The organism is Roseibaca sp. Y0-43 (assembly GCF_020667835.1).
GTDB lineage: Bacteria > Pseudomonadota > Alphaproteobacteria > Rhodobacterales > Rhodobacteraceae > Roseinatronobacter.
The window spans coordinates 1-55,102 of the sequence record NZ_JAFMPR010000001.1 but is presented as its reverse complement, the minus strand read 5'-3'; the positions used below and the strand labels follow the sequence as shown (position 1 = coordinate 55,102).

Sequence of the window (55,102 nt, the reverse complement as noted above, 5' to 3'; positions counted from 1 at the left end):
ACCAGCCCGTGCCCGTCCAGCTTCTTGATGGCGTAATTGGCCAGATGCGTGTCTTCGACATTCAGCACAAGGCAAATATCGGCCAAGGTCTTTGCGCGGTCGCGGTGGTTTACCAGATGCACGATCAATATTTCCAACGGGGACAGCCCCGGCATTCCGGCGGCGGTCATGCAGCGCATCATCCAGCGGTGATAGGCGTTGTTCGCCATGGTCAGGGCGAACTCGACCTCTGACAGCGCCGGCAGCGACGACTTGGCCAGATGCGCCGAGCTGACGACCGGGCCGATATCGGGGATGGCCACGCGTTTTATCGGTTCAGCATCGTGTTCGGCAGCCACAGGGCAATCTCCGGGAATATTGACAAAATGGCAGTCGCAAGCACCAAAATCAGGAAAAACGGCAGCGCCATGCGGGCAATTTGAAAGATGCCGCGCCCGGTGATGGATTGCAACACGAACAGGTTAAAGCCCACGGGCGGGGTGATCTGGCTCATTTCCACGACCAGCACAAGGAACACGCCGAACCAGATGGGGTCTATGCCTGCGGCCATGACCATGGGCAATATGACCGATGTGGTCAGCACCACGATGGAAATACCATCAAGGAAAAAACCCAGCACGATGAAGAACACAAGCAGCGCCGACAGAAGCGCGTATTGCGAATAACCTTGCTCGCCGATCCATGCCGCAAGCTGGCGCGGAATGCCGGTGTAGCCCATCGCAACCGTCAGAAACGACGCGCCCGCAAGGATGAAGGCGATCATGCAGGTGGTGATCGCGGCGCCCGTGATGCTGGCTTTCGCGCTTTCCATGTCCAGCCCGCCTGTCAGGCCGGAAATCAGCAGCGCGCCGACCACGCCGATGACCGCCGCTTCCGTGGGCGAGGCAAGGCCTGCATAGATCGACCCGATGACGGCCACGATAAGCGCAACCGTCGGCCCCAGTGCGCGGATCGCATCCCACCGTTCGGCCCATGTGGGCGCGGGGTCGGGGGCGGGCATCCGGTCGCGGTTCATCAGCGCCCAGATCATGACATAACCCGCGAACAGCGCCGCCAGCATCAGCCCCGGCAGAACCCCCGCCAAAAACAGCCGGGCGATGGATTGCTCTGTCGCGGCACCGTAAACAATTAGAATAATCGAAGGCGGGATCAGGAAGCCGAAGGTGCCCGCGCCCGCCAGCGTGCCAATGGCGATATTCGCATCATAGCCGCGCGATTTCAGTTCCGGCAGCGACATGCGGCCCACCGTGGCGGTGGTGGCAGCAGACGACCCCGACACGGCGGCGAACAAAGCGCAGCCCATGATATTGGCGTGCAGCAAGCCACCGGGCAAGCGGCGGGTAAACGGGGCCAGCCCACGAAACAGGTCCGACGACAGGCGCGAGCGGAACAGGATTTCCCCCATCCAGATGAACATCGGAAGCGCGGTCAAATCCCAGATGTTCAACGATCCCCAGACCTTGGTCGCGAACACCGCGCCCGCCAAGCCGGGGCGCGTCAGCTCCATCGCCACCAGCGCCACGGCCATCAGCGAAAAGCCCACCCAAAGGCCCGACAGAAGTAGCCCGAACAGCACGATCACAAGGATGATCGACAGCGTCATGATATCCATGTCAGTGCCCCCCTTCGCTGCGCTTGGCCTCTGCCAGCCGGAAGGCGGGGGTTCGGCCGCTGAGTGCGGTCAGCAATTCATCCAGCACCGCCAAGGCGAGCAACCCGAAGCCCAAGGTCATCACGGCCTGCGGTATCCACAAGGGCACCTTGACCATGCCGAAGGACACCGTGTTGAAGCTGAGCGAATCCCACATCTGCATGGCGGAATGCCACGCGGCGAAGCCCGCAAGCCCCAAGCCGATGGCCAGCACCGCCACCGTCAGCACCGCCCCTATGCGCGGGCCGAACAGTGCCAGCGCCAGCGTGACGCGCACATGACCCGCCGCGCGCAATGTGGCGGGCAGGGCAAGCGTGGCGGCCGCCACGAACAGGAAGCCGCCGAAATCCGACAGCGACGGAATGGCCAACCCCAAAGGGTCCGCGCCCGACAGGATCAGCGCGCGGTCAATGAGGCGGCCAAGGATTTGCAGGAATACCATGACGGCAATCGCGATCATGGCCAGACACGCCGCCCCAAGGGCCGTGCCATAGATCAGGTCGAGCACGCGGCGCAGCATGACACCTCCGGATAAGAAAAGGGCAGGGCGCTCGGCCCTGCCCGGTATGGCTTATTCGCCCTGGTAGCGCGCGACGATGGCCGCGCCCGCGTCGCCGGCGGTTGCCAGCCATTCGCCGATCATCACCTCGCCCACCTCTGCCAGCTTGGCCGACAGCGCGTCCGATGGTTGCATCACCATCATGCCGCCCGCTTCCAGCCCGGCGATTTTCTCGGCGGTCTCGGCAGCCGACATTTCCCAGCCGCGCGCCTCTGCGGCCTCTGCGGCGGCAAGGATGGCGGCTTGTTCGTCGGCGCTAAGTGCCTCGAACGCGCTCGTGTTCACGAAAACCATGTTCTTGGGCAGCCATGCCTGCGTGTCGATATAGTGGCTGGTGTAATCCCATGCTTGCGACGAAACCCCGGTCGAGGGCGAGGTAATCATCCCCGCAATCCGGCCCGTGCTGAAGGCGGTCGGAATATCGCCCGCTTCCACCTGCGTGGGCACCATGTCCAGAAGCTGGGCCATGCGTTCGGTCGCAGAGTTATAGGCGCGGAAGCTGATGCCTTGCAGCTGCGCGGGGTCGGTCACTTCCTCGCGCAGGTAAAGCGACTGGCCCGGCCACGGAACCGAGAAGAGAAGCGTCAGACCCTGCTCTGCCAGCGCCGCCGACACATCATCGCGCGAGGCGGCCCAAAGCTCTGCCGCTTCATCGTAGCTCGCGGCAAGGAAAGGAATGCTGTCCAGCCCGAAGACGGGGTTTTCGTTCACAAGCTGCGACATCAGGATCTCGCCAATCGGGGCCAGCCCCCGGCGCACCGAATCCTTGATCTGCCCATGCGCGAACAGTGATCCTGCGGAATGTACGGTAATATCGACGCTGCCGCCGGTGGCTTCGCGCACGTCATCGGCAAAGGTCATGATGTTCTGGGTGTGAAAGACGCTGTCGCCATAGGGCGTGGGCATGTCCCACGCGGTCTGGGCAAGCGCGGGTGCGGTGGCCAGCGCGAAGAACGCGGCGGCGGTGGTGAAACGAATGGTCATGATGGACCCCCTGTTGATTGATGTGGCAGCTTTTGCCGCTGCATGAAGAAACGTTGACAATACATCTACATTTTGTCAACGTTTTTGATATGAGCTGTGGGAAAGCAGCGAAATTGCCAAGAAATCAGGCAAAAGGACCAAGCCATGACGGGCACGCCCCAGATCGAATCCACCTCCAGTGCAGGCTTTCCGGCCATTCGCACCGTGGGCGTGGACGGGTTTCTGGTCAGTTTTGCGGGCCAATTGGACGAGCGGGCGAATCGCGCGGCACTTGCCTTTCGCGCGGCGCTGGAACGTGAAAGCTGGCCCGGTGTGGCGGAATGCGCGACCTCGCTTGTGTCGGCCTTTCTGCGCTTTGATCTGGCCGCTTGCGACCATGACAGCTTGCGCGCCCGGCTGGACACCCTGCTGGCCAGTCGCGACTGGTATGATGCGCCCTTGCCGGAGGGGCGGCGCTTGTGGCGTGTGCCGGTCGTGTTCGGCGGCGATCACGGCCCGCAACTGGCGGAGGCGGCAAAGCTGGCGGGCCAGTCGGTCGAAGATGCCATAGCCACGCTCTGCGCCCAGCCTGTTCGGGTGCAGACCATCGGCTTTGCCCCCGGCCAACCCTATCTGGGCCAACTGCCGCAAAACTGGGACATTCCGCGCCAGACGGGCCTGACCCCGCATGTGCCCGAAGCGGCGCTTGTGGTGGCGATCCGCCAGTTGATCGTGTTTTCCGTGGGCACCCCCACCGGCTGGCGACATATCGGGCAGACTGGGTTGCGGCTGTTCCGGCCTGAAGCGGATGATCCGTTCTTGCTACGCCCCGGTGACGAGGTTCTGTTCCACGAGGCCCACGATCTGGACCGTTTGCGCAAGAGCCCCGATGGCGGTGCCGTGGCTGAGGCGCTGACATGACCCGCGCCATCACCATTCACGCGGCCAGCCCCGGTGTGAGCGTGCAGGACAAGGGGCGACCGGGCTATTTGGCTCAAGGCCTGTCGCGCGGCGGGGCGGCGGATCTGTTGGCGCTGGCCGAAGGGGCCGCGCTTCTGGGCCAGTCCGATGACCTTGCTGTGCTGGAACTGGCGGGCGGTGCGATCACGCTGTCGGCCTCTGACGACATGCGCGTGGCCCTGACGGGTGCCGACATGCGCGCCACGCTGGATGGGGCGCCCTTGGTCTGGGGCGCAAGCCATGCCTTGCCAAAGGGTGCTGTGCTGAAAATTTCGCCCTCGCGCGGGGGCTTTGGCTATGTGCATCTGGGCGGCGGGCTGGACGCGCCTGTGCAAATGGGGGCCCGCGGCGCGCATTTGGCGGCGGGCCTTGGCCAAGCGGTGCAAACGGGCGACACGATTGCGGTCGGCCCCGACACGGGCCACCGCACGGGCCTCTGCCTGCCTGCGGCTGCGCTCGACACGACATTGCGCCTTGTCCCCAGCCTGCAAACCGCGCTTTTTGGCGATGCGGCGCTGGCGCGGCTGGAAGCGACGCCGCTTACCAAAGACGCGCGCGGCAATCGCATGGGGCAACGCCTGGTGCCAGAGGGCGAGGGGTTTGCGACCGAGACCGGCCTCAGCATCCTGTCTGAAACCATCGTGCCGGGTGACGTGCAGATCACGGGCGACGGAATGCCCTATGTGCTGCTGTCGGAATGCCAGACCACGGGCGGCTACCCGCGCATCGGCACCGTTCTGCCCGCCGATCTGCCCAAGCTCTTGCGTGCGGGGCCGGGCACGGTGTTTCGCGCGCGGTTCATCCCGCTCGACGAAGCGGCGGCGCTGGAACGGGCAGAGGCCAAGCGCCGCGCGGGCCTGTCACGCAGCCTGCAACCCCTGCTGCGCGACCCGCGCGACATCCCCGATCTGCTGCGCTATCAACTGGTCAGCGGCGTGACGGCTGGCAACGAACTGGAGGAGTGCTGATGCGTGTCGATCTGAATGCTGATATGGGCGAAAGCTTCGGGCCATGGCCGATGGGCGCGGATACCGAGCTTCTGGACATCATCACCTCGGCCAATATCGCCTGCGGGTTTCATGCGGGCGACCCCGATGTGATGGCGGGCGCGATGGCACTGGCCGCGCGCAACGGTGTGGGCATCGGCGCGCATCCGGGCCTGCCTGACCTGCAAGGCTTCGGGCGGCGGCGGATGGACATCTCGCACGACGCCGCGCGCAACCTGACCGCCTACCAACTGGGCGCGGCGCAAGCCATGGCGCGCGCGGCAGGGGGGCATGTGCGGCATCTGAAACTGCACGGCGCGATTGCAAATATGGCCGCAGAGGATGAGGGGCTTGCCCGCGCCTGCTATGAGGGTGCGCTGTCGGTGGACCCTGACCTGATCCTCATGGTCATTTCCGGCACCGCGCAAGAGCGCGCGGCGCGGGCGCTAAACGCCCGCATCGCCTGCGAGATTTTCGCCGACCGTGCCTATACCGAAGAGGGGCTTTTGATGGATCGCCGTCTGCCCGGCGCGGTGCTGCATGACCCCGACGCCATGGCTGCGCGCGTGCTGGCCATGGTGCAGGCGGGCGCGATCATCACCGCCAAAGGCACCCATCTGCCCGCGCGGATTGACACGATCTGCCTGCATGGCGACGGGCCGTCGGCGGTCGCAACCGCGCGCAAGCTGCGGGAAACGCTGGAACATGCGGGTGTGACGCTGGCGCAATTCGACGGCAGCCGCGAATGAATCCTGACGCAATCTCGAACCGAAAAAGCCTGTCAACTTTTCTGAGATTGCTTCAACGCCGCCCGAACAGCTTCTCTATATCGGCAAGCGACAGTTCCACATAGGTGGGCCGCCCGTGGTTGCACTGACCCGAATGGGGCGTTGCTTCCATCTCGCGCAGAAGGGCGTTCATCTCATCCGGGCGCATCTGGCGGCCAGAGCGCACCGATCCGTGGCAGGCCATGCGCGACAGAACCGCGTCGATGCGCGCCTCCAGCCCTTGCGATGTGCCCTGATCGGCCAATTCGTCCAGAATGTCGCGGATCAGCGCGCTTGCATTGACGGTGCCCAAGATGGCGGGCGTTTCGCGCACCACGACCGCACCGCCGCCAAAGGGTTCTACTACCAGCCCCAGCGCAGCCAATTGCGGCGCGATGTCCAAAAGCGCGCCCGCGTCCCCCGCTGACAATTCCACGATTTCCGGGATGAGCAGCGCTTGCGAGGGCACGCCGTTTTCCGCGCGCAGACGCTTCAGCTTTTCATAAACCAAGCGCTCATGCGCGGCGTGCTGGTCGACGATGACAATGCCGCGCGCGGTTTGCGCGACGATGTAATTCTCGTGCAGTTGCGCGCGCGCGGCCCCCAGGGGCGCGTCATCCGGGGCGGGGGCGGGCGTTTCTGCGCGGGCGGACGGTGTGCTTGGCCAGAGCGCCGCGCTTTCGGCCATGCCTTGCGGCGCTTGCAACTGGTAGGCAGTCGCGCGGGCAGCCCCTGACGGGCGGTCCATCTGGTAGGCACGTGCGGGCGCGGGCTGGAACGCGCCCAGCATGGCGCCGGTGTTGGTGCTGCTTGCACGGTGGCCCGCGCCTGCGAGCGCATGGCGCAAGCCGCTGACGACCAGCCCGCGCGCCAGCCCCGGATCGCGGAAGCGCACTTCCGATTTCGCGGGGTGCACGTTCACATCCACCAGTTCCGGGTTGCAGGTGATGAACAGCGCCGCGACCGGGTGGCGGTCGCGCGACAGCACATCCATATAAGCGGCGCGCAGGGCACCCAGCAGCATCTTGTCGCGCACGGGGCGGCCATTGACGAACAGGTATTGCGCGACCGCGGCCCCGCGCGAATAGGTCGGCAGCGCGGCCAGACCCGACAGGCGCAAGCCCTCGCGTTCGGCGTCGATGCGCAGGGCGTTTTCTGTGAACTCGCGGCCAAGGATTGCGGCCAAACGGTCTTCCAATGCGTCGAATAACGCGCCTTGGGCGGCGTCCAGACGCAGGATTTCGCGCGCGTCGCCGCCGGAAATGTCAGACAGCGTGAAGCTGACATAAGGCTCTGCCATTGCCAGCCGCTTGACGGTGTCGGCAATTGCCTGCGCCTCGGCCCGGTCCGAGCGCATGAATTTCAGGCGTGCGGGCGTGGCATGGAACAGGTCGCGCAGTTCCACCACCGTGCCGAATTGCGCGGCCTCTGGCCGGACCGGGGCCATGCGCCCGCCATCGACCGTGATGGACGCGCCCTCGGCCCCGGCTGCGCGGCTGACGATGCGCAGGCGGCCCACGGCCCCAAGCGAAGGCAGCGCTTCGCCCCGAAAGCCGAAAGAGTGTATGTTCAACAGGTCAGACCCGTCGATTTTGCTGGTCGCATGTCGGGAAAGTGCAAGTGGCAGGTCATCGCCCGCCATGCCGCAGCCATCGTCCCGCACCCGGATCAGGGTTTTGCCACCATCGGCATAGGCCACCTCTACCCGCGTGGCCCCGGCATCGAGCGCGTTTTCCACCAGTTCCTTGACCGCAGAGGCGGGGCGCTCAACCACCTCTCCCGCCGCGATGCGATTCACGGCGGCTTCGTCTAACTGACGGATTTCAGGCCTTATATTGCGGTCGGGCTTGTTCATGCTACTAGGTGTAGCATGTGGCCCCGATGGCTGCCAAGCTTAGTTTATGCCTTCGGGCTGGCCGACGATCACGAAGCGCAGCGCATCGGGCTGATACAGGCGCTGCGCCACCGCGTTCGCCTCTTCCAGCGTCACGGCGTCGATCAGGTCGTTGCGGATATTGACGTAATCAATATCAAACCCCTGAAACTGCATAGAGGCCATGATCCCCGCAATCGCGCCGTTGCCGTCGAACCGCAACGGATAGGCACCGGTCAGGTAGGTCTTGATGCGCGCAAGCTCTTCCTCTGTCACGCCGTCAGTCACCAGCTTTTCCCACTCTGCGCGGATCAGCTCGATGACTTGACCGACATCGGCATTGCTGGCCGACAAGCGCCCCTGATAGCTTTCGCCTAGGAACCCGGATGCCAGAAACGCGCCAACCCCATAGGTCAGCCCGCGTTCTTCGCGCAACTCGGACATCAGCCGCGTGCCGAAGCGCCCGCCGCCGACGATTTCATTGACCACGAAGGCGGTCGTGAAATCGGGATCGTCGCGGGGAATGCCACGATGCCCGAAGGCGATCACGGATTGCGGCCCCTCGAACGGCACCCGGGTGATGCCCGGCTCTGCGGCGAATTCGGCCCGGCCCGGAATGGGCGCGCCGGCCTCTGGCACGCCTTCGAATAGCGCATCCAAGAGCGGCGCGAGGGTCGCGGCATCTATGTCACCCGCCACACCGATATGCACGCGGTCGCGGGCGATCGTCCCCTGATGAGCCGCGATCAGATCGTCGCGGGTCAGGGCTGCCACGCTTTCGGGCGTGCCTTCGGACGGGCGGGCATAGGGGTGGCCGGGATAGGCGGCCTCTGCAAAGGCGCGGCTGGCAATGCTGTTGGGGTCCAGCGCGTCGCGGCGCAGGCTGGCGACCATCTGCGCGCGCACCCGTTCCAGCGCGTCCGCGTCAAAGCGCGGCTGGGTCAGGGCGGTGTTCAGAAGCGCAATCGCCTCTGGCGCGCTTTCCGTCAGGAACTGCGCCGAGACACTGACCGTGTCGCGCCCCGCGTCGAAACTGAAGCGCGCGGCAAGTTCTTCGGTTGCGATTGCGAAGCTTTGGGCATCCATCTCGCCCGCGCCTTCGTTCAGAAGTGCCGCCATCAGCGCGGTCGCACCAAGGGCGCTTTCGGGGTCGAGCGTGGCACCACCCTCAAAGATCAGGTCCACCGCGATGAAAGGGATCGAGCGTTCCTCGACCAGCCACGCGTCCAGCCCGGATTGGGTGGTGACGGGGGTGATGTCCACCTCGGCGCGCAGGGGGGCTGCGACCAGCAGGAACAGGGCAACAAGACTACGCATCATCATCAGTTCACGACCTCTGTATCGGGGCGGGTCAGGTAGCCGGTGACAGAGCTGCGACGGTCCAGAAGCAGGTTCGCGGCCTCGACCACCTGGTCGGGCGTCACGGCGTCGAGCGCGTCGATCCAGCCCTCGATCTCTGGCACGCTCAGCCCGATGGACAGGCCCACGCCATATTGCCGCGCGCGGCCCTGCATATCGTCGAGCGCATAGATTTCCGACGCGCGGATCTGATGGCGGACGCGGTCGAATTGCTCTGGGTCCACACCGTCACGAATGAAACTTGCGATGGCTTCGTCCAAGGCCGCTTCGGCGTCCTCCAAAGAGACGCCCTCGACCGGCGCGATCCCGATGCTGAACATGCCGTAATCGCGCGACATGCCGCTGTAATTGGCCCATTCCGACAGCGCCACGCCCTGCTCGAAATTCAGCTTGCGTTCCAGCACCGATGTGGTCGGGCTACCGCCCAAGATGGCCGCCAGCATCTGAAGGGCTGCTGCCTGTTCGGTGTCATGCCGGGTCGGGGCCAGATACATGCGGCTGACATAGGGGGTGCCAACGCGGGCATCTTCCATGGTCAGGCGGCGTTCGGCCAGATGCGGCGGCTCCATCGGGCGCTGTTGCGGGGCAAGGTCGGGATTGGCGGGAATGGGGCCGTAATGGGTGCGGGCAAGTTCCATCACCTCGTCAAAGCTGACATCGCCCGCGACCACCAGAATGGCGTTGTTGGGCGCGTAATGCTGGCGGTAGAACGCCTTGGCCTTGTCGCCATCGAGGGTTTCCATCTCGTGCCGCCAGCCGATGATGGGGGTCCCGTAGGGGTGCGCCTTGTAAAGGGCGGCCAGCATCGCTTCGTTGAACACGCGGCCCGGTTGGCTTTCGACCACCTGACCGCGTTCGTTGAGGATGACGTCACGCTCGGGCCGCCATTCCTCTTCCGACAGCGTCAGGTCGGTCATGCGGTCGGCTTCCATCTGCATCATCAGGCCCAGACGGTCGGCGGCGACACGCTGGAAATAGCCGGTGTAATCCCAAGACGTAAACGCGTTGTCGCGCCCGCCATTGGCCTCGACCACGGCGGAAAACTCGCCCGGTTCAAGCTCGTCAGTGCCCTTGAACATCAGGTGTTCCAGATAATGCGCGATGCCCGATTGAAGGGTGGGTTCGTCTGCCGCGCCCACCCGATACCAGACCATGTGCACGGCGACGGGGGCGCGGCGGTCTTCGATGACAACCACCTCCATCCCGTTGTCCAGACGGTCATGCGTGACGGTCTGTGCCCATGCCGCGCCCGACATGGCCATGGCAAGGCCAAATGCTGCAAGGAAAAATCGCATCGCCCTCTCCTCTAGCGGATAGGGCAAAGCTACTGTGCTTTGGGCCATGTTCAAGCCCGGATACGCGAAAGTGAGCGTGCTTTACTCTGCCTGCTGCCCTTCGGGCGGGGCGCTGGGCGTTTGCGCGCCCGCGCGGCGCCAGCGTTCCAGTTCGGCGTATTTGTCCAGCCACATGCGCTGATAGGCGTTGTGATACACATTGACCGCGAACAACCGCTCCAGCAGGCGGCCGTCATTGTCGCGGCGGAACTCCAGGTCTTCGGCGGCAAGCTGGGCGCGGATATTGTCGGCCCGGCCAAAGCGGCCCGCGTAATTGACGATTCCGCCATCGACCCCGCCACCGGCGACAGCGCGGGCCGGGTTGCCGCCAAGCGCGCGGGCCACGTCGGCGCGCGGTTGCGGGTCCACCCGGTTGGCACCGCCGGGGTTGGGGGCGGGCAGGTTGGACAGGCTGTCGGGCATTTCCAGCGGCTTGGTGGGCAGAATGCCGAATTCGTCGGGCTGGCGGTCTTGGGCGGCGGCGTGCATCAGGATAGGCTGATCCGACCCAGAGCAAGCCCCCAGCGCCAGCACGGCGCAACCCGCAATCGCAAAGATCCCTTGACGGAGTGCCATCATCCTATCCCCACACGTCCCAATTGCCATACGTCTAGCGCAAAGCTGCGCCCGCGTCACGCCCCTGCGTGGCGCTATTTTTTCGCGGCACCTTTCGTCCCGCTGCCCTCGCGCCCTGACAACAGGATCAGCAGGCCCGCCCCCACGAAGATAGAGATGTCGGCCACGTTGAACGCGTAAGGGTTGGTGAACCCGCAGCAGGACATGTTCAGGAAATCCGCCACCGCCCCGAAGCGGATACGGTCGATCACGTTGCCGATTGCGCCGCCCACCAGCAAGCCGGTGGCAATCTGCATTCCGCGCGGCGCGCCTTCGCGTTTCAGCCAGACCAGAACGAAGGCGCAAATCCCAAGCGCGACCGCGATCAGCACCCAGCGCATCCAGCCGGTGTCGGACCCGAACAGGCCGAAATTGATGCCGGTATTCCACGCCATCACGAAGTTGATATAGGGGTCGATGACCGGCACGAACAGCCGTTGGTCCAGCGCAAGCGGGCCCAGCACATACCATTTGGTTGCCTGATCCGCGACAAGGATGGTCGCGGCGGTGCCGATCATCGTTTTCATCGCGCCCCCTTAGTGCCGGAAGTGCCGCTGCCCGGTAAAGACCATGGCAAGGCCAGCTTCATCCGCCGCCGCGATCACCTCGTCATCGCGCATGGACCCGCCGGGCTGGATCAGCGCAGTCGCGCCCGCCTCTGCCGCCGTCAGCAGGCCGTCGGCGAAGGGGAAGAACGCGTCAGAGGCCACGACAGAGCCTTGCGTAAGCGGCGCATCCAGCCCCAGCACTTCGGCCATGTCCTGCGATTTGCGCGCGGCGATGCGGGTCGAATCGACCCGGCTCATCTGGCCCGCGCCGACGCCCACGGTGGCCTGGTCCTTGACGTAGACGATCGCGTTCGACTTGACGTGCTTGGCGACCTTCCACGCGAACAGCATATCGGCCAGTTCCTTGTCCGAGGGCGCGCGCTTGGTGACAACGCGCAGATCGTCCAGCCCGATCATGCCATTGTCGCGGTCTTGGACCAGAAACCCGCCCGACACCTGCTTGAACGCCAGCCCCGGCGCGCCGGGATTGGCCAGCCCCTTGGTGGTCAACAGGCGCAGGTTCTTCTTGGTGGCGAAATGCGCGATGGCGTCGTCATCGGCGCCGGGTGCGATCACGACCTCTGTGAAGATGCCGGTGATCGCTTTCGCCGTTTCCAGATCCAGCCGCGTGTTCAGCGCGATGATGCCGCCAAAGGCCGATGTGCGGTCGCAATCATAGGCGCGGCCATAGGCCTCGGCCAAGGTTGCGCCGCGCGCCACGCCGCAGGGGTTGGCGTGCTTGATGATCGCACAGGCAGGGCCATCAGCGGGCAGGAATTCCGACACCAACTCGAACGCCGCATCGGTGTCGTTGATGTTGTTGTAGCTCAGCTCTTTGCCCTGATGCTGCTTGGCAGTTGCCACGCCGGGGCGGTCGCTGCCATCGCGGTAGAACGCGGCCTGCTGGTGCGGGTTCTCGCCATAGCGCAGGGTTTGCGCCAGCGTTCCGGCAAAGGCCCGGCGGCGCGGCGCGGGGTCGGCAATCGCGCCCGCCATCCATGTGGACACGGCGGCGTCATAAGCCGCCGTGCGCGCATAGGCGCGCTGCGCGAGCGTCTGGCGAAACGCCATACGCGTGCGGCCCTCGTTCGCATCCAGTTCCGACAGCAGGGGGATGTAGTCTTCGGGGTCGGTCACGACGCTGACAAAGCCGTGGTTCTTGGCGGCGGCGCGAATCATCGCCGGGCCGCCGATGTCGATATTCTCGATCGCCTCGGCATAGTCGGCGCCGCGCGCGACGGTTTCCTCGAACGGGTACAGGTTGACCACCAGCAGGTCGATCGCCTCGATCCCGTGCGCCTGCATCGCACCGACATGTTCCTCGTTGTCGCGCAGCGCCAGCAGCCCGCCATGCACCATGGGGTGCAGGGTTTTGACGCGCCCGTCCATCATTTCGGGAAAGCCCGTCAGGTCCGACACATCGCGCACCGCAAGCCCCGCTTCGCGCAGCGCCCGCGCCGTGCCCCCGGTTGAAATCAGGTCCACCTTGCGCGCGGCCAGCGCCTTGGCAAGGTCGATCAGGCCGGTCTTGTCAGAAACAGAGATCAGCGCGCGCTTGAGTGGAACAAGGTCGGTCATCGGGGCAGTCCTTTTGCAGCATCACAGGTCGGGCACGGCCAAGATGTCGTCCTGCGCATGGTCGCGCAACGCGGTCGGCGTGTCATGCGCCTTGGCCAAAGTCCAGTTGGTCTGGCTGGTATAGCTTGTTGCGCGCAAGGACAACACAATCTGTTGTGCCGCGCGCGGCTTCAGTCGGCCTTTTTCCAGATAGACCGACGGGGCCAGCGCCAATGTGGCCCCTTCGGCGCGCATGACCCAGATCTCGCCCGAGCGCAGCGCCAGCGACACGGCGGTGCCGTTCATGTCGAGCGAGGCCTCGACCTCTGGGTGCAGATGGAAGCGCAGCGCATAGGCGATGCCGCCGCCCATGCGCGCGGCCACCTCGTCAAACCGCTTTTGCGCGGGGCGGCCCGTGGCGATCAGGATATCTTCGCCCGACAGCACCCGGCCATCCGCCGACAGGTCCAGATAGCGCAGGTGTTCCAGCCCGTGGCTTTCGCCATAGCCGTCATGGCTGAGCGCCACGGCGCGCGCATAGGGTGTGTGCCGAAACTCGACACCGACCGCGCGCGGCCCGTCGGTCAGTTCCAGCCGCCGCCCGCCGGGGGTGCCGAAGCGGGCAGAGGAATACCCTTCCAGCGCCAGCGTGGAATGGCTGGCGGTGGCGCGGCTGGCGCGGTGCCATTCGGGGCCGAAGCTGCGCCCGTCGCCGCAGGACACGATCACCGGGCGGCGGTTCGAGGTCAGCTCGAACGCGAGCGTCGCGGCATGGGCGCGGCCGGGCGCGGCTTTCAGCGGCGGGGGGGCGGCGTCGGCGATCACGCTGGTGCGGCCCGCGGCCAGCCGCACATAGCCCATCGCCCGCTCGGGCGCAGGGGCGGGCGGCAGGTTCGACAGCGCGTCATGCGTGGCCAGCGCCGCCGCCAGCGCCCCCTCGCGCCCGCGCCCGCCGCCATGGCAGCGCATCAGACCACCATCGGCATGGCGCAGGCAGCGCAGCGCGGCCGCGATCCGGCCCATGACATCGCCCAAGCCGTCGGGGATAGGCTGGCCATTCTCGGCCAGCAATTGCCCCGCCCAGCCAAGGCATTCGAACACGTCCAGAAGTTCCTCGGGGTTGCGCGTGGCCAGACCGCCATCCGCCCCGATTTGGCTGTCGCAATCGCGGGTCAGCGCCGTGACCACGCCCAAGGCGCGATTTTCCCAGCCTTCCAGCGACAGGGCCGCGTATAAAAGCCCCGTGCGTGCCTCTATCCGAGGCAGGCCGGGGGCGGCATGGGCGGCGCGCTTGGACAGGTAGGTAGCATGATGTGCCAGCATCCGCAGGAACGCCGTCTGGTCCGGCCCGTCGCTGCCTTGCAGCAGGAACACCGCGTGGCTTATCAGCCGGATCAGCCGCCGTCCGGCGATGCCCGGTGCCCAGCCTGGCCCACTGCCGCGTCCGTAGCGGCGCATCCAGTCTGCCAGCCCCGCCTGTGCCAGATCGCGCGCCGGCCTGTCGCCCACTGCGGCCAGGTGATCCAGCCATGCGAAGCCTTGTAACTCGTCCACCGCTTCTGGCGTGGCGGCGTCGAAGGGCACGGTGCCTTGCGCCTGTAACAATTCGCCCGCCACAAGGAAATTGCCCGCCAGCATTTGCTGCCCGCGCGCAAAGACCCCAAGGCTGCGCGGCTCTGGCTGCGAGGTGATGGCCAAGGGCGCGCGCACCCGCCCCAGCCAGCGCGCGGCCAGCCTGTCCATGGCGCTGACGCGCTCGGTTCCCGATGACGCTGGCCTGCTCACCTGTGCCATGCCCTTTGTCGTGCCAGTCTGCATGTCTTGGGCGTGCCTCTCGCCCTTGGGGGCAGCATACAGGCTGTGCGCTTCGCTGTCACCGCCCATGGCGCTATTGCGGCACAGTCAACAGCGCCATGTAGAACCCGTCCAGCCCGCCCAGATCGGGCCAGTAATCGGGCCGCGTGCGGATCGGCCCATCGGGGCTTTGCCACGCGGTGGGCAGGCCCGGAATGGGCCGATGCACCAAGCGCGCGCCGGGGTGGCGTGCGAGCGCGGCCTTGATCTGTTCTTCCCCCTCGGCGGGCAAAAGCGAGCAGGTGCAATAGACCACTTCTCCGCCCGGTCTAAGCACGCCCTGCGCGGGCTCGAGCACCCGGTCCAAAAGCGCCGCCTGCAACGCGCGCAACTCGCGCAGCCCGTCCTTGGTTTTCAGAAGCGGCAATTCCGGGTGACGGCGCATGGTGCCGGTGGCCGAACAGGGCGCATCCAGCAGCACCGCGTCGAAGGGCTGGTCCGGCGTCCATGTCAGCGCATCGGCGCAGACGATCTGGGCGGCCAGACCTGTGCGCTTCAGGTTCGCGCGCAGGCGGGCAAGCCGCGCGTCCGACACGTCCAGCGCGGTCACATCCGCGCCAAGGGCTGCAAGCTGCATGGTCTTGCCGCCCGGCGCGGCGCACAGGTCCAGCACGCGTTTATGCCCGCTCAGCCAGCGCGCGGGCAGGGCGCTGGCGGCATCCTGCACCCAGAAGGCCCCCTCGGCATAGCCCGGCAGCGCGCTGACCTGCTGGCCCGCCGGCAGGCGCAGGCTGCCGGTCGGAAGCGCGACGCCTTCCAACCCGTCGGGCCGGGTGCCGCGCAGGGTCAGGTCCAAGGGCGGGATGGCTTCCTGCGCGGCCTCGATCGCTTGGGTCACGGCGGTGCCATAGGCGTTTTGCAACGCGCCACGCAGCCAGCCGGGAAGGCGCGGGGGTGGGGCGGCGTCCCAGTCTTGCGGCAGGGTATCTGCCACGCGGCGCAGCACGGCATTGGCAAGACTTGCGAATTTCGGCTGGCTGCGTTTCAGCATCCCAACCGTATCGTTAATGACGCCATGCGCAGGCGCGCCCATCGCGCCCATTTCCGTCACCGCCAGCCGCAAGGCCCAAAGCACCGGGTCGGGCGGGGTTTTGCGCAGGGGCGCGCGCAGCAGGTGGTCGGCGCGGTCCATATGGCGAAAGCCTGCCAGCGCCAGCCGCGCGGCGCGGGCCTGCCCCTCTGGCGGCAGGGACGTGAAGGCCTGCGGCTGCACTTCGGCCAAGCTGCGCCCCTCGGTCACAACCGCCATGACAAGCGCATGGGCAGCGGTGCGGGGTGCGTGAGAGGGCAGGGTATCGGCCATGGTTTCTTGTCCTTTTGTGCCGCTGCGGTATATCACGCCAGAGGACAAGACAAGCAGAGCGACCCTGACAGACATGCCCGACCAGCCCGAGATCGCGCCCGAACCCCTGAGCCCGGAAGACGAAGCCGCCCGCCGCGCCACGCTGCCCGAAGCCGCCCAGCGGGCGCTGGCAGAGGCCGACGCCCGCCGCGCCGCCGCGCAAGAGCTGGCGCTGCCGCGTGAATTGGGCGGGCGCAAGGGGCCGGAACCCGTGCGCTATGGCGATTGGGAGAAGAAGGGCATCGCGGTCGATTTCTGAGCGTTGTCGGTGCCGGGGCGGTGCCTGCAAACAAATAAAGCCCGCAAAGGCCAGTGCGGGCTTTTGTTATATGCGTCTTTCGCGGGCGCGCGTTTCCGTCCCACGATCCGAGGCTTTCAGGGCGCTTACGTTACGGGAACCACGATGCCCTTTTCGCGCGCGAGCGTGCGCATCCGTGCTTGCAGTTTCTCGAACGCGCGCACCTCGATCTGGCGGATGCGCTCGCGCGAGACGTCGTAGCGTTGCGACAGATCTTCCAGCGTGACCGGGTCATCGCTCAGCCGGCGCTGGGTCAGAACGTCGCGTTCGCGGTCGTTCAGCGCATCCATCGCCTCTGCCAGCAATTCGCGGCGCAGGTCCAGTTCGTCGCGCTCGGCATAGTCCTCTGCCTGGTTGGCATTCTCATCTTCCAGCCAATCCTGCCAGCTTGCTGCACCCTCTTCGGTGCCGACCGTGGCGTTCAGCGACGAATCCCCGCCCGACAGGCGTCGGTTCATCGAGATGACCTCTTCCTCGGTCACGTTCAGGTCATGGGCGATCTTGGCCACGTTTTCCGGCCGCAAATCGCCGTCTTCCAGCGCACCGATGCGGTTCTTGGCCTTGCGCAGGTTGAAGAACAGTTTTTTCTGCGCGCTGGTCGTGCCCAGCTTCACAAGCGACCACGACCGCAGGATATATTCCTGGATGCTGGCGCGGATCCACCACATGGCATAGGTGGCCAGACGAAAGCCCTTTTCCGGGTCGAAGCGCTTGACCGCCTGCATCAGGCCCACATTCGCCTCTGAAATCACCTCTGCCTGCGGCAGCCCGTAGCCCCGGTAGCCCATGGCGATCTTGGCAGCCAACCGCAGATGGCTGGTCACAAGCTGGTGCGCCGCGTCGGTGTCCTGATGGTCCACCCAGCGTTTCGCGAGCATGTATTCCTGTTCCGGCTCCAGCATGGGGAAGCGGCGGATTTCCTGCAAATAACGGTTCAGACCCTGTTCCGGGCTTGGGGCCGGCAGATTTGCGTAGCTGCTCATGCGAAACTCTCCTCTGTGGCCGTCAGAAATAGGGACCGCCCCCCGCGCGTGCAAGTATTGCAACAAAGCGTCACGAAAGCGTTAATCGCTCAGGCGCGGGGCAGTATGTCGATCAGGTTTTGCATATCCTCGGGCAGGGGGGCGTGAAATTCAAGCATCTCGCCCGTGTCGGGATGTTCAAAGCCCAAGGTTTCGGCATGAAGCGCCTGACGCGGAAAAGCCGCCACCGCCGCCACGGCCTGCGCGCCCAAGGCGGCCTCTGACAGCTTGCGTCGCCCGCCATAGACCGGGTCGCCCACAAGCCCGTGACCGGCATGGGCCAGGTGCACCCGGATCTGGTGCGTGCGCCCGGTTTCCAGCCAGCATTCCAAAAGCGACAGGGCCGGGGGCGTGCCGAACGCTTCCAGCACCCGTGCGCGCGTGACCGCGTGCCGCCCGTTCGACCAGACCACGGCCTGTTTCTGCCGGTCGGTCTTGTGCCGGGCCAGTTGCGAGGTGAGTTTCAGGATATTCCCGGCCTCGAAACTCGCGCCGCGCACGCCGCGCAGGCGCGGATCACCCGCATCGGGCAGGCCATGGGCCAGCGCCAGGTAGCGCCGCATCACGCTGTGGCGCTCGAATTGCGCGGCCAGGTGGTGATGCGCATGATCCGACTTCGCCACGACCAGCAGGCCCGACGTGTCCTTGTCAATGCGGTGCACGATGCCGGGCCGCTTTTCGCCGCCAATGCCCGACAGGCTGTCGGCGCAATGGTGCAAAAGCGCATTCACAAGCGTGCGGTCAGGCGAACCGGGGGCCGGGTGCACGACCATGCCCGCGGGCTTGTTCACCACGATCAGCGCGTCATCTTCATAGATCACGTCCAAAGCGATCTCTTGTGCGACGGTCTCGACCTCTGCCGCCGCCTCCAGCCGCAGGACAAGCACCTCGCCCTCGGCCACTTTCGCGCGCGGGTCATCCAGAACGCGGCCCGCCCGCCACACGCAGCCCTCGGCAATCATCCGCGCCAGCCGTGAGCGCGACAGCGCCGCTTCTTCTGGCACATCGCGCGCCAAGGCCTTATCAAGCCGGGCAGGCGGGTCGGCTGCGATCACGACCTGCAATTCGGTGAAAGGTGCCTCTGCCATGTCCATGCCCCCAGACGGTGAAGACCTCGCCATGCCCCCCGATGTGCGCTTCGTCAAGCGGCTGGTGGTGATTTTAACGACGGTGATGATCGCGGGGCTGGTGCTGATCGTGGGGCTGCTGGTGGCGCGCCTGTCGCAGGCGCCCGCCCCCTTGGCCCTGCCGGACAGCGTCGCGCTGCCCGAGGGCACCTCGCCAGAAGCCGTGACCTTGGCGCGCGACTGGGTGTTGGTGCTGGCCGAGGGCGAAATCCTGCTGTTCGACCGCGCCACGGGCGCGCTGGCCCATCGCATCGCGCTGCCCTGAGCGGGCAAGAGCGGGATTGATGCGCTGCCGCGCGCCCACTACCATGGGGCGAAAGACACCCCCGGAGGAGCCATGAGCCGCACCGTCACCCAAACCATCGGCGACGCACAGGTCAGCATCATCACCGATGGCGCGACCACCTTCACGCCCGACCTGTTCCCCGAAACCGACGAAGCGCAGATCGGCGCGCTGCTCTCAGACGCCGGTGCGACCCAGATCGAGACCAATTTCAACGCCGTCCTGATCCGCATGAGCGGGCGCACCATTCTGGCCGATGCGGGGCCGCGCGACCTGTTCGGGCCGACCTGTGGCTTTCTGGCCGAGGGATTGGCGGAACTCGGCGTCGCGCCTGAAGATGTGGACACGCTGATGGCCACGCACCTGCACCCCGACCATGTGGCGGGGATGATTACGGCGGATGGCGCGGCGGTCTTCCCCAACGCCACCCTGCACGTGACCGAAGCCGACCGCGCCTTCTGGTCCGATGACGCGCATTTCCAGCGCGCCTTGTCCGGGATCGCCGATTGGGCGAAACTGGCGCAGGCGGTGCTGGCGGCCTATGACGACCGGCTGGTGATGGCGCGGGACGGGTCCGAAGTTGCGCCGGGGCTGAGCTTCATGGACCTGCCGGGCCATACGCCGGGGCACGCGGGTTGGCGGTTGGAGTCGGGCGGTGAAATGCTCATTCACGCGGGAGACATCGTCCACGCGCCCGCGCTGCAACTGGCGGACCCGGATGTGGCGATTGCGTTCGACATCGACATGAACACCGCGCGGGATACGCGCAGGCAGCTTCTGGAAGAAATCTACGCCGACCGCGCGCTGTTCACCGGCGGGCACTTCCTATCGCCCGCGTTCAACCGGTTGAAGCGCGAGGGGCTTGGGTTCAAGCTGGTGCCGGGTGTGTGAGGGTTTGTGCAGAGCCGCGCCACGGCCGTCGCGGGCGGTTGGGTGAACGTCTGTTTTGAGTTAGAGCTGACCGTCACAGCCACAATGGCACTATGTTTTACAGATCATTTCAGGTAGAAAAGACTATCGGATCACAGTGTAATACGAGAAGACTTTTGCCAAAGGCCCCACAAAATAGATTTTTGCGAGAAGTGGCGCAAGAGTTGGCGCGATTTGACCAGAAAAAACAGTGGGAGTTTTGCTGTCCAACTTGCTTGAACTATTATAGCATTGAAAGCAAAGATATTACCGAAGAGCACATTATTCCCGAGTCAAGGGGTGGTAAGACAACAACATTCCTGTGCAAAAGCTGCAACAGCTTCTTTGGCGGAAAGCAAACACGGTGTCTCTCTGACTGGATAGAGATCAACGAAGGGAAGGCTCCATTTCATCAGGACCCAAAGAAACAAAAAACTACTTTGAAATCAGGAAAGTTAAAAATCAGTGGCCATCTAAGTATTGGTGAACAAAAACAGCTCATATTTCATGCTGATAAAAATCGATCCAACCCAACCGACTACAGTGCTTTTTCGCGGGGGGAGAACATATCGAGCGTAACCATAACAACAAAAATACCTGTCTTTGAAAATGAACAAAGACTCAGAGTTGGTTTTTTAACCGCAGCTTATGGGTTATGGTTTAAGCATTTTGGATACTCATTCGTATTTCAATCCATCTACAATATCGTAAGACAACAAATCATGTGCCCAGATGAAGACATAGCAAGTTGGAATTTTTTAATCTATAATGACTTGGGTCGATCTATCAACCCAACTCTAGGCTTCATGCGCTTTGATGTAGATTATTTTCCCGTCGCACAGATTTACGATCATATTGTGATCCTCCCAAACTCCAAGATGCGGCATCCTGCTACAACAAGCTTTGAAAAAGTATCTGTAAAGGCGCTAGAGCTAGGCGAACCAATAGCTGACCGCTTGCAGCATAGAAGCATCGGTCCCGCAGTTGTTCTTTGTGATTTTCAGGAAATTATATGTCCTGATTTTTTCAAAAATACTACAGTTCCACCACAGATTATATGGATCGATGGGTGGTGATCCTTTCGCCCAGAGTGATCGCAACTCATCACGTCGAAAGCGTGGATGAAAGGCCGCAAGGTCCTCTTTGGAGACATTAGCCCCGCCCCGCCCCCCATCCCCCTCTTGTGACATTCCGCCCCTCGCATATGTCCCCCATCAGGCGTAAGCATACCCAAACCCAAGGGGCCGGACATGCAGACAGATTTCCCGAAAACCCGTGACATCCTGCTCATCGGCGGTGGTCATGCCCATGCGCTGGTGTTGCGGCAATGGGGGATGAAGCCCATGGCGGGGGTGCGGCTGCGGGTCATCAACCCCAGCCCCATCGCGCCCTATACGGGCATGCTCCCCGGTGCCATCGCGGGCCATTACACCATTGACCAGATCATGATCGACCTTGTCCGCCTGTGCCGTTTCGCAGGCGCTGAGGTGATCCTTGACCGCGCCGTGGGCCTTGACCCCGTGGGCAAGACCGTGACGCTCGCCAGCGGGCGGCAGGTGGCGTTCGACATTGCGTCCATCGACATCGGCATCACGTCCGACCTGCCGCAGGTCGCGGGCTTCACCGACCACGGTGTCAGCGCCAAACCCTTGGGCGGCTATGCTGCAAAGTGGGAAGAGTTCCTGCAAACCGCGCCCGGCGCGCCCAACCTGGTCATCATCGGCGGCGGTGTGGGCGGTGTGGAACTGGCGCTGGCGCAGGCCTACCGGATGCGCCAGACCGGGCGCAGGCCCACCATCACGGTGGTGGACCGCAATGCCCAACCCTTGGGCAATATGGGGCCCAAGGCGCGCGCCAGCATGATGGCGGCGCTGCGTGACTATGGCGTGGCGTTGCATCTGAACGCATCGCCCGCGCGGATCGACAAGGACGGCGTGGTGCTGGACGATGGCACGCGCCTGCCGTCCGATTTCACCCTGTCGGTTGCCGGATCGCGCCCGCAGGACTGGCTGCAACAGACGGGGCTGGACCTGCATGAGGGTTTCATCACGGTCGGGCCGACGCTGGAATCTTCGGCCCGCGACATCTTTGCCGTGGGCGATTGCGCGCATCTCGCCCATGCGCCGCGTCCCAAGGCCGGGGTCTTTGCGGTGCGAGAGGCGCCCTTCCTGTTCCACAACCTGCGCGCACGGGCGGCGGGTGCGCCGCTGCGCCGCTACCAGCCGCAGCGCGATTACCTGAAGCTCGCCTCGCTGGGGGACAAGCGGGCGCTGGCCGAGAAATTCGGGCTGCGCGGCGGCGGCGCGTGGCTGTGGCGGCTGAAGGACGATATCGACGAACGCTTCATGGCCAAGTTCCGCGACTATCCGCCCATGCCCGCGCCGAAACTGCCCGAGATGCGCCCGCGCGATCTGGGTGCGGTCATGGGCGCGAAGCCCATGTGCGGCGGCTGCGGGGCAAAGGTTCCCGCGGGCGCGCTTGGGCGGGCGCTGGCGCGGCTGCCGGGGGCGGGGGGCGATCTGGCACCGGGCGACGACGCAGCCGTGCTGCGCGGGCCGGATGGCGCGCAAGTGCTCTCCACCGACCATCTGCGCGCCTTTGTCAGCGACCCGTGGCTGATGGGGCAACTGGCCGCGATCCATGCCTTGGGCGATGTCTGGGCCATGGGGGCCGCGCCGCAACTGGCGCTGGCGCAGATCATCCTGCCGCGCCTGTCCGACGCCTTGCAGGAACGGGTGCTGACAGAGGTGCTGGAAGGCGCAAACTCGGTGCTTGGCCCGGCAGGCGCGGTGCTGGCGGGCGGGCATACCACTATGGGGGCCGAGATGACGGTGGGCTTTACCATGACCGGCACCTGCGCCCAGCCCGTGCCCAAACGGGGCGCAGAGCCGGGCGACGTGCTGATCCTGACCAAGCCCTTGGGCACCGGCATAATCCTTGCGGCGGAGATGCAGCTTGTGCGGCCAAAGACGGGCTTGCTGGGGCCGGTCTGGCAGGCGTGCATCGCCAGCATGGCCCGGCCCATGGGGCAAGACGCGGTCATCTTGGCACCGGTTGCGCGCGCCATGAGCGACGTGACCGGCTTCGGGCTGGCGGGCCATCTGGCAGAGATGCTGGGCGAGGGGCTGACGGCGACGCTCGATCACGATGCGCTGCCTGTCCTTGACGGGGCCAATGGGCTGGCGGCGCAGGGCGTGCACTCGACCCTTGCGCCCGCGAACCGCGCGGCGCTGCGCCCCGAGTGGCACGGCCCGCTTGACGCGCTGCTGGTCGATCCGCAAACCTGTGGGGGTTTGCTGGCGGCGGTGCCCGCGCCGCAGGCCGACGCAACCTTGACCGCGCTTACCAAGGCCGGTGTGCCCGCTTGCGCCATTGGCCAAGTCGTCGCCGCAAGCGAATAGGACCGGTCCCATGGCAACGCCCATGCCCCGACTAAAGACCCTGTGGCGGCGCGCGCCGTGGCTGACGCTGGCCATGCTGGTGGCCTTTCTGGTCGCGCTGGTCTTTGCCATTCGCTTTGGCCTTGCGGTCTGGCACTGGGGCACGCTGCCGGTCGACCCGCAGCTTGAAGGCTGGATGACCCCGCGCTTCATCGCGCATTCATGGGATGTGCCGCCGGACGTGGTGCAACAGGCCTTGCCCCCGCTGGAGGACGGGCTGGGCCGGCGCGTGACGCTGGACGAGATCGCGCAGGGGCAGGGCATCGCGCTTGAGCAGGTGCTGGACGATCTGCGCGCGGCGATCGCGGCGCACCGGGCAGAGCGTGCGCCGTGACGGACCTGCTGTTTTCCCTCGTCTCGACCTATGGGCTTTGGGTGGTCGGGGCTTCGGCCTTTCTGTCCTGTCTTGCGCTGCCGATCCCGACCTCTGCGGTCATGCTGGGGGCGGGGGCCTTCGCGGCATCTGGCGATTTCGTGCTGTGGCAGGTTCTGGCCACGGCTTGGGGCGCGGCGGTGCTGGGCGATCAGACCGGCTACCAACTTGGCCGCTGGGGCGGCCCGCCCTTGCTGGAACGGCTATCTAGCCACCCAGCCCGCGCCCGGCTCATTGCGCGGGGGCGCGCCAGCGTCCGCAGCCATGGCAGCATGGGGGTGTTCCTGTCGACATGGCTTTTTGCGCCGCTGGGGCCATGGGTGAACCTGATCGCGGGGGCCGCACATCTGCCGCGCGCGCGTTTCACCCTTTGGGACGCCTTGGGAGAGGCGATCTGGGTCGCGGCCTATGTGGGTCTGGGCTATGCCTTTGCCGCGCGGCTTGAAAGCGTGAGCGCGCTCTTGGCCGACTGGTCTGGCCTTGTGCTGGCCTTGGGTGTCGGACTGGCCCTTGCGTTTTTGTTGCTGGCGCGGGTGCGGCACAGGCGGCACAGGCGCGCGCACTAGCCCGGCCAAGGTAAGTGCTTGACGCGCATCCTTTTCGCCCCGATCCTGCCAGTTGAAGGGAAAAGGGCGCCGTGGGATCATTTCAGCTTTTCGCCTTGGCACAGCTGCGGAACGTGGCGCTTGCCATGGGCTGCCTCGTGGCGCTGCTGGCCTGTGCCATGCCGCAGGGTGCGGGCTGGCCGCGTGCCTCGGAGCCCGTTCTGCCCGACCCGTGCCGCGCGGCGGGTATCGCAACCGTTGCCGCCGGGTCGGTGATGGGCGTGTTCGACACAAACGGCGCGCCGCAGGTCTTTCAGCTTGGCCCCGAGGCACGCCGCGACGGCACGGTGACATGGCTGGGACACGCGGCGCTTCTGGTGCGGCTGGGTGGGAAGTCGGTGCTGATCGACCCGATCCTGACCGAGCGGCTGGATATACCGCTGCTGGGCGGGCCACGCCGGATCGCGCCCGCGCCAGACTTGCGGCTGGACCGGGTGGATGCCGTCCTGATTACCCATGCCGACCACGACCATTACAACATGCGCACCCTGTCTGCGATCGCGCGCGCCTACCCGGATGCGGAACTGCTGACCCCGCCGGGGCTGAAGGCTGAAGCGCAAGACTTAGGTTTTCGCGCCGTGTCCGAGCTGGCGCTTTGGGCACCGCGCCAGTTGGGCGATCTGGAAATCATCCCGGTGCCCGCCGTGCATTACGGACGGCGCGACGTGCTGGGGTTCATCCGCACAAAGGCCTATGGCTACCGGCTGAACGCGGGCACACGGTCATTGTTCGTGGCGGGCGATACCGCGCAGGGAGAGGTGTTTTCAGAGATCCGCGACCGTCTTGGGCCGGTGCGCCTTGCCGTACTGCCCATCGGCGCTTTCGCGCCAGAGCCGTTCTTCGCCGATGTCCAGACCAACCCCGAAGGCGCGATGCAGATCGCCCGCCAGCTACAGGCGGGGCGCGTGCTGGGCTATCATTGGGGCACCTACCAGTTCAGCCCCACCCCGCCCACAGAGATCCGCGCGCGGTTTCTGGCCAGCGGCACCCAAGGCGGTCCGCAGCCCATGGATTGGGACATTGGGGAAACGGTGACGGTCTGCGGCGGCTAGGGCCGTGCGTCAGCCCATCGCGTAACCCGCGCCGCGCACGGTGCGGATCGGGTCTTCGCCGCCTTGGCTGAGCAGCGTTTTGCGCAAGCGGCCCACATGCACATCGACCGTGCGCGTGTCGATATAGATCTCGCGGCCCCAGACGCGGTCCAGAAGCGCCTCGCGGGTCCAGACCTTGCCGGGGCGTTCCATCAGCGCGCCGAGCAGGCGAAATTCGGTCGGGCCAAGATGTAGCACCTGCCCCTGACGCGTCACGCGGTGGGTGTCGGGGTCCAGCCGTATGTCGCCTACTTCCAGCGCCTGACCGGCGGCGGTCGGGCGCAGGCGGCGCAGGTTCGCGCGCACCCGCGCAATCAACTCTGCCACCGAATAGGGTTTGACGATGTAGTCATCCGCGCCGGTTTCCAAGCCGCGCACTCGGTCCGATTCCTCTGACCGGGCCGACACCATGATGACCGCCGCATCGCGCCCCGCGCCGGTGGCCTTGATCTGGCGGCACACTTCCAGCCCCGACAGGCGCGGCAGCATCCAGTCCAGCAAGATCACGTCCGGCCCCTGTTCAGCCACCGCCAGAAGCGCTTCGTCCCCGTCCTTGGCGGTCGCGATGCGGAAGCCCGCCGCTTTCAGGTTGTAGCTGAGAAGGGCAAGCTGGGCGGCTTCGTCATCGACGATCAGCACCAGCGGCGTGTCTGCGTCTGCCATGTGGTCTTAGTCCCTGGGTGCGGTAATGGTCGCCGTGGAATGCCCCTTGTCACGCTCGATCCCGGTCTTGCCTTCTGCAACGAAGATGACGTTTTCCGCGCCATGCGTGACCAGATCGCCCATGCGTTCGATATTCTTGGCGATGAACACGTAATGCAGGCAGGGCGTGATGTTGCGGGGGTCTTCCATCATATGGGTGATGAATTCGCGGAACAGGGCGTTCGTCATGTCATCGACCTCGACGTCGCGGGCGATGACGTCGCGCGCCAGTTCGGTGTCGTTGCGGGCGAAGGCGTCCAGCATGTCGGTCAGCATCTGGCCGACCAGCCGGGCCTGGCGGCGCAACGCGCCCGCCGCCCCTTCGATCATCGGGCTGCTGGCCAGAACCGGCACGCGCTTGGCCATGTTCTTGGCATAATCGCCCAGACGTTCCAGATCGCCCGCGGTTTTCATCACCGCCACGGCGGTGCGCAGATCGCCCGCTTGGGGCTGGCGCAGCGCCAGCAGGCGCACGACCTGATTGTTGATATTCTCTTCCGCCGCGTCGATGGCCTTGTCGCCATCGACCACGGTCTGGGCCAGTTCCTCGTCACGGGTTTCCAGCGCGCGGGCGGCTTCCAGAATGGCAGCTTCGACCTGTCCGCCCATTTTCAGGACACTCAGGTTGATCGCTTCCAGATCCTTGTCGAATGAGGTGACGATATGCGGGTTCATCGGTCTGGTCCTTTCGGTGCGGAAGGGGTAGCGCCACGATATGACGGTCGTGTGACAAATCTCAGCTTAACGGCAGAATAGTCTCGAATGTAGAGCCTTCGCCGGGATGGCTGCGAATAATCAGCCGCCCGCGATGGCGGCCAAGGATATGTTTCACGATGGCCAGCCCCAGCCCGGTGCCGCCGCTTTCGCGAGAGCGGGCGCGGTCCACGCGGTAAAAGCGTTCGGTCAGGCGGGGGATGTGGATCGGGTCGATCCCCTCGCCATGGTCGCGGATGGCCACGCGCAGCGCCGGCCCGTCCAGCCCCGGCAGTCGCGGCACGACATGGGCAGCGATTTCGATCTTGCCGCCATCGGCCCCGTATTTCAGCGCGTTCTCGATCAAGTTGTGATAGACCTGCACAAGCTGGTCGTAATCGCCGGGCACGGGCGGCAGGTCGTCGGGCAGGTCGCGCACGACCTCCAGCCCCGCCTGTTCGATCTGCGGGCGCAAGGCGGCGAGCGTCGCGTTCAGCACCATGTCGATGGCCACAGGGTCGCGCGGGCGGATGCGGGCGCTGGCCTCGACCCGCGACAGCGACAGAAGGTCCGACACAAGCCCGGTCATCCGCTCTGTTTCGGCCTGCATGATACGCAGGAATTCGCTGCGCGCATCGGGGTCATGCGCCGCAGCCCCTTGCAGCGTTTCCAGAAACCCCGCCAGCACGGTCAGGGGCGAGCGCAGCTCGTGGCTGACATTGGCCACGAAATCGCGCCGCTGCGCTTCGGCGGCTTCAAGGTCCGACGTGTCGCGCAGGCTGACGATGAATGTGTCGGCATCCATGCGGCGGGCCGTCACCTTCCAGTGGCGTTCGCTGCTGGCGTCAGAGGTGGCATAGGGCGCGCAGCCCTGCTCGGCGCCGTCGATCATGCGCTCCAGCAGGGCCGTCACCTCTGGCTGGCGCAGGATCGCGCGCAGTTGCGCGCCAAGAATGCGCTTTCCAAACAGCTCTTGCGCGGCGCTGTTGGCGGTTTGCACCGTGCCAGTCTCGCGCACCACGAGCACGGGTTCGCTAAAAGCTTCCAGCAGGGCGGTAAAGGCGGATGGCGACATGGCACGTTCTTCGGGCGCGAGGGGGGATTGTGCAACTGTTTCATGAAAAATTGTAACAGTTTCACGACAAAGGGCCGTGAATGTTCGGGCTGACAGGGGGCTGTCACCCGCCCTTTGCGGCCCGCGCGCCAAGCTTCGCTTTGACGAATGCCCAAAAACCGGGCAGGCTTCGCCAAGGAAAGGCGCAGCCCGAAAACACGGGCGCGGGGCATTTACAACCTTGTTGCGCTGGTGAACATTCGACTTGGGACAGGGCCGTATCGCGGCCCGCCCCGGTCGCAAAAGGGGTAAGGCATGGGTGAAAAGCCGGTTTTTGACGAAATGTGGGGGCAGGATGAAACCCTGCGCGAACCCTATCAGGGCTTTCATGACTGGTTCGCGGAAGAAGACATCTCTCGATTGCGCGCCAAGCAGCGCGAAGCCGAGGAAATTTTCCGCCTGACCGGCATCACCTTCAACGTCTATGGCCGGGCCGAAGCCGAAGAACGGCTGATCCCTTTCGACATCATTCCGCGCATCATCTCGGGGCATGAATGGACCAAGCTGTCACGCGGGATCGAACAGCGCGTGCGCGCGATCAACGCGTTTCTGCACGACATTTACCACAACCGCGAAATCGTGAAGGCGGGGCGTCTGCCGGAAGAAATGATTTCCGGCAACGAGGCGTATCTGCCGCAGATGATCGGCGTGCAACCGCCGGGCGGGGTCTATACGCATATCGTGGGCATCGACCTTGTGCGCACCGGTCCGGGCGAGTTTTTCGTGCTGGAGGACAATGCGCGCACGCCTTCGGGTGTCAGCTACATGCTGGAAAACCGCGAGACGATGCTTCAGATGTTCCCTGAACTCTTCTCGCGCAACCGGGTGCGCCCGGTGCAGAATTACCCCATCGACCTGCGCCGCTCGCTGGCGGCCTGTGCGCCAAACATGACCACCGACAAGCCCGTGGTCGCGGTGCTGACCCCCGGCATTTACAACTCGGCCTATTACGAACATGCCTTTCTGGCCGACCAGATGGGGGTGGAACTGGTCGAGGGGCATGACCTGCGCGTGATCGACGGTCGCGTCGCCATGCGCACCACGCGCGGCTATACGCCGGTCGATGTTCTGTATCGCCGCGTGGATGACGAGTTTCTGGACCCGCTGAATTTCAACCCCGACAGCGCGCTGGGCATTCCGGGGATCATGGATGTGTATCGCGCGGGCGGGATCACCATCGCCAATGCGCCGGGCACGGGCATTTCGGACGACAAGGCGATCTACAGCTACATGCCTGACATCGTCGAATTCTACACCGGCGAGCGGCCTTTGCTGCAAAACGTGCCGACATGGCGCTGCTCGGAACCCGATGATCTGGCCTATGTGCTGGACAATCTGCCCGATCTGGTGGTCAAGGAAGTGCATGGCTCCGGCGGCTACGGCATGTTGATCGGGCCGACCGCCAGCAAGAAGGAAATCGCCGCCTTCCGCGACAAGCTGAAAGCGCGGCCCGGCAATTACATCGCACAGCCCACGCTCAGCCTGTCGACCGTGCCAATTTTCGCGCGCTCGGGCCTCTCGCCGCGCCATGTGGATTTGCGGCCCTTCGTTCTGGTCAGCCCCGAGGGCGTGAAGATCACGCCGGGCGGGTTGACGCGAGTGGCGCTGAAGAAAGGCTCTCTGGTGGTGAATTCCAGCCAAGGCGGGGGCACCAAGGATACTTGGGTGCTGGAGGAGTAACGCGATGCTAGGTAAAACCGCAGGTGGCCTGTTCTGGATGTATCGCTATCTGGAACGCGCCGAAAACACCGCTCGCCTGATCGAAGCCGGTCAGCGCATCGCGCTGACGCGGCTGGAAGCGGGGGATGCCGAATGGACCTCTATCCTGCAAGCGGGTGGCGTGAAATCGGCCTTTGACGAAGAATACGAGGCGGTGACGCGCGACGCCGCGGTCGATTGGATGCTGCGCGCGAAGGCGAACCCGTCTTCTGTGCTGTCCTGCATCGAGGCCGCGCGCCACAATGCGCGGCTGGTGCGCACGGCGCTGACCGGCGAGGTCTGGGGCGCGACCAACGCGGCCTATATGAAAATCCGAGAGATGCTGGCGCGCAAGGTGTCCGAGCGCGACCTGCCCGAAGTGCTGCGCGAGGTGCGCCAGCACACCTCGCTGGTGCGCGGCATGACCCATGGCACCATGCTGCGCAACGAAATCTATGATTTCGTGCGCCTTGGCACATTTCTGGAACGCGCCGACAACACCGCGCGGATTCTGGACGTGAAATATTACGTGCTTTTGCCCTCTGTCAGCGCCGTCGGCACGTCGCTGGACAACGTGCAATGGGAAACCATTCTGCGCGCCGTTTCTGCGCGGGGTGGCTTCCGCATGGAATACGGCGCGGGCGGCGGCCCGGCAGAGATCACGGAATTCCTGGTGCTCAACAAGCGGATGCCCCGCTCGCTGGCCTTCTGCATCGGCAAGCTGCGCTCGAACCTAAGCTACCTGCATCGTGGGGTAGAGGGGCAGTTGCCGTCCATGGCGATGGTGGATCATCTGGAACGGCAATATCTGAGCCACGACATCGCCGCCGTGTTCGAGCGCGGCCTGCACGAGTTTATCGAGGATATCCTTGGCCAACTGGGGCAAATCGCCCGCCAGGTCGAGATTGATTTCCGCTTCTACGAGTGAGCCCCATGCGCCTGAAAATCGAACACCAGACCGTTTACTCCTTCGCAACCCCCATCAGCTATGGTCTGCAACAAGTGCGCAAGACACCGAAATCGGTGCGGTTTCAGAATGTGGTGCACTGGCAGACTCTGGTCGAAGGTGGGGTCAAGGAAGTGAGCTACGAGGACCATCACCACAACACGGTGGAGCTGCTCAGCTTCGCGCCCGGCACGACCAGCCTGTCCGTCACCAGCCGGGGCGAGGTGGAACTGTCCGACGATTCCGGGGTGGTCGGCCCGCATCGTGGTCCGGTGCCCCTCTGGCTGTATTTGCGCGAAACGCCCCGGACGCAGGCCAAGGCCGGGGTCCGGGCGCTGCTGCGCGACATTGGCGCTGCGGGCGATCTGTCGGGGCTGCATGACTTGTCCGCGGGCATTCGCGAGCGGATAGAGTTCGAGATCGGCGCCTCTGAATCCAGTTGGAGCGCGGAAGACGCGGTCGAGGCCGGGCGCGGCGTGTGTCAGGATCACACGCATGTCTTCATCGCCTGCGCGCGGCGGCTGGGCGTGCCCGCGCGCTATGTGTCGGGCTACCTGATGCTGGACGACCAGACCGCGCAAGAAGCGATGCACGCTTGGGCAGAGGCCTATGTCGATGGGCTGGGCTGGGTCGGGTTCGACGTGGCCAACAGCCAGTCACCGGATACCCGCTATGTGCGCGTTGCGACAGGGCTGGACTATACCGAAGCCGCACCTGTATCTGGGCGCTACGCGGGCGGATCGGCAGAATCGCTGACCGTGCGCATTGACGTCGCCCAACAGTAACGCCCACCCCTTAAAAGGAATATCGGCCATGACCTATTGCGTGGGAATGGTGCTGGATCGTGGTCTGGTCTTCATGTCCGACACCCGCACCAATGCGGGGTTGGACAATATCTCGACCTTCCGCAAGATGACGATCTGGGAAAACCCCGGCGAATGCGTCATCACGGTCATGTCGGCGGGCAATCTGGCGACCACGCAAGCGGTGGTCAGCCTGCTGGAAGAGCGCGCGAAATCGCCCGAAGAACGCACGCCCGCCTTGCTGGGGGTGCCGTCCATGTTTCAGGCGGTGCGCATGGTGGCCGATACCCTGCGCGAGGTGATCGGGCTGCACGCCAAGGCCGGAATGCAGGCGGAATCGACCTTCAACGCCACGCTGCTGGTGGGCGGACAGGTCAAAGGCAGCGCGCCGCGCCTGTTCCTTGTCTATCCGGAAGGGAATTTCATCGAGGCCAGCGCCGACACCCCCTTCTTCCAGATTGGCGAGACGAAATACGGCCGCCCCATCCTTGTGCGGGCGTTTGATGCGGGCATGAGCTTTGAAGAGGCGATGAAACTGCTTCTGGTCAGCTTCGATTCGACCGTGAAGGCCAATCTGAGCGTGGGCGCACCATTCGATTACCATTTCTACGAGGCCGACAGCCTGACGACGGGCCGCACCGGGCGCATTGCGCAAGATGACCCCTATTTCCAATCCGTGTCAGAGGATTGGGGCGACAAGCTGAAATCGGCACTCGACAGCTTGCCGGGCTATCGTTTCGAGGCGTAACCAGCCAACCGAGCCTTGGCCGCGCATGAAAAAGCCCCCCGCATCGCGATGCGAGGGGCTTTTCAATTTCTACAGACGGTTAGCCCAGTAGGCGGCGCGCGATGACCTGCGCCTGGATCTCGGCAGCGCCCTCGAAGATGTTCAGGATGCGCGCATCGCACAGAATGCGGCTGATCTGGTATTCCAGCGCGAAGCCGTTGCCACCGTGGATTTGCAGACCGTTATCGGCGCAAGCCCATGCCACGCGGGCGCCCAGAAGCTTGGCCATGCCTGCTTCCAGGTCACAACGACGCTCTGCATCTTTCTCGGCGGCGCTGAAATAGGTCAGCTGGCGCGCGATCATGATCTCCACAGCCATCATCGCCAGCTTCGCCGCGACACGGGGGAATTCGATCAGCGATTTGCCGAATTGCTTGCGGTCCTCGGCATATTGCATCGACACTTCCAGCGCGTTCTGCGCCACGCCGATGGCGCGGGCGGCGGTCTGGATGCGGGCGCTCTCAAAGGTCTGCATCAGCTGCTTGAAGCCCTGACCCTCGACGCCACCCAGCAGGTTCTCGCCCTTCACCTTGAAGCCATCGAAGCCCAGCTCGTATTCCTTCATGCCCCGGTAGCCCAGCACCTCGATCTCGCCGCCGGTCATGCCGGGGGTGGGGAAGGGGTGCTCGTCGGTGCCCGGCTCTTTCTCGGCCAGGAACATCGACAGACCGCGATAGTCATTCGTGTCGGGCACGGTGCGCGCCAGAACGGTCATGACATGGGTGCGCGCGGCATGGGTGATCCATGTCTTGTTGCCGGTGATCTCCCAGTCATCTCCCACCTTCACGGCGCGGGTGCGCAAGCTGCCAAGGTCAGAGCCGGTGTTGGGTTCGGTAAAGACGGCGGTGGGCAGAATCTCGCCCGAGGACAGCTTCGGCAGCCAATGCTCCTTCTGCTCTTGCGTGCCGCCGCAGATGACCAGCTCTGCCGCGATCTCGGTCCGGGTGCCAAGGCTGCCCACGCCGATATAGCCGCGCGACAGTTCTTCCGAGACGACGACCATGGCCGATTTCGGCATTCCCAGACCGCCGAATTCTTCCGGGATGGTCAGGCCGAACACGCCCATTTCGGCCAGTTGTTCGATGACCTCCATTGGGATCAACTCGTCCTTCAGGTGCCATTCATGCGCGTGCGGCGCGACCTGTTCGTCGGCGTAGCGGCGGAACTGGTCGCGGATCATCTCAAGCTCTTCGTCCAGACCCGACGCGCCAAAGGTCGCGCGGCCATGGTTTTCGCGCATCAGCTCGACCAGACGCATCCGCGCGGCGTTGTTGTTGCCGCTTTCGCGCAGGGTGCGCACGGCGTCGGTCTGGAATTCGGCCAGATCGGCCCAATCAAGGCCCATATCGGCCATGCGCACGATCTCGCCCTGGTTCATCGGGATACCGCCGGCGATCTGTTGCAGGTATTCGCCGAACGCGATCTGGTGGATGAGCGCTTCCATTTCGCCGAAACGGCCTTCGGCGTCCAGCTTCTCGGCCCAAGCCTGCATCTGGCGCAGGCTTTCGACATAGGTGGCCAGCCATGCAAGGCCATGCGCGGCTTGCTGGTCGGCCTCCAGTAGGGTGGCGTCGACCTTGCCGGTGGGGGCCGTGCGGGCGCGGACCGCGTCGGTGGCCTTGGCCAGCACCGCCTCTGCCGGGGCGATGGTGGCGCGGCTTAGCGCCAGCAGGTCCGGCAGCAGGGTGGTGGGCATCGTCTGACCGTCATGGGGCATGTTCACTCTCCGCGGTTGGTTCGGAATCGTATTCGCACTTGCAGCATGACATAGAGGCTTCGGAAGGGCAGAGCAAGAAAAATTCAAACTTTGGCATAAAGCTTGCCGAAAATGTCGCACCGCTTTTCCGGGGTGCAGCCCGGACGCCCTGCCTGTATACCACGGCTGAACCAAGGATTCACGGGCCATGCTGTCGTTTTTGCCAGATGCGTTGACCCCGGCGCTGATCGCGGGCGCGGGGCTGATCGCGCTCTTTGCCGGATTGATAAAGGGCGCGCTGGGCTTCGCGATGCCGATGATCATGATCTCGGGCCTTGGCAGCCTGATGCCGGTCGAACTGGCGCTGGCCGGGCTGATCCTGCCGACCTTGGTGACGAATTTCAGCCAAGCGCTGCGGCAAGGTTTGCCCGCCGCCTGGGGCTCTGTTCTGGCGCATTGGCGGATGCTGCTGGCCTTGGTCATCTGCCTGTTGGCCAGCGCGCAATTGGTGCCCTTCGTGTCGGAACCCGTCTTGCTGGCCGTGCTGGGCGGGCCGATCTGCGCCTTCGCCCTGTCGCAACTGGCCGGGTGGAAAATGGCAATGCCGGTCGCGCGCAGGCGGCACGGGCAATGGATCAGCGGCACGGTTGGCGGGCTTTATGGCGGGCTGTCGGGTGTCTGGGGGCCACCGATCATGGCCTATTTGATCGCGGTCGATACGGCCAAGCGCGACATGGTGCGTATCCTTGGCGTGGTGTTCCTGATCGGGTCATTCGCGTTGGTGGCCGGTCATGCCGGTTCGGGCATTCTGACCGGGCCGAGCATGGCGTTCTCGGCGCTGCTGGTCATTCCGTCTGTGGCGGGCCTGTTGGTGGGCTACCGCATTCAGGACCGGCTGGATGCCGACCGCTTCCGGCGCTGGACGCTTGTCATGATGGTGTTCCTGGGCCTGAACCTGCTGCGGCGCGCGGTGGGCCTGTAATTCAAAAGGCCCGCGCGGTGGCGGGCCTTTTGCCAGATTATTCGGCGTCGGCGCGTTCCGACTGCGCGTCGTAGCGCGGCTCACGCGGGGGGCGGCCGATGACCTCGCGCAGTTCGTCCAACTCGATGAAATTGTCGGCCTGACGGCGCAGTTCATCGGCAATCATCGGCGGCTGGCTGCGGATGGTCGAGACGACCGACACCCGCACGCCCTGACGCTGAAGCGATTCCACCAGCGGGCGGAAATCGCCATCGCCAGAGAACAGCACGGCATGGTCCAGACGCGGGGCCAGTTCCATCGCGTCCACCGCGAGTTCGATGTCCATATTGCCCTTGACCTTACGCCGCCCCATAGAGTCGGTGTATTCCTTGGCGGGCTTGGTCACCATGTTGTAGCCGTTATAGTGCAGCCAATCGACCAGCGGACGGATCGGCGAGTATTCGTCATTTTCCAGCAACGCGGTGTAGTAGAACGCCCGCAAAAGCTTGCCGCGGCGCATGAATTCCTGGCGCAGCAGCTTGTAGTCTATGTCGAACCCCAGTGCCTTTCCGGCGGCATACAGGTTGGAACCGTCAATAAAGAGCGCAAGACGCTCATCCTTGTAAAACATCCGTTTATCCTTAAGGGTGGCGTGAAGAATGGTGGGCCGGTTTGGCCTGTCTGGCTCAACCAGACGTTACACCCATTCGGTTAGCACATTCATAAGGGGATTATCGCGGTGAACGCGGCCGGATGCAATTCGATGTTATTGGCCATTGGCGCTAACCTGCCGGGGCATTCGGATAGTCCCATCGGACAGGTGCGCGAGGCCATCGTGCGGCTGCGCGATATGCTTGGTGTTTCCCTATCACAAAGCCGGCTTTTTCGCACGCCTTGTTTTCCAGCCGGAACCGGACCGGATTTCGTGAATGCGGCGCTTGCCTGCCAGACCAGCCATGATGCCCCGACCGTTTTGCGCCTGTTGCACGAGGTTGAAGCGCAGATGGGCCGCGAGCGCCACAACCGTTGGGGGGCGCGGGTGATAGACATAGACCTTTTGGCCCATGGTCAACAGGTCTTGCCCGATCTGGCGACATGGCAGCATTGGGCCGGGCTGGCCCCTGACCAGCAGGCGCGGCTGACCCCGGACCGGCTGATCCTGCCGCATCCGCGCTTGCAGGATCGTGCCTTCGTGCTGGTGCCGCTGATGGATGTGGCCCCCGATTGGGTGCATCCGGTGCTGAAGCGCAGCGTGCGGCAGATGCACGCGGCGCTGGGGGCGGATGAACTTGCCGAGATCAGACCCATCGCGGATTGATTCGGCCCTTGTCTTGTGCGGCTTTGGGCAGTAGAAGGCCCATTCCTGCCCCAAGTTTTCAGATGGAGTGCTCTCTCATGGCACGCGTGACAGTCGAAGATTGCGTTGACAAGGTTCCGAACCGGTTCGAGCTTGTGGCCCTTGCGGCGCATCGTGCCCGCGAGATCGCATCGGGTGCCGCGCTGACGGTGGATCGCGACAACGACAAGAACCCCGTTGTTGCTCTGCGCGAGATCGAGGAAGAGACCCAAAGCGCCGACGAGCTGCGCGAGCGCATGATCGAAAGCCTGCAAACCCAGATCGAGGTCGACCTGCCGGAAGACGACGACATGGCGCTGCTGATGGGCGGTGCCTCTGGCGCTGACAAGCCCGCCACCGATGACATGAGCGAAGAGCAGATGCTGCGCGCGCTGATGGAAGTTCACAGCCAGCAGAACGGGTAAAGCGCACCGCGCCAAGCCCGGTTGCCCGCCACATGAGGTGCCGGTGATCACCGTAGATGACCTGATCGCGCTGATCCGCAACTACAATCCCGGCTGCAACCAAGACCTGTTATGCAGGGCTTGGGCCTATGGCGAGGCCATGCATGAAGGCCAGTTTCGCCAGTCGGGCGAGCCGTATTTCACGCATCCGGTGGCCGTTGCCGCCATCCTGACCGAGATGCGGCTGGACGACGCGACCATCGTCACGGCGCTTCTGCACGACACGATCGAAGACACCAAATCCACCTATGCCGAGGTGGAACGCCTGTTCGGCACGGAAATCGTGGAACTGGTCGATGGCGTCACCAAGCTGACAAATCTTCAGCTTTCCTCGTCCGAGGCCAAGCAGGCAGAGAACTTCCGCAAGCTTCTGATCGCCATGTCGCGCGATTTGCGGGTGATCTTGGTCAAACTGGCCGACCGTTTGCACAACATGCGCACCATCCGCTCCATGCGGCCACAGAAGCAGGCCCAGAAAGCGCGCGAGACGATGGACATCTACGCCCCCCTTGCCGGCCGCATGGGGATGCAGTGGATGCGCGAGGAATTGGAAGACCTGTCCTTCCGCGTGCTGAACCCCGAGGCGCGCAATTCCATCCTGCGCCGCTTCATCACCTTGCAGCGCGAAGCGGGCGATGTGGTGCACCGCATCAGCAACGACATCCGCTCGGAACTGGATCGCGCGGGCGTCGAGGCCGATGTTTACGGCCGCGCCAAGAAACCCTATTCCATCTGGCGCAAGATGCAGGAGAAAGACCTCGCCTTCTCGCGCCTGTCGGATATTTACGGCTTTCGTATCATCACCGATAATGTGGCCGATTGCTACAAGGTGCTGGGCATCATGCACCAGCGCTGGCGCGCGGTGCCGGGGCGGTTCAAGGATTACATCAGCCAGCCGAAATCGAACGGGTATCGGTCCATTCACACCACGGTGTCGGGGCGCGACGGCAAGCGGGTCGAAATCCAGATCCGCACGCGCGAGATGCACGAGGTGGCCGAAGCGGGGGTGGCCGCGCATTGGTCCTACCGCGACGGCGCGCGCACCGAAAACCCCTTCGCGGTCGACCCGGCGCGCTGGATCGCCACGCTGACCGAAGGCTTGCAGAACGAAGAAGACCACGGTGCCTTCCTTGAACATGTCAAGCTGGAGATGTATTCGGATCAGGTCTTTTGCTTCTCGCCCAAGGGGGATGTGATCCAGCTTCCGCGCGGGGCGACGCCGTTGGATTTCGCCTATGCGATCCATACGCGGATTGGCGACAAATGCGTCTCGGCCAAGGTGGACGGGCTGCGCGTGCCGCTCTGGACGCGGCTGCGCAACGGGCAATCGGTGGTTATCATCACCGCCGAAGGGCAGCGTCCGCAGGCAAGCTGGATCGACCTTGTGGTCACGGGGCGCGCGAAATCCGCCATTCGCCGCAGCTTGCGCGAAGAGGATCGCGAACGCTTCGTGCGTCTTGGCACGGAATTGCTGCGCGCGGCCTTCGACGCCATTGGCCGCGAGATGACCAGCAAGGCCATCGCCACCGCTGCCCGAATGCTGGGCGTCGCGTCCGAATCCGAGCTGCGCGCACAGGTCGGTTCGGCAGAGATCAGCGCGCGTAAGGTGGTTGGCACGCTGTATCCGGAAATGGAGGCGATAGAGCCAGAGGTCGATGCCAGCCGCCCCGTGATGGGCCTGTCCGCCGACCAGTCCTTCCGCCGCGCGGCCTGTTGCCAGCCCTTGCCCGGGGAGCGGATCGTCGGCATCACCTATCGCGGCAAGGGCGTGGTCGCGCATAGCATGGATTGCGAGGCCTTGGCCGAATTCGACGACCAGCCCGACCGCTGGGTCGACCTGCGCTGGCAAGAGGGCACGCACCCGCCGGTCTACGAGGTGACGCTGGAGATGACCATTTCCAACGATGCCGGTGTGCTGGGGCGGGTGTGCAGCCTGATCGGAGAGCATAAGGCCAATATCTCGGACCTGCGCTTTCTGGATCGCAAGCCGGATTTCTTCCGCCTGAGCGTGATGGTAGAATTGCGCGGCGTCTCGCATCTTCACCAAGTCATGACGGCCCTTGAAGCAGAGACCGCCGTGGCGCAGATATCCAGAGTGCGCGATCCGTCGCAACGTCCGTAAAATGCGCCCACCACCGGGCGCGAATCCAAGGGTTTCCGGGTGGTTTTCAAACGACGCAGCCCCCGTTCGTTTCTTCAGTGGCTGAAGAACATGGCCTATCCCGATGGGGGATGGCAGCGCGCGGGCAGCTATGTCTGGCACCGTCTGCGCCGCTTGCCCGACACGCCGGAACGCGTGGCCAAGGGCATCGCGGCGGGCGTGCTGGTGTCGTTCCTGCCGCTTTTCGGCTTTCACTTCCTGTCGGCGGCGGCGCTGGCATGGGTGCTGCGCGGCAATATCCTCGCCTCGCTTCTGGGCACGTTCTTCGGCAACCCGTTCACCTTTCCGCTGATCGTGGTCAGCGCCATGGAAACCGGCAGCCTGATCCTTGGTCGGGGTCACATGGTCAACCCGCGCCGGGTGATGGACGGGTTCGGTGATGTCTGGCACGAAATCTGGGCCAATCTGCACGCCATCGTAACGCCTGCGCGGGCGGATTGGGACGGCACGCGCGCCTTTTTCGCCGATGTGTTCCTGCCCTATATGCTGGGGGGCATCATCGTCGGCAGCGTGGTCGCGGTGGCGGCCTATTTCGTCTCGCTCCCCGTGATCCGGGCCTATCGCGCGCGTCGGCAGCGCAAGCTGCAACAACGGTTTGAACGCGCGCGCCGCGCCGCCGGGCAGGCCAAGGCCGAAACGGGCCGGGGCAAATGAGCGCGGGGGCATTGAGTTTGACGCGCCCGGCAGTATGTTAGCCTCAACTGATCGAGGATAGTCATGACAGCATCCGCCACGACCCGCCGCTTGCGCCTTGGGGTGAATATCGACCATGTCGCCACGCTGCGAAACGCGCGCGGCGGGGCCATGCCCGACCCGGTGCGCGCGGCGAAGCTCGCGCAGGCCGCAGGGGCCGACGGGATCACGCTGCACCTGCGCGAAGACCGCCGCCATATCCGCGATGCCGATCTGCCCGCGGTGCAACAGGCGGTCGATATTCCGATCAACCTGGAAATGGCCGCAACGGACGAGATGGGCCGCATCGCGCTGGCCCAGAAGCCGCACGCGATCTGCATCGTGCCGGAGCGGCGCGAAGAACGCACCACCGAGGGCGGGCTGGAGGTTGCGGGCGATGAGGCCCGTCTGCGTGACTTCATCGCGCCGCTGGCTGCCGCCGGCAGCCGCGTTTCGCTGTTCGTGGCCCCGGACGAGGCCCAGATCGAAGCCGCCGCGCGTGTCGGCGCGCGCGTCGTCGAATTACACACCGGGGCCTATTGCGACTATTGCGACGCAGGCGACAGCGCCGCGCGCGACGAGGAATTGCGCCGCCTGTTCGTTGCCGCCACCCTGGCCGATGAGTTGGGGTTGGAAGTGCACGCAGGCCACGGGCTGAATTTCGACAATGTCGGCCCGATTGCCGCGATCCCGGAACTGGTCGAGCTAAATATCGGGCATTTCCTGATCGGAGAGGCGGTGTTCATCGGTCTGGACCGTGCGATCAAGGAAATGCGCCGCCTGATGGACCTGGCGCGCGAATGATCTTGGGGATCGGCAGCGATCTGGCCAATATCGAACGGATCGAAGGCACGCTTGCCCGTTTCGGCGACCGCTTTCGCCACCGTGTCTTTACCGAGGCCGAACTGGCCCGCGCCGCGCGTCAGGGCGACACGCCCGCCGTTTATGCCAAGCGCTGGGCCGCGAAAGAGGCGTGCTCGAAGGCGCTTGGCACCGGGCTTGCGATGGGCATCGCGTGGCGCGACATGTGGGTGAGCAACCTGCATACCGGCCAGCCTGTCATGCATGTAGCGGGCTGGGCCGAAGAGCGGTTGCGCAAGATGACCCCGGACGGGCACCGTGCGGTCATCCATGTCACGCTGACCGACGATCACCCTTGGGCGCAAGCCTTCGTGGTGATCGAAGCGCATCCTGTGTAATTCACGGCGACGCACAGAAAGGACGCCCCGAAACGGGGCGTCCTCCGTATTCTCACTGATAAACTGACGTCAAATCACTCGTAAAAGGCTTGTTCCCGATAGGCCGGGCAATCACTTGTAAAATTCAGCTTTTCCGCAGCGGCACGCTTGGCCTGTTTTGCCTGGCGGGACCAAGGCAAATCGGGAATGGTTTTCGCGGCTTCCGCCAGAACGCCGTGGACCCAGCGATTATGTGTATCATAGGGCATTTCGGTGCGCTCCTTGAACTGCTGTGCTCTCGTAATCATGCTTTTATCGGGTTCGATTCCGGCGCGGATAAGGCAGGGGCAAGGAAAATGCGCGGCAGAACTGCCGCGCGTTTTGCCGCTGCGCGCGCAGCGCATGGGGTGGCGATTGCGATTGCACGGGTCGGGCGAATGCGCCACTCTGGCCGCAAGAATGACGGAGGGTGCCATGCTCGCAATCAGCCTGCGCAAGATTGTCCATATCATCTACCTTGCCCGCGAAGGGTCTGTCGGCGAGGGCGAGGCCCATGCGTTCATCGACGCGCTGAACTCTGACGAGCAGGCAAGCCTGACTGCCGTGGCATGGATCGGGCGGGGCGCGTTCGACGCCGACGATTACGCCGAAGCCGTCGCCACCGCCGAGGCAGAGGCAACGACCCCCACCGCCGATTACCTGATGGGAATGCCCCATCTGGCCGAGAACCTTGAAAACGGGCTGGAAGAGCTGGGGCTGGACCCGACCGGCGAGGAAGAGGACTTCCTGCGTCAGGGGTCTTGAGCGGCGCGCCAGTCTGACAGGGCCGGGTTGTCCATTGCCGGGTTGGCGGGCGCGTTCGGCGCGGCCACTGCGGCAGACACTGGGGCAGGCACCGGCGGGGGCGTGAATTTCGTCAACCGCGCGTGATGCGCCTCTCGCGCGCCGAAATAGAACGCCACAACCGCCCCCAACAGCCACCAAAGCGGCTCTGGCACCGTCGCAAGCGCCTGCATCCGCCGCGCAAAACCCGCAGGGTCGGCCATGGCATAGATGAACAGCGCCAGCGTGCCCAAGGCCAGAAGCGGGCGGGGCAGGCGGTTCAGGCCATTGACCAGCGTATCGAACCAGCCCGCGCGCCCATACTGGAATTCCGCCAGATGGCTGGCATGGGCGGCGGCATAGGCGTCGGCGCTCAACTCCAGCGCGCGGGTGGCGTTGGGGCGAAACACCTCTGCCACCTTGGTCACGCCATCGCCGATCACCTGCGCACCCTTCGCCGAGCCGAAGATGGCCCCCACGAGCGACCGGATCATGCCCAAGCCCCGGTGCGGGCGCGGTGTTGCGCATCGCTCAGGTGGTAGCGTGGGCTGATGAATTCCTCGGCCCGCGTGATCCAGCCGCCCTTGCCGCCATCGCGGCGGCGCGCGAATTTGCGGCTGGCGGGGCGCTGGTCGGCCAAGCGGTAATAGTAATCGCGGCGTGCAATGCCGTAGGCATCGACCATGTGGTTCGGGGCCATGTCATAGGCGCGATGAGCGGCGGCAATCGTCTGCGGCCCGATTGCCCCATCTACCGCCACATCCTGCCCCATGTCATTGAGCAGCCGTTGCAAGATGCGCACCGCATTCGCGCCTGCGTTTACATACATGTCGAACACGGTCGCCCAAAGCGGCTGGGGCAATTCGCCGATGCGGGGGCGCGCGAAGTAATGTTCCAGATAGATCTCGACCGCGTCGTCGCGGGTCAGGCCGCGCACGTCTTCGACACCCACGCGAGCGCCGGGGCGCAGGCGGCGCAGCGTGTGGATGGTCACACCGAAATTCGTGGCCCCGCCCGGATCGTCGGGGTCGTTGACGAAACCGCCTTCGCGGGCGACGATTTCCTCGGCCAGTTTGCGGACATCTTTCATGGCGGGCTCCTGCTTGGGGCAAGCGCCAGTTGTGGCAGACCGGGGCAAAGAGCGGCTGAACAGGGCGTGCGCGGCGGTGATACTTCGTGAAACAGGGCCGGAATGGTCCGAATGGCCCCTTTTCCAAAGCGGCGCTTTGGGCTATCTGGGCCGCAAGGCAGACGCCGCAAGGCAGACAAGGACGTGCGCGACATGCAGTATGAAAAACCCGGCCAAGTCGAAGAGAACTGGCGGGATGCCATTTCCTCGACCGAAGAGATCATCGAAGAGGCCCGCAACGGCCGGATGTTCATTCTGGTGGACCACGAAGACCGCGAGAACGAGGGCGATCTGGTCATCCCCGCGCAGATGGCCACGCCAGAGGCGATCAACTTCATGGCCACGCATGGCAAGGGGCTGATCTGCCTGACGCTGCCGTCGGACCGCATTGACCAGCTTGGCCTGCCGCTGATGGCGTCCAGCAATTCGTCGCGCCATGAAACCGCCTTCACCGTGTCGATAGAGGCGCGCGAAGGAGTCTCGACCGGCATTTCCGCCTATGACCGCGCCCGCACCGTGGCCGTGGCCATCGACAGCTCCAAGGGGGCGGCCGATATTGCCACGCCCGGCCATGTCTTTCCGCTGCGCGCGCGTGACGGGGGTGTGCTGGTGCGCGCGGGCCATACCGAAGCGGCGGTCGATATTTCGCGGCTGGCGGGGCTGAACCCGTCGGGTGTGATCTGCGAGATCATGAAGGATGACGGCGACATGGCGCGGCTGCCCGACCTTGTTGCCTTCGCGCAAAAGCACGGGCTGAAGATCGGCACCATCGCCGACCTGATCGCCTATCGCCGCCGCCATGACAACCTTGTGCGCATGATGTCAGAGACGGTCATCACCTCTGAATTCGGCGGTGAATGGCAGATGCGCGTCTATTCCGACACCACGCAGGGTGCCGAGCATGTGGTGCTTATCAAGGGCAATATCGCGACCCCAGAGCCGGTTCTGGTGCGGATGCACGCCTTCGACCCGCTCTTGGACCTGATCGGCACGGGCGCGCCCGGCCGCGCGGGCGAGTTTTCCGACGCGATGCAGCTGATCGCGGAAGAGGGGCGCGGGGTGCTGGTGCTGCTGCGTGATACGCATATGAAGATGGCGATGTCCGATGCTTCGCCCCAGACCTTGCGGCAATACGGGCTGGGTGCGCAAATCCTGTCCTCGTTGGGGCTGCACAAGCTGGAATTGCTGACCAATTCCAAGACCCCGCGCGTGGTCGGCCTGGAAGGCTACGGCCTGTCCATCGTCGGCACCCGCAAGATCCCATCGCGCAAGGGGGGCTGACATGGCCGCGAACGAATCCCATTCCACGCTGCCGCGCCCCAGCTTTGAACGTGCGCCGAAGCTGCTGATCGTGGTCGCGCCCTATTACAAGGACATCGCCGACCAGCTGGTCGCCGGTGCCCGTGCCGAAATTGAAGCGGTGGGCGGCACGCATCAGACCATCGAAGTGCCCGGCGCGCTGGAAGTGCCGACCGCGATCGGACAGGCGTTCCGCATGGCCGATTTCGACGGCTTCGTGGCCTTGGGCTGCGTCATCCGGGGCGAGACGACGCATTACGACACCGTGTGCAATGACAGCTCGCGCGCGATCACGCTTTTGGGGCTGCAAGGCGCGTGCATCGGCAACGGTATCCTGACCGTGGAAAACCGTGCGCAGGCAGAGGCAAGGGCCGAAGTGGCCGGCCAGAACAAGGGCGGCGGCGCGGCGGCTGCGGCGCTGCACCTGATCGCGCTGGCCCGCCACTGGGGCAAACCCGCGCGCAGCGTGGGCTTCATGCCGAAATCGGACGAATTCCAGATCGCGACAGGCGAGGCACAGGCGTGAAGCTCGATTCCAAAGCCCGTCGCGCCCTGCGCAGCGCCGCACGGTTTTACGCGGTTCAGGCGCTGTTCCAGATGGAAGCCTCCGACAGCCCCATCGGCACCGTCCTGCGCGAATTCGAAGACCATCGCATCGGCATAGAGGTCGAGGGCGAGGCTTGGGCCGAGGCCGACATCTCCTTCTTCCGCAAGATCGTCGAGGCGGCGGTGGACCGTCAGGCCGCTGTCGACCAGTTGACCGACCGCGCGCTGGTGGCGAAATGGCCCATCGCGCGCATCGACCCGACCCTTCGCGCGCTTTTCCGCGCGGCGGGTGCGGAACTACTGACGACCGAGCGTGACGCGCGCATCATCCTCAGCGAATATGTCGGCCTTGCGGGCGATTTCTTCCCCGACTCGCGCGAGCAGAAATTCGTCAATGCGGTGTTGGACCACATGGCGCGCGAGGTGCGCGCGGACGAATTCTAGTCCGCCCATGGACCTGCGCCTGACGCCCCGGATGCTGCTGGAAGCCTATCGGCAAGGCGCGTTTCCGATGGCGGAAAGCCGCGACGCGAAGGTGCTTTACTGGTTCGATCCCACCTTGCGGGGGATCATGCCGCTGGACGGGTTCCACATGACCCGTTCGTTGGCGCGCCATATCCGCGACATGTCCTGGCAGGTTACGCTCAACCGCGACTTCGAGGGCGTGATCGAAGGCTGTGCCGACCGCGACACGACTTGGATCAATGCCGAGATCAACGATCTGTTCACCGCGCTGCACCGCATGGGCCACGCGCATTCTCTGGAAGTGTGGGACGGCGGCACCCTGATCGGCGGCATTTACGGGCTGGCCATCGGGGGGGCTTTTTGCGGCGAGAGCATGTTCTCGCGCCGCCCCAACGCGTCCAAGGTGGCGCTGGCCTATCTGGTGGCGCATCTGCGCCGCAGCGGCTTTGTGTTGTTCGACACGCAATATCTGAACGACCATCTGGCGCGTCTGGGCGGGGTCGAGATTTCGCGCATGGACTACCGCAAACGCTTGTCAGAGGCGCTGAAGCTGGCCCCCGACATCACCGCGCGGCCCTTGCCGCAGGCTCAGGAGGTGATGCAGCTCAGAACCCACAGGTCATAGCGCGCATGATCCAGTGCGCTTAGCGCCGGGCTGGAGGCGATCATCCACCCTGCGAACAGGGGCACATTGGCGCGTGTATCCGTCACCTCGATCCAGGCATAGGCCTCGCCCGTGGGGTTGTCGTCGGGGTAACGGCATTCCCGCAGCAGCACTTGCAAATGCCCGATCATGTCGGTCTGGCCGTTCATCAGCCGAATGTCGCGGCTGGTGCCTGCCACCTTGTCCAACCCGCGCAGCACCGCGCCGCCGGCGCTGAGCACGCGTTCCTGCTGGCCGGGCACGGCAATATCCTGCGCGCCCAAGGACAGGGGCAGCAGGCCACAGGCCAAGGCGAAGGCAAGCGCGCGCATCAGGTTTATTCCGGGGTCCACGCCTCGTAATCGCGGCGCTCCGTGGGCTGGGCGCGGCGGATGGACCCGGCGGGCGCATAGGCCAGCGCGGTGCCGGTCAGGTTTTCCTGATGCGGCTTTTCCCAAGGCTTGTGGGCCAGCGGCTTGTCGGTCGGCGGCTCGTCCCAAGTGTGGTGCAGCCAGCCATGCCATTCGGGCGAAATGCGGCTTGCCTCGGATTCTCCGTTATAGATAACCCAGCGCTTGGTCTTGTCACGCGTCTGGTAAAAGATGTTGCCCTGCTCATCCTCGCCCACTTTCACGCCCTTGCGCCAAGTGAAAAAGGCGGTGTTCAGCGTGGAGGTGTTCCACCAAGTCAGTAAGCGCAGCAGGAATTTCATGGGCCACCCGTTCCGGTCCGTCTATGGCCCGCTTATGCACCAGCCCCGCCGGGAAATCCAGACCCTTGCGCGCGCGCCCTGCGTGGCTACATCTGGAAGCAAGCAGATGGAGAGAGCCATGCCGAAATACGAACGCCGCCCCGAAGTGATCGCGTCGCTGACGCCAGAGCAGTATCACATCACGCAGGAAAACGGCACCGAGCGCCCTTGGACGGGCAAGTATAACGACGAAAAGCGCGCGGGCATCTATGTCGACATCGTGTCGGGAGAGCCTTTGTTCGCGTCCTCCGACAAGTTCGAATCCGGTTGCGGCTGGCCCAGCTTCACCAAGCCGCTGGTGCACGAGCATGTGACCGAATTGCCCGATGACAGTTTGGGGATGCGCCGCACCGAGGTGCGTTCCAAGCATGGTGACAGCCATCTGGGTCATGTGTTCAACGACGGCCCGCGCGACCGGGGCGGCTTGCGCTATTGCATCAACTCGGCCTCGCTGCGCTTCATCCCACGCGAGGATATGGAGGCCGAGGGCTACGGCGATTATCTGGACCAGGTCGAGGGGTAGGAACAGGTTTAGCGCCAGCGGCGGGCCGGTGGACGGCCCGCGCGACACGCGCGGCGGGCTTCGCCCTTGTCCCGCGCCTTAAGTTGGCCCTTTACTCACCTGCCGCGCGCGCCACAGCGTGAACACACCCGCGCCCACAACCACCGCCGCGCCAATCGCCACGTTCAGCCGCAGCGTTTCGTCAAAGAGCAGCATCCCCAAGGCCACGGCAAAGGGCAGTTGCAGATAGGCGAAGGGCTGCACGGCGCTGGCCTCTGCGACCTCGTAGGCGCGGATCAGCAGGAAATGGCTGAAGGCGGAACTGACACACAGCGCCGCCATCCAGACCCAGTCTTGGGGTGCCATCGGCTCCCAGAACCAGATGCCGACCACGGTCATCGCCACCGCGCCCACCGTGCCCGTCCAGAAGAAACTGACCGCCGCCGGATCGCGCCGGCCCACATAGCGCGTCAGCAATCCGTAAAGCGCGAACATGGTCGCCGCCAGAAGTGGCACGAGCGCCTCTAGCTGGAACACGCCGAAGCCCGGTTGCAGGATAATCAGAACGCCCACGAAGCCGATGCCGATGGCCGTCCAGCGCCGCCAGCCGACCTTTTCGCCAAGAATCGGGCCAGACAGCGCCGCGATCAGCAGCGGATAGACGGCGAAAACGGCATGTGCCTCTGTCAGGCCCAAGAGCACGAAGGCCGTGACCATGACGCAGACCTCGCCCGCAAGGATTAACCCGCGCAGTGCTTGCACCAGCGGTTGCTTGGTGGCCGCCGCCTTGCGCAAGCCGCCTGCCTTGCGGGTCGCGACCGTGATGACGAAGGCCGCGAAGAACCAGTAGCGGATCATGATAATCATCAGAACGTTATATTCGCCCGCCAAGTGGCGCGAGAACGCGTCTTGCATGGCAAAGATCAGCGCGACCGCGACCATCAGCCAGATGCCCTTGGTGGTGTCCTGCTCTGTCATGGCATCACGCCCTTGCTCATATGCCGCTTGCGTCCGAAGCCGGGGCATCGCGTGACGGTAAAGCCCGCGTCGGCCAGCGCGCGGCGCACGGCCCCCGCTGCCGTGTAGGTGGCGAATGTGCCGCCCGCTTGGGTGTGGCGCGCGACCTCTGCCATGACCTCGGGTGCCCACATCTCGGGGTTCTTGGCGGGCGAGAACCCGTCCAGATACCACGCATCGGCGCGACCGGCCCAAGCGGGCAGGGTGGTGGCGACGTCGCCGATGATGACCTCGACCTGCGTCTGCCCCAGTGTGAAGCTGCGCGCGCCGCTGGCCCATGCGGTGACAAGCGCACCCGCGTCCAGTTCAGGAAAGGCCGAAAGCGCGCGGGCCATGTCGGGCGCGGACATGGGGAAGCCCTCGAAACTCGTGTAGCGGATGGGCATGTCGGGCAGCGCGGCCAAACTGGCCAACAGGTTCAACCCGGTGCCGAAACCCAGCTCGGCAATGTGAAAGCCCGGTCGCGCCCGCGCGGGCAGGTCATTGCCGCCCAGAAACACATGCCGGGTTTCCGCCAGCCCGTCGGCCAGCGAGAAATACGGGTCATCAAAGCGGCGCGCCACGGGGATATGCCCGTTGCGCCATTCCAAGTCTGCGCTCTGGTGCTGCATGGGCGGCTGCTTTATGTCACATGTTCAGCATGTCATGGCGGGGAAGCGGGCAAATGGCAATGGCGGATGTAACGGTCATGGGCGCGGGTATCTTTGGGCTGACGGTCGCGCTGGCCTGCGTTGACCGGGGCGCGCGGGTGCGCGTGATCGAAAAGCGCGCGCCGGGGGCCGGGTCAAGCGGCGGGATCGTCGGCGCGCTGGCCCCGCATGTGCCGGAAAACTGGAACCCGAAGAAAGCCATGCAATTCGACGCCTTGCGCGCGGCAGAGGGCTATTGGGCCGACATCGCCGCGCGCGGCGGGGTCGATCCGGGCTATGCCCGCACGGGCCGTGTGCAGCCTTTGGCCGAAGGCGCGCTCGATCTGGCCCGCGCGCGCGAGGCAACCGCCCGCGAGCTGTGGCAGGGTTTTGCCACATGGCGCGTCCTGCCCGTGGCGGATGCGCCGGGGCTGGCGGTCGCGGCACCGTCTGGCTTCGTCATCCATGACACGCTGACCGCGCGGCTGCACCCGCGCAGGGCAGGGGCCGCGCTGGTGGCGGCCTTGGCCGCGCAAGGGGTGCAAGTGGAACAGGGCGACAGGCCCGGCGGCGGCACGGTCATCTGGGCTACGGGGTATGAGGGGTTGGCGGATCTGTCGCGCGATCTGGGCCAGCCCATCGGCACGGGCGTGAAGGGGCAATCGCTGCTTCTGGCCCATGCCGCGCCCGACATGCCGCAGGTCTTTGCCGATGGGTTGCATATCGTGCCCCATGCCGATGGCACCATCGCCATCGGGTCCACCAGCGAGCGCGAGTTCGACGCGCCAGACACCACCGATGCGCAATGCGACACGCTCCACGCCCGCGCGATTGCCGCCTGTCCGGGGCTGGCAGCCGCGCCCGTGGTTGCACGCTGGGCAGGTGTGCGCCCGCGCGCGGCGTCGCGCGCGCCGCTGATGGGCGTGTGGCCGGGGCGCGCGAGGCAGTTCGTGTTCAATGGCGGCTTCAAGATCGGCTTTGCCATGGCCCCGCATCTGGCACAAATCATGGCCGACTTGGTGCTGGAGGGGCGCGATGCGATCCCGCAGGGATTCGGGTTCGACGCGGTCCTGCGGTAACGATAGGCGCAGGTGTTCCAAGCCCGCCGCATTCGGGCTAGGGTCGATGCACAACACGACAAACGGAAGCAGACCATGACCACCCCTTGCATCATCGCAGTTGCGATCACCGGGTCGGTGCCGACCAAGGCCGACAACCCAGCAGTGCCGATTACCGTGGCCGAGCAGGTGGAAAGCACCCACGCCGCGTTTGAAGCAGGTGCCGCCATTGCCCATTGCCATGTGCGCCGCGATGATGGCACGCCGACATCGGACCCCGACCGCTTTGCCGCGCTGATGGAAGGGATCAAGACCCATTGTCCCGGCATGATTATCCAGCTTTCGACCGGCGGGCGCTCTGGTGCGGGGTCCGAGCGCGGGGGCATGTTGCCGCTGCGCCCCGACATGGCGTCACTTGCGGTGGGGTCGAACAATTTTCCGACCCGCGTGTATGAGAACCCGCCCGATCTGGTCGATTGGCTGGCCTCTGAGATGCGCAAGCATGAGGTCATCCCCGAGATCGAGGCGTTCGACCTCTCGCATGTCATCCAAGCCGCGCGCATGGCCGAGGACGGACGCTTGCCCCGCCCGCTATATGTGCAATTCGTGATGGGTGTGAAAAACGCCATGCCGGTGGATGAGCGCGTGCTGGATTTCTACATCGAAACGCTCAACCGCTACGCGCCTGATGCGCTGTGGTGCGCCGCGGGCATTGGCGCGGGGCAGATCGTGGTCAATGAATGGGCCATCGCGCGCGGCGGCCATACCCGCACCGGGCTAGAGGACAATGTCCGCCTTGACCGCACCACCCTTGCGCCGTCGAACGCGGCATTGGTCGCGCGCACGGTGGACCTGTGCGCGAAATACGACCGTCCCGTCGCGACATGGGCGCAGGCGCGGCAGATGCTGGGGCTGCGGGCGCAAACCTAGCGCGGCAGCGGATCAAAAGCCGGCCCGATCAGTTCGGCATAGCGCTCCCAGGCCTGTGAACTGTCTTGGTAGATGCCGCGTCTGACCTGCGTGGCCGAGGATGTATAGACCGCGCGCCGGTTCTGTTCCGGGGCAAGGCAGGCCGCTTGCCAGTCCAGCCCCAGATAGGCCAGAAGATCGCGCAGCACCGGTTCCGCCGCTTGCGTCATCCGGTCGTAATCCAGATGGAACAGCCGCGCACCGAACAGACGGTCCCAATGCCGCATCAGGTCGCGATAGGCGCCGTAATAGGCCACCGTGTCGGACAGGTCATAGGCAAAGCCGTTGCCATTGCTGGAATAGTAATGCTTGAAATTCGACCAGCAGGTCGCGCGGGCATCGCGGCTGACATGCACGATCTTCGCCTGCGGAAAGATCGACAGGATCGCGCCGATCCATTCGAAATTCAGCGGCAGCTTGTCGGTGACACAGGCCGCCCCCTGCCCAAGCGTTTGCAGATGGGCAAGATAGTCGGCCTGCAAGCGGGGGGCTGCGGCCAGAAAGGCCGCGCTGTCAGTCCAGTCAAGCCGCGAGAGGGCATTGTCCAGAAGCGCAATCTCGCCGCCGCCATGGATGTCGCTATGTGCTGAAAGCATCTGCTCGAGAAGGCTGGTGCCAGAGCGCGGCATCCCGACGATGAAGATGGGCCGGGGCGCGTCTTGCGGGATGGTGGCGACCGGTAGGCTGCCAGCGCCGAACACCGATTTTAGAGCGGCCAGCCGGTTCAGATCATCTTCCAGCTTGTAGCCCAAAAGCCCTTTCTGGATACGGTTCGCCGCCGTCAGGTGATGAAAGGCGCGCGTCACATCGCCCGTGTCGTCATAGGCTTTGCCCAGCGCAAAGCCGATCAGCATCTTGTCGCGCTCTGTCAGGCGGTTCCGGCCAAGCGCGGCTTCCATTTGCGCGATCTCCGGCGCATCGGGCGCGAAGCTCTTGACAGAGGCAAGGTTCCAATAGGCTTCTCCGCCCGCATCGCCCTGCGCGACCGCCCGCGACAGAATCTCGGCGGCGCGCCCGGTCTCGCCCCGGATTTTCAGCACGTTCCCAAGGTTTACAAGCGCGGGTGTGTAATCGGGCGCAGAATGCAACGCGGCTTCGAAACTGGCCTGCGCCTCTGCCGGTTTGCCCTGTTCGATCTGGATATTACCGATATTGTTCAGCGCGGTCGGATCGCCGGGCCGCAGCTCCAGCACCTTGTGAAAACTTTGCAGCGCGGCTTCTGAGTGACCGGCGGCGGATTGGGCATTGCCCCGGTTTCCGAACGCGTCGGCATTGCCCGGCTCCAGCGTGACGATGCGGTCATAGGTGGCAATGGCAGCCTGCGCCTGCCCAAGCGCCATCTGTGCGGCGGCGCGCAATTGCAGCACGGTCAGATGCGTGGGATAGACGGTGATCGCCCTGTCACTCGCGCGCAGCAGCTCGGCCATGCGGCCATTGTTGTAATAGGCGATCATCTCTTGCAGCAGCGCCGTCGGCTCTGGCGGCGCGGGGGTGTCGGCAAGCGCCTGCATCCCCTCGAGCGCGCGCTTGTTGCTGGGAAATTTCTTCAACACGGTTTCATAAATCAGCCGCGCTTCGGCAACAGCGCCTTTCTTGGCCAAGGCACGCGCCTTGAGGATCATTTTCTCGGTCGACATGGGCTAACCCAGTAACGCAGCGGCCATACGCGCGGCAAGGGCGTGTTGCAGGGGCGCGCGGTGTTGCGGATGCTTTGCGCTGTCAAACGCTGGGCCTAATAAGCGATGACAGGGGCCATTTCTTCAGAGTTGCACATCTCCTGAGACCACAGGACATGGACCGCTTCCAACAAACACGATCCAGACATGGAAGGGGAGAAAGTGGCAGCCCGTAGGGTTCCATTTCTCACCATACAGATCAAACACTTAGACGTGCTAACCAGCGATGCCCGGCTCCTTCGGGAAAAAGCCATTTTGCTCGAACCTGCTAACCCCTTGTCGTGCCTGAAACCGGGGGATTGGCGATGAGCAAGAAAGCTAACTCAGTGGTTGCTGTATCCGGCAAGGCAGTTTCGCCCCCTGCGTTTTCTTCGTTCGCGAAACCGCATAAAGGGCTGCAAAGTGACGAAAAAACCGAAGCATTGCAGGGGTTTGCTGGGGTGTTGTCCGGGGAAACGGTTCCGGTCATGAGCAAACCTCAGTCAGATGGTTTCGCAGCAAAGCAAATGACGGATGATCCCGCGTGGATCGCGCTCCAGAGTGATCTGGACACCCTGCCCACCATGGCCTTGCGCGCCAAGTATGCAGGCGAGGCGAACACCCACAGGAACATGCTGCAGCGGGTCAAGACCTGTGGGGCAGTGGTGCATCCCAGCTTTCGCAGCTTCGCGGACTTCCTGCGCTCGGTCGGACCGAAACCGACGACACGGGCAACCCTCGACCGGATCGACAACAACGATCCTGAGTATGCGCCCGGCAAAGTTCGATGGGCCGACAAGGCCACGCAGAACAGCAACAAGGGTGACAGTCTGATCTTCACCTGCCTCACCACAGGGCGCAGCTACAGTGCCGCCCAGCTAGCGGCGAGGCAGGGGGTTAGCGCCACGGCAATCAGGAAGCGCCGTAAGCAGGGGTGGACGGACGTGGAGATCATCGCGGGTAAGAGGAGTTCGGGGCTTGCAGCCAAGGCCACCAAAATTCGTCAACACCCGAAAGCCGCGTCCAGGTCAGGCTCCGCTGCGGAAATGCTATTCCGCGAACGCCGTGAATACTGCGAGCAACATCGAGCGCAACATGGTTTCGAATACTTCATCCTGACACCTGCGGAATTTCAGGCAGAGGTGGCGGAGGACTTCCCGGCTTTTCGTGGAGAAGCTTGGCTCAGAAAGGCTGAGGGGTGCTTCCTCCGGTCCAAGTTGCCGAACTGGTGGAAGCAGTATCGCCCTCACATCAACTTCGCCGCTCTGCGCCCGGATCAGCAGGAATGGGTGCTGCGCATCGACCCCACTCAGGGACAAAAAGCAGAATTGGCAGACCAGCTATAAGCCCCTGATCCCATGGGTTTTAGCTGGCCGCTGCTGTGGAAACGCAGGGGGACATTTTCGGCAGGGACATTTCGTGTGTCTCTGTCGAACCCCCTCCCCAGACCGGGGTTGAGACCCGCAATTCTCGCCTTTTGGGCGCTATTTCCTTCCCCCAGACGCTCCATCCAATAAGCTACTACATGGGTTCCAAGTCTTTGATCCCCCTTCCAAATTCGAAGGAGAGACCGAATGAACGAACCAGAACCCCTTGCCCGTTTTTACACCGATCTTGTCCGCCGCCTCGCAGCCCGCGATCATGTCCCAGAGGGACGGCCGACGACACTCTCGCCGTGGGTGGCGATGTCGCTGCTCCAGAAAGCGGTTCGACGGGGTCGCAGTGACCTTGCGCTTCGCGCCGCCGCGACCCTGTTGCGGGATGCCCCGGATCGGCTTTGGCGTCGGCTGGGCCTGATCGCCTTCGAGGACGTGGGGCTGGGGAGCCTTCCCACGCTCGGCCTGACGGTCGCGGCCTTGCGGGGCAAGCGCTTTCGCCAAGCGGTTGGCGGTGACTGGCCGGTCGCCTCGCTCATCGTCACCGAACTCTGCGCGGCCCGGAAAAGCCGTGCTGCCGACGAACTGCTGATGGCGATAGAAACCCTGCCGCACCTCGCGCAGCAGCGCCGCGACTTCGCCTCTATGACCAATGCCCGCCTGCGCCTGCTCGCGCTGACCACCAACGACCTGCACCATCGCGCGCTCGCCCTGACCTACATCCTCGGCACCGACAGGCCGGGACACCCGCTGCCCGCGCATCGGGGTGAACAGGCGCTGGCGGTCGATCTGCTGGACGAGTTGGGGGTGGCTCCGACCACGTTGGCGATCTGCCGCGAGGGCGTCAAGAAGACGGGCGAGGTGCTGCCCCTGCTGGTAGCGCTGCTGGCGCTGGAAAATGGCCTGAGGGCCGACCCGACCGACGATCCCATGCCGCCCGAGGTGCTGATCGGTGATCTTCCCGTCTGGGCGCTCGATCAGTTCACCCGCGAAGGCAAGACAGCCCTGACCCGGTTGGCGACCACGAACTCAGCGGTTGCCGCGATGACTGCCGAGATGTTGCCCAAGCCTGAGCGGGTGCGTTTTCTGGGGCGTTTGCTGTTCCGCGTGGAGGGGAGCCTCCTTACCAACCGGGTTGGAGGCGACCTTTCCGATCGGCTCCACGCTCAACAGACCTTCGAGACGCTCGGGGTGGCCCACCGCCATGCCGCGCAGGCACTGGAACTGATGCGGGAGGATTTGCCGCTTCTCAACTGCATCCGTGCCGCTGTGATGAAGGAGACCAGCCATGGGTAAGCCGTTTCTAATACAGGATAATCCTCAATTAACACGGGCTAACCGGAACAATTTTGAGAAGCCGCATGGCGAACATTTTGCAGTTAATTGCAACGTCGATACGTTCCTACCTGCTGAGCGGGAACTTGAAGTTACCCACAAGTTGGGCCAAGTCCCAGACAGGTGGCCATATTTAGGGTTGACCTGCCTGAATCTAGCGTGATTCGTTCTCTGGCACC

Annotated in this window: 59 protein-coding genes (1 of these 59 cut by a window edge); 32 read left to right on the top strand and 27 right to left on the bottom strand. The window is 64.5% G+C overall.

The window, feature by feature from the left end:
• The 4 genes in view from J1C52_RS00295 to J1C52_RS00280 are tightly spaced (at most 51 nt apart) and all read right to left on the bottom strand, a layout consistent with a single transcriptional unit that may run on beyond the window.
• Positions 1–302: the 5' portion of a winged helix DNA-binding protein gene (locus J1C52_RS00295; protein WP_227425917.1), read on the bottom strand. 214 nt of this gene lie to the left of the window's left edge; the window shows 302 of its 516 coding nt (coding positions 1–302); the start codon lies at positions 300–302; its stop codon lies beyond the left edge, outside the window.
• A 5-nt stretch (positions 303–307) separates the two neighbouring features.
• Positions 308–1,612, bottom strand: a complete 1,305-nt coding sequence (locus J1C52_RS00290; protein ID WP_227425916.1) for a TRAP transporter large permease — start codon at positions 1,610–1,612, stop codon at positions 308–310.
• A 1-nt stretch (position 1,613) separates the two neighbouring features.
• Positions 1,614–2,171 carry a TRAP transporter small permease gene (locus J1C52_RS00285; RefSeq protein ID WP_227425915.1) on the bottom strand — a complete coding sequence of 186 codons (558 nt, stop codon included), beginning with the start codon at positions 2,169–2,171 and terminating at the stop codon, positions 1,614–1,616.
• Between the two features lie 51 nt (positions 2,172–2,222).
• Positions 2,223–3,194 carry a TRAP transporter substrate-binding protein gene (locus J1C52_RS00280; protein WP_227425914.1) on the bottom strand — a complete coding sequence of 324 codons (972 nt, stop codon included), beginning with the start codon at positions 3,192–3,194 and terminating at the stop codon, positions 2,223–2,225.
• Between the two features lie 144 nt (positions 3,195–3,338).
• Between J1C52_RS00280 and J1C52_RS00275 the strand changes: the two genes are divergently transcribed.
• Genes J1C52_RS00275 through J1C52_RS00265 form a run of 3 tightly spaced genes read left to right on the top strand, consistent with a single transcriptional unit; the run spans position 3,339 to position 5,868 of the window.
• The gene (locus J1C52_RS00275) at positions 3,339–4,094 is read left to right on the top strand and encodes a 5-oxoprolinase subunit B family protein (protein WP_227425913.1); all 756 of its coding nucleotides are present in this window, start codon (positions 3,339–3,341) and stop codon (positions 4,092–4,094) included.
• The gene (locus J1C52_RS00270) at positions 4,091–5,101 is read left to right on the top strand and encodes a biotin-dependent carboxyltransferase family protein (protein ID WP_227425912.1); all 1,011 of its coding nucleotides are present in this window, start codon (positions 4,091–4,093) and stop codon (positions 5,099–5,101) included. Before J1C52_RS00275 ends, J1C52_RS00270 begins: the two co-directional genes overlap by 4 nt.
• Entirely contained in the window at positions 5,098–5,868 is a 771-nt protein-coding gene (locus tag J1C52_RS00265; RefSeq protein ID WP_227426282.1) for a LamB/YcsF family protein, read from the top strand. Before J1C52_RS00270 ends, J1C52_RS00265 begins: the two co-directional genes overlap by 4 nt.
• Positions 5,869–5,920: 52 nt before the next feature.
• Here the strand turns inward: J1C52_RS00265 and mutL are convergent, their stop codons facing one another.
• The 8 genes from mutL to J1C52_RS00225 form a co-directional block, all read right to left on the bottom strand.
• Positions 5,921–7,741: a DNA mismatch repair endonuclease MutL gene (gene mutL, locus J1C52_RS00260; RefSeq protein ID WP_227425911.1), complete on the bottom strand. Its 1,821-nt coding sequence runs from the start codon at positions 7,739–7,741 to the stop codon at positions 5,921–5,923.
• 39 nt (positions 7,742–7,780) lie between these two features.
• On the bottom strand, positions 7,781–9,079 hold the full coding sequence (locus J1C52_RS00255) for a M16 family metallopeptidase (RefSeq protein ID WP_227426281.1): 1,299 nt from the start codon (positions 9,077–9,079) through the stop codon (positions 7,781–7,783).
• Positions 9,080–9,081: 2 nt separating this feature from the next.
• On the bottom strand, positions 9,082–10,413 hold the full coding sequence (locus J1C52_RS00250; protein WP_227425910.1) for a M16 family metallopeptidase: 1,332 nt from the start codon (positions 10,411–10,413) through the stop codon (positions 9,082–9,084).
• An 81-nt stretch (positions 10,414–10,494) separates the two neighbouring features.
• Positions 10,495–11,028 (bottom strand): DUF3035 domain-containing protein, encoded by a 534-nt coding sequence (locus J1C52_RS00245; protein ID WP_227425909.1) that lies wholly within the window; start codon positions 11,026–11,028, stop codon positions 10,495–10,497.
• A 74-nt stretch (positions 11,029–11,102) separates the two neighbouring features.
• Entirely contained in the window at positions 11,103–11,594 is a 492-nt protein-coding gene (gene lspA, locus J1C52_RS00240; protein WP_227425908.1) for a signal peptidase II, read from the bottom strand.
• Positions 11,595–11,603: 9 nt separating this feature from the next.
• Positions 11,604–13,193 carry a bifunctional phosphoribosylaminoimidazolecarboxamide formyltransferase/IMP cyclohydrolase gene (purH, locus tag J1C52_RS00235; protein ID WP_227425907.1) on the bottom strand — a complete coding sequence of 530 codons (1,590 nt, stop codon included), beginning with the start codon at positions 13,191–13,193 and terminating at the stop codon, positions 11,604–11,606.
• Positions 13,194–13,214: 21 nt separating this feature from the next.
• Positions 13,215–14,966: a heparinase II/III family protein gene (locus tag J1C52_RS00230; protein ID WP_370633213.1), complete on the bottom strand. Its 1,752-nt coding sequence runs from the start codon at positions 14,964–14,966 to the stop codon at positions 13,215–13,217.
• Between the two features lie 94 nt (positions 14,967–15,060).
• Positions 15,061–16,329: an RsmB/NOP family class I SAM-dependent RNA methyltransferase gene (locus J1C52_RS00225; RefSeq protein ID WP_227425906.1), complete on the bottom strand. Its 1,269-nt coding sequence runs from the start codon at positions 16,327–16,329 to the stop codon at positions 15,061–15,063.
• A gap of 73 nt (positions 16,330–16,402) precedes the next feature.
• On the opposite strand from J1C52_RS00225, the gene J1C52_RS00220 reads away from it, so the two are divergent.
• The gene (locus J1C52_RS00220) at positions 16,403–16,627 is read left to right on the top strand and encodes a DUF1674 domain-containing protein (RefSeq protein ID WP_227425905.1); all 225 of its coding nucleotides are present in this window, start codon (positions 16,403–16,405) and stop codon (positions 16,625–16,627) included.
• Positions 16,628–16,752: 125 nt separating this feature from the next.
• Here the strand turns inward: J1C52_RS00220 and rpoH are convergent, their stop codons facing one another.
• Positions 16,753–17,649: an RNA polymerase sigma factor RpoH gene (gene rpoH, locus J1C52_RS00215; protein WP_227425904.1), complete on the bottom strand. Its 897-nt coding sequence runs from the start codon at positions 17,647–17,649 to the stop codon at positions 16,753–16,755.
• Between the two features lie 89 nt (positions 17,650–17,738).
• Positions 17,739–18,809 (bottom strand): RluA family pseudouridine synthase, encoded by a 1,071-nt coding sequence (locus tag J1C52_RS00210; protein WP_370633212.1) that lies wholly within the window; start codon positions 18,807–18,809, stop codon positions 17,739–17,741.
• On the opposite strand from J1C52_RS00210, the gene J1C52_RS00205 reads away from it, so the two are divergent.
• The 7 genes from J1C52_RS00205 (at position 18,775) to J1C52_RS00175 (ending at position 25,477) form a co-directional block, all read left to right on the top strand.
• Complete coding sequence (locus J1C52_RS00205) at positions 18,775–19,080, top strand: DUF6476 family protein (RefSeq protein ID WP_227425902.1); 306 nt, start codon at positions 18,775–18,777, stop codon at positions 19,078–19,080. The two genes, J1C52_RS00210 and J1C52_RS00205, sit on opposite strands and share 35 nt — an antisense overlap.
• Positions 19,081–19,152: 72 nt before the next feature.
• Positions 19,153–19,989, top strand: a complete 837-nt coding sequence (locus J1C52_RS00200; protein ID WP_227425901.1) for an MBL fold metallo-hydrolase — start codon at positions 19,153–19,155, stop codon at positions 19,987–19,989.
• A 155-nt stretch (positions 19,990–20,144) separates the two neighbouring features.
• Positions 20,145–21,083 (top strand): HNH endonuclease, encoded by a 939-nt coding sequence (locus J1C52_RS00195; RefSeq protein WP_227425900.1) that lies wholly within the window; start codon positions 20,145–20,147, stop codon positions 21,081–21,083.
• A gap of 174 nt (positions 21,084–21,257) precedes the next feature.
• A complete protein-coding gene (gene selD / locus J1C52_RS00190) occupies positions 21,258–23,408 on the top strand; it encodes a selenide, water dikinase SelD (protein ID WP_227425899.1) in 2,151 nt (716 codons plus the stop codon).
• Positions 23,409–23,430: 22 nt separating this feature from the next.
• Positions 23,431–23,781 carry a hypothetical protein gene (locus J1C52_RS00185; RefSeq protein WP_227425898.1) on the top strand — a complete coding sequence of 117 codons (351 nt, stop codon included), beginning with the start codon at positions 23,431–23,433 and terminating at the stop codon, positions 23,779–23,781.
• Complete coding sequence (locus tag J1C52_RS00180; protein WP_227425897.1) at positions 23,778–24,386, top strand: DedA family protein; 609 nt, start codon at positions 23,778–23,780, stop codon at positions 24,384–24,386. The genes J1C52_RS00185 and J1C52_RS00180 overlap by 4 nt, the downstream gene beginning before the upstream one ends.
• A gap of 71 nt (positions 24,387–24,457) precedes the next feature.
• On the top strand, positions 24,458–25,477 hold the full coding sequence (locus tag J1C52_RS00175; RefSeq protein WP_227425896.1) for an MBL fold metallo-hydrolase: 1,020 nt from the start codon (positions 24,458–24,460) through the stop codon (positions 25,475–25,477).
• Positions 25,478–25,486: 9 nt separating this feature from the next.
• On the opposite strand, the gene phoB is transcribed toward J1C52_RS00175, so the two are convergent.
• The 3 genes from phoB to J1C52_RS00160 form a co-directional block, all read right to left on the bottom strand.
• Complete coding sequence (gene phoB, locus J1C52_RS00170; protein ID WP_227425895.1) at positions 25,487–26,179, bottom strand: phosphate regulon transcriptional regulator PhoB; 693 nt, start codon at positions 26,177–26,179, stop codon at positions 25,487–25,489.
• Between the two features lie 6 nt (positions 26,180–26,185).
• Entirely contained in the window at positions 26,186–26,893 is a 708-nt protein-coding gene (gene phoU / locus J1C52_RS00165) for a phosphate signaling complex protein PhoU (RefSeq protein ID WP_227425894.1), read from the bottom strand.
• Between the two features lie 61 nt (positions 26,894–26,954).
• Positions 26,955–27,986, bottom strand: coding sequence for an ATP-binding protein (locus tag J1C52_RS00160; protein WP_227425893.1), 1,032 nt, complete (start codon positions 27,984–27,986; stop codon positions 26,955–26,957).
• 294 nt (positions 27,987–28,280) lie between these two features.
• Here J1C52_RS00160 and J1C52_RS00155 point away from each other — a divergent pair, with 294 nt between their 5' ends.
• Genes J1C52_RS00155 through J1C52_RS00140 form a run of 4 tightly spaced genes read left to right on the top strand, consistent with a single transcriptional unit; the run spans position 28,281 to position 32,220 of the window.
• Positions 28,281–29,705 (top strand): circularly permuted type 2 ATP-grasp protein, encoded by a 1,425-nt coding sequence (locus J1C52_RS00155; protein WP_227425892.1) that lies wholly within the window; start codon positions 28,281–28,283, stop codon positions 29,703–29,705.
• Between the two features lie 4 nt (positions 29,706–29,709).
• Positions 29,710–30,651, top strand: a complete 942-nt coding sequence (locus tag J1C52_RS00150) for an alpha-E domain-containing protein (RefSeq protein WP_227425891.1) — start codon at positions 29,710–29,712, stop codon at positions 30,649–30,651.
• A 5-nt stretch (positions 30,652–30,656) separates the two neighbouring features.
• Positions 30,657–31,454, top strand: coding sequence for a transglutaminase family protein (locus J1C52_RS00145; protein WP_227425890.1), 798 nt, complete (start codon positions 30,657–30,659; stop codon positions 31,452–31,454).
• 28 nt (positions 31,455–31,482) lie between these two features.
• Positions 31,483–32,220, top strand: coding sequence for a proteasome-type protease (locus J1C52_RS00140; RefSeq protein ID WP_227425889.1), 738 nt, complete (start codon positions 31,483–31,485; stop codon positions 32,218–32,220).
• Positions 32,221–32,299: 79 nt separating this feature from the next.
• Here the strand turns inward: J1C52_RS00140 and J1C52_RS00135 are convergent, their stop codons facing one another.
• Positions 32,300–33,976 carry an acyl-CoA dehydrogenase family protein gene (locus tag J1C52_RS00135; protein ID WP_227425888.1) on the bottom strand — a complete coding sequence of 559 codons (1,677 nt, stop codon included), beginning with the start codon at positions 33,974–33,976 and terminating at the stop codon, positions 32,300–32,302.
• A gap of 187 nt (positions 33,977–34,163) precedes the next feature.
• Here J1C52_RS00135 and J1C52_RS00130 point away from each other — a divergent pair, with 187 nt between their 5' ends.
• Positions 34,164–34,937, top strand: a complete 774-nt coding sequence (locus J1C52_RS00130; protein WP_227425887.1) for a sulfite exporter TauE/SafE family protein — start codon at positions 34,164–34,166, stop codon at positions 34,935–34,937.
• 37 nt (positions 34,938–34,974) lie between these two features.
• On the opposite strand, the gene J1C52_RS00125 is transcribed toward J1C52_RS00130, so the two are convergent.
• Positions 34,975–35,547, bottom strand: coding sequence for an NYN domain-containing protein (locus tag J1C52_RS00125; RefSeq protein ID WP_227425886.1), 573 nt, complete (start codon positions 35,545–35,547; stop codon positions 34,975–34,977).
• Positions 35,548–35,679: 132 nt separating this feature from the next.
• Here J1C52_RS00125 and folK point away from each other — a divergent pair, with 132 nt between their 5' ends.
• The 6 genes from folK to acpS all read left to right on the top strand — a co-directional run bounded on the left by folK (position 35,680) and on the right by acpS (position 40,748).
• Entirely contained in the window at positions 35,680–36,234 is a 555-nt protein-coding gene (folK, locus tag J1C52_RS00120) for a 2-amino-4-hydroxy-6-hydroxymethyldihydropteridine diphosphokinase (protein WP_227425885.1), read from the top strand.
• Between the two features lie 77 nt (positions 36,235–36,311).
• Positions 36,312–36,677, top strand: a complete 366-nt coding sequence (gene rpoZ / locus J1C52_RS00115; protein ID WP_227425884.1) for a DNA-directed RNA polymerase subunit omega — start codon at positions 36,312–36,314, stop codon at positions 36,675–36,677.
• Positions 36,678–36,720: 43 nt separating this feature from the next.
• Positions 36,721–38,838: a RelA/SpoT family protein gene (locus J1C52_RS00110; RefSeq protein WP_227425883.1), complete on the top strand. Its 2,118-nt coding sequence runs from the start codon at positions 36,721–36,723 to the stop codon at positions 38,836–38,838.
• Positions 38,839–38,928: 90 nt separating this feature from the next.
• Positions 38,929–39,531, top strand: a complete 603-nt coding sequence (locus J1C52_RS00105) for a DUF2062 domain-containing protein (protein WP_227425882.1) — start codon at positions 38,929–38,931, stop codon at positions 39,529–39,531.
• Positions 39,532–39,594: 63 nt separating this feature from the next.
• Positions 39,595–40,353, top strand: a complete 759-nt coding sequence (locus J1C52_RS00100) for a pyridoxine 5'-phosphate synthase (protein WP_227425881.1) — start codon at positions 39,595–39,597, stop codon at positions 40,351–40,353.
• A complete protein-coding gene (gene acpS, locus J1C52_RS00095; RefSeq protein ID WP_227425880.1) occupies positions 40,350–40,748 on the top strand; it encodes a holo-ACP synthase in 399 nt (132 codons plus the stop codon). The genes J1C52_RS00100 and acpS overlap by 4 nt, the downstream gene beginning before the upstream one ends.
• Before the next feature lie 74 nt (positions 40,749–40,822).
• Here the strand turns inward: acpS and J1C52_RS00090 are convergent, their stop codons facing one another.
• Entirely contained in the window at positions 40,823–41,224 is a 402-nt protein-coding gene (locus J1C52_RS00090; RefSeq protein WP_227425879.1) for a hypothetical protein, read from the bottom strand.
• Here J1C52_RS00090 and J1C52_RS00085 point away from each other — a divergent pair.
• A complete protein-coding gene (locus tag J1C52_RS00085; RefSeq protein ID WP_227425878.1) occupies positions 41,202–41,531 on the top strand; it encodes a DUF3775 domain-containing protein in 330 nt (109 codons plus the stop codon). The genes J1C52_RS00090 and J1C52_RS00085 overlap by 23 nt on opposite strands.
• On the opposite strand, the gene J1C52_RS00080 is transcribed toward J1C52_RS00085, so the two are convergent.
• Both J1C52_RS00080 and J1C52_RS00075 read right to left on the bottom strand, forming a co-directional pair.
• Positions 41,519–42,043, bottom strand: coding sequence for a holin family protein (locus J1C52_RS00080; RefSeq protein ID WP_227425877.1), 525 nt, complete (start codon positions 42,041–42,043; stop codon positions 41,519–41,521). The genes J1C52_RS00085 and J1C52_RS00080 overlap by 13 nt on opposite strands.
• Positions 42,040–42,639: a holin-associated N-acetylmuramidase gene (locus J1C52_RS00075; protein WP_227425876.1), complete on the bottom strand. Its 600-nt coding sequence runs from the start codon at positions 42,637–42,639 to the stop codon at positions 42,040–42,042. The genes J1C52_RS00080 and J1C52_RS00075 overlap by 4 nt, the downstream gene beginning before the upstream one ends.
• A gap of 192 nt (positions 42,640–42,831) precedes the next feature.
• Here J1C52_RS00075 and ribB point away from each other — a divergent pair, with 192 nt between their 5' ends.
• The 4 genes from ribB to aat are packed head-to-tail and all read left to right on the top strand — an operon-like array spanning position 42,832 to position 45,613.
• The gene (ribB, locus tag J1C52_RS00070; protein ID WP_227425875.1) at positions 42,832–43,959 is read left to right on the top strand and encodes a 3,4-dihydroxy-2-butanone-4-phosphate synthase; all 1,128 of its coding nucleotides are present in this window, start codon (positions 42,832–42,834) and stop codon (positions 43,957–43,959) included.
• A gap of 1 nt (position 43,960) precedes the next feature.
• Positions 43,961–44,503 (top strand): 6,7-dimethyl-8-ribityllumazine synthase, encoded by a 543-nt coding sequence (locus tag J1C52_RS00065; protein WP_227425874.1) that lies wholly within the window; start codon positions 43,961–43,963, stop codon positions 44,501–44,503.
• The gene (nusB, locus tag J1C52_RS00060) at positions 44,500–44,967 is read left to right on the top strand and encodes a transcription antitermination factor NusB (protein ID WP_227425873.1); all 468 of its coding nucleotides are present in this window, start codon (positions 44,500–44,502) and stop codon (positions 44,965–44,967) included. Before J1C52_RS00065 ends, nusB begins: the two co-directional genes overlap by 4 nt.
• Positions 44,968–44,974: 7 nt before the next feature.
• Positions 44,975–45,613 carry a leucyl/phenylalanyl-tRNA--protein transferase gene (gene aat, locus J1C52_RS00055; RefSeq protein ID WP_227425872.1) on the top strand — a complete coding sequence of 213 codons (639 nt, stop codon included), beginning with the start codon at positions 44,975–44,977 and terminating at the stop codon, positions 45,611–45,613.
• Here aat and J1C52_RS00050 read toward each other — a convergent pair.
• Entirely contained in the window at positions 45,577–45,963 is a 387-nt protein-coding gene (locus tag J1C52_RS00050) for a DUF2155 domain-containing protein (RefSeq protein ID WP_227425871.1), read from the bottom strand. The genes aat and J1C52_RS00050 overlap by 37 nt on opposite strands.
• Before the next feature lie 5 nt (positions 45,964–45,968).
• Entirely contained in the window at positions 45,969–46,343 is a 375-nt protein-coding gene (locus tag J1C52_RS00045; RefSeq protein ID WP_227425870.1) for an NADH:ubiquinone oxidoreductase subunit NDUFA12, read from the bottom strand.
• Positions 46,344–46,461: 118 nt separating this feature from the next.
• On the opposite strand from J1C52_RS00045, the gene msrB reads away from it, so the two are divergent.
• On the top strand, positions 46,462–46,905 hold the full coding sequence (gene msrB, locus J1C52_RS00040; RefSeq protein ID WP_227425869.1) for a peptide-methionine (R)-S-oxide reductase MsrB: 444 nt from the start codon (positions 46,462–46,464) through the stop codon (positions 46,903–46,905).
• A gap of 78 nt (positions 46,906–46,983) precedes the next feature.
• Here the strand turns inward: msrB and J1C52_RS00035 are convergent, their stop codons facing one another.
• Both J1C52_RS00035 and mnmD read right to left on the bottom strand, forming a co-directional pair.
• On the bottom strand, positions 46,984–47,862 hold the full coding sequence (locus J1C52_RS00035; RefSeq protein WP_227425868.1) for a DMT family transporter: 879 nt from the start codon (positions 47,860–47,862) through the stop codon (positions 46,984–46,986).
• Positions 47,859–48,512: a tRNA (5-methylaminomethyl-2-thiouridine)(34)-methyltransferase MnmD gene (gene mnmD, locus J1C52_RS00030; protein ID WP_227425867.1), complete on the bottom strand. Its 654-nt coding sequence runs from the start codon at positions 48,510–48,512 to the stop codon at positions 47,859–47,861. The genes J1C52_RS00035 and mnmD overlap by 4 nt, the downstream gene beginning before the upstream one ends.
• Before the next feature lie 53 nt (positions 48,513–48,565).
• Between mnmD and J1C52_RS00025 the strand changes: the two genes are divergently transcribed.
• Complete coding sequence (locus J1C52_RS00025) at positions 48,566–49,609, top strand: NAD(P)/FAD-dependent oxidoreductase (RefSeq protein WP_227425866.1); 1,044 nt, start codon at positions 48,566–48,568, stop codon at positions 49,607–49,609.
• Positions 49,610–49,684: 75 nt separating this feature from the next.
• On the top strand, positions 49,685–50,518 hold the full coding sequence (locus J1C52_RS00020) for a 3-keto-5-aminohexanoate cleavage protein (protein ID WP_227425865.1): 834 nt from the start codon (positions 49,685–49,687) through the stop codon (positions 50,516–50,518).
• On the opposite strand, the gene J1C52_RS00015 is transcribed toward J1C52_RS00020, so the two are convergent.
• Complete coding sequence (locus J1C52_RS00015; protein ID WP_227425864.1) at positions 50,515–52,194, bottom strand: tetratricopeptide repeat-containing sulfotransferase family protein; 1,680 nt, start codon at positions 52,192–52,194, stop codon at positions 50,515–50,517. The two genes, J1C52_RS00020 and J1C52_RS00015, sit on opposite strands and share 4 nt — an antisense overlap.
• Before the next feature lie 344 nt (positions 52,195–52,538).
• Here J1C52_RS00015 and J1C52_RS00010 point away from each other — a divergent pair, with 344 nt between their 5' ends.
• Both J1C52_RS00010 and J1C52_RS00005 read left to right on the top strand, forming a co-directional pair.
• The gene (locus tag J1C52_RS00010; RefSeq protein ID WP_227425863.1) at positions 52,539–53,558 is read left to right on the top strand and encodes a hypothetical protein; all 1,020 of its coding nucleotides are present in this window, start codon (positions 52,539–52,541) and stop codon (positions 53,556–53,558) included.
• Between the two features lie 228 nt (positions 53,559–53,786).
• Positions 53,787–54,884 (top strand): hypothetical protein, encoded by a 1,098-nt coding sequence (locus J1C52_RS00005; RefSeq protein WP_227425862.1) that lies wholly within the window; start codon positions 53,787–53,789, stop codon positions 54,882–54,884.
• Positions 54,885–55,102 lie beyond the last annotated feature (218 nt).

Coding starts and splice junctions, on each gene's coding strand:
- J1C52_RS00290 (WP_227425916.1), bottom strand. CDS start 1,612: ATGGATATCATGACGCTGTCGATCATCCTTGTGATCGTGCTGTTCGGG.
- J1C52_RS00285 (WP_227425915.1), bottom strand. CDS start 2,171: ATGCTGCGCCGCGTGCTCGACCTGATCTATGGCACGGCCCTTGGGGCG.
- J1C52_RS00280 (WP_227425914.1), bottom strand. CDS start 3,194: ATGACCATTCGTTTCACCACCGCCGCCGCGTTCTTCGCGCTGGCCACC.
- J1C52_RS00275 (WP_227425913.1), top strand. CDS start 3,339: ATGACGGGCACGCCCCAGATCGAATCCACCTCCAGTGCAGGCTTTCCG.
- J1C52_RS00270 (WP_227425912.1), top strand. CDS start 4,091: ATGACCCGCGCCATCACCATTCACGCGGCCAGCCCCGGTGTGAGCGTG.
- mutL (WP_227425911.1), bottom strand. CDS start 7,741: ATGAACAAGCCCGACCGCAATATAAGGCCTGAAATCCGTCAGTTAGAC.
- J1C52_RS00255 (WP_227426281.1), bottom strand. CDS start 9,079: ATGATGCGTAGTCTTGTTGCCCTGTTCCTGCTGGTCGCAGCCCCCCTG.
- J1C52_RS00250 (WP_227425910.1), bottom strand. CDS start 10,413: ATGCGATTTTTCCTTGCAGCATTTGGCCTTGCCATGGCCATGTCGGGC.
- J1C52_RS00245 (WP_227425909.1), bottom strand. CDS start 11,028: ATGGCACTCCGTCAAGGGATCTTTGCGATTGCGGGTTGCGCCGTGCTG.
- lspA (WP_227425908.1), bottom strand. CDS start 11,594: ATGAAAACGATGATCGGCACCGCCGCGACCATCCTTGTCGCGGATCAG.
- purH (WP_227425907.1), bottom strand. CDS start 13,193: ATGACCGACCTTGTTCCACTCAAGCGCGCGCTGATCTCTGTTTCTGAC.
- J1C52_RS00230 (WP_370633213.1), bottom strand. CDS start 14,966: ATGGCACAGGTGAGCAGGCCAGCGTCATCGGGAACCGAGCGCGTCAGC.
- J1C52_RS00225 (WP_227425906.1), bottom strand. CDS start 16,329: ATGGCCGATACCCTGCCCTCTCACGCACCCCGCACCGCTGCCCATGCG.
- J1C52_RS00220 (WP_227425905.1), top strand. CDS start 16,403: ATGCCCGACCAGCCCGAGATCGCGCCCGAACCCCTGAGCCCGGAAGAC.
- rpoH (WP_227425904.1), bottom strand. CDS start 17,649: ATGAGCAGCTACGCAAATCTGCCGGCCCCAAGCCCGGAACAGGGTCTG.
- J1C52_RS00205 (WP_227425902.1), top strand. CDS start 18,775: ATGTCCATGCCCCCAGACGGTGAAGACCTCGCCATGCCCCCCGATGTG.
- J1C52_RS00210 (WP_370633212.1), bottom strand. CDS start 18,809: ATGGCGAGGTCTTCACCGTCTGGGGGCATGGACATGGCAGAGGCACCT.
- J1C52_RS00200 (WP_227425901.1), top strand. CDS start 19,153: ATGAGCCGCACCGTCACCCAAACCATCGGCGACGCACAGGTCAGCATC.
- selD (WP_227425899.1), top strand. CDS start 21,258: ATGCAGACAGATTTCCCGAAAACCCGTGACATCCTGCTCATCGGCGGT.
- J1C52_RS00185 (WP_227425898.1), top strand. CDS start 23,431: ATGCCCCGACTAAAGACCCTGTGGCGGCGCGCGCCGTGGCTGACGCTG.
- phoB (WP_227425895.1), bottom strand. CDS start 26,179: ATGGCAGACGCAGACACGCCGCTGGTGCTGATCGTCGATGACGAAGCC.
- phoU (WP_227425894.1), bottom strand. CDS start 26,893: ATGAACCCGCATATCGTCACCTCATTCGACAAGGATCTGGAAGCGATC.
- J1C52_RS00160 (WP_227425893.1), bottom strand. CDS start 27,986: ATGTCGCCATCCGCCTTTACCGCCCTGCTGGAAGCTTTTAGCGAACCC.
- J1C52_RS00155 (WP_227425892.1), top strand. CDS start 28,281: ATGGGTGAAAAGCCGGTTTTTGACGAAATGTGGGGGCAGGATGAAACC.
- J1C52_RS00150 (WP_227425891.1), top strand. CDS start 29,710: ATGCTAGGTAAAACCGCAGGTGGCCTGTTCTGGATGTATCGCTATCTG.
- J1C52_RS00145 (WP_227425890.1), top strand. CDS start 30,657: ATGCGCCTGAAAATCGAACACCAGACCGTTTACTCCTTCGCAACCCCC.
- J1C52_RS00140 (WP_227425889.1), top strand. CDS start 31,483: ATGACCTATTGCGTGGGAATGGTGCTGGATCGTGGTCTGGTCTTCATG.
- J1C52_RS00135 (WP_227425888.1), bottom strand. CDS start 33,976: ATGCCCCATGACGGTCAGACGATGCCCACCACCCTGCTGCCGGACCTG.
- J1C52_RS00130 (WP_227425887.1), top strand. CDS start 34,164: ATGCTGTCGTTTTTGCCAGATGCGTTGACCCCGGCGCTGATCGCGGGC.
- J1C52_RS00125 (WP_227425886.1), bottom strand. CDS start 35,547: ATGTTTTACAAGGATGAGCGTCTTGCGCTCTTTATTGACGGTTCCAAC.
- folK (WP_227425885.1), top strand. CDS start 35,680: ATGTTATTGGCCATTGGCGCTAACCTGCCGGGGCATTCGGATAGTCCC.
- rpoZ (WP_227425884.1), top strand. CDS start 36,312: ATGGCACGCGTGACAGTCGAAGATTGCGTTGACAAGGTTCCGAACCGG.
- J1C52_RS00105 (WP_227425882.1), top strand. CDS start 38,929: ATGGCCTATCCCGATGGGGGATGGCAGCGCGCGGGCAGCTATGTCTGG.
- J1C52_RS00100 (WP_227425881.1), top strand. CDS start 39,595: ATGACAGCATCCGCCACGACCCGCCGCTTGCGCCTTGGGGTGAATATC.
- acpS (WP_227425880.1), top strand. CDS start 40,350: ATGATCTTGGGGATCGGCAGCGATCTGGCCAATATCGAACGGATCGAA.
- J1C52_RS00085 (WP_227425878.1), top strand. CDS start 41,202: ATGCTCGCAATCAGCCTGCGCAAGATTGTCCATATCATCTACCTTGCC.
- J1C52_RS00080 (WP_227425877.1), bottom strand. CDS start 42,043: ATGATCCGGTCGCTCGTGGGGGCCATCTTCGGCTCGGCGAAGGGTGCG.
- J1C52_RS00075 (WP_227425876.1), bottom strand. CDS start 42,639: ATGAAAGATGTCCGCAAACTGGCCGAGGAAATCGTCGCCCGCGAAGGC.
- ribB (WP_227425875.1), top strand. CDS start 42,832: ATGCAGTATGAAAAACCCGGCCAAGTCGAAGAGAACTGGCGGGATGCC.
- J1C52_RS00065 (WP_227425874.1), top strand. CDS start 43,961: ATGGCCGCGAACGAATCCCATTCCACGCTGCCGCGCCCCAGCTTTGAA.
- aat (WP_227425872.1), top strand. CDS start 44,975: ATGGACCTGCGCCTGACGCCCCGGATGCTGCTGGAAGCCTATCGGCAA.
- J1C52_RS00050 (WP_227425871.1), bottom strand. CDS start 45,963: ATGCGCGCGCTTGCCTTCGCCTTGGCCTGTGGCCTGCTGCCCCTGTCC.
- J1C52_RS00045 (WP_227425870.1), bottom strand. CDS start 46,343: ATGAAATTCCTGCTGCGCTTACTGACTTGGTGGAACACCTCCACGCTG.
- msrB (WP_227425869.1), top strand. CDS start 46,462: ATGCCGAAATACGAACGCCGCCCCGAAGTGATCGCGTCGCTGACGCCA.
- J1C52_RS00035 (WP_227425868.1), bottom strand. CDS start 47,862: ATGACAGAGCAGGACACCACCAAGGGCATCTGGCTGATGGTCGCGGTC.
- mnmD (WP_227425867.1), bottom strand. CDS start 48,512: ATGCAGCACCAGAGCGCAGACTTGGAATGGCGCAACGGGCATATCCCC.
- J1C52_RS00025 (WP_227425866.1), top strand. CDS start 48,566: ATGGCAATGGCGGATGTAACGGTCATGGGCGCGGGTATCTTTGGGCTG.
- J1C52_RS00020 (WP_227425865.1), top strand. CDS start 49,685: ATGACCACCCCTTGCATCATCGCAGTTGCGATCACCGGGTCGGTGCCG.
- J1C52_RS00015 (WP_227425864.1), bottom strand. CDS start 52,194: ATGTCGACCGAGAAAATGATCCTCAAGGCGCGTGCCTTGGCCAAGAAA.
- J1C52_RS00010 (WP_227425863.1), top strand. CDS start 52,539: ATGAGCAAGAAAGCTAACTCAGTGGTTGCTGTATCCGGCAAGGCAGTT.
- J1C52_RS00005 (WP_227425862.1), top strand. CDS start 53,787: ATGAACGAACCAGAACCCCTTGCCCGTTTTTACACCGATCTTGTCCGC.